Source organism: Muricoccus roseus, from assembly GCF_900141905.1.
Classification (GTDB): Bacteria; Pseudomonadota; Alphaproteobacteria; order Acetobacterales; family Acetobacteraceae; genus Roseomonas; species Roseomonas rosea.
Window position 1 is genome coordinate 1 of the sequence record NZ_FQZF01000032.1, and the last position, 55,427, is coordinate 55,427.

Annotated in this window: 57 protein-coding genes (1 of these 57 running past the window's edge); 34 read left to right on the forward strand and 23 right to left on the reverse strand. The window is 69.6% G+C overall.

Annotated features, from left to right (window positions below):
- From BUB97_RS20780 to BUB97_RS20800, 5 genes are all read left to right on the forward strand, one after another.
- Window positions 1-254 (forward strand): ATP-binding protein (locus BUB97_RS20780; protein WP_175562698.1); only part of this gene is annotated, 254 nt, incomplete at its 5' end.
- 17 nt (window positions 255-271) lie between these two features.
- On the forward strand, window positions 272-769 hold the full coding sequence (locus BUB97_RS27305; protein WP_073138352.1) for a phospholipase D-like domain-containing protein: 498 nt from the start codon (window positions 272-274) through the stop codon (window positions 767-769).
- The gene (locus tag BUB97_RS20790; protein WP_073138354.1) at window positions 766-1,578 is read left to right on the forward strand and encodes a citryl-CoA lyase; all 813 of its coding nucleotides are present in this window, start codon (window positions 766-768) and stop codon (window positions 1,576-1,578) included. The genes BUB97_RS27305 and BUB97_RS20790 overlap by 4 nt, the downstream gene beginning before the upstream one ends.
- On the forward strand, window positions 1,578-2,768 hold the full coding sequence (locus BUB97_RS20795; protein WP_073138356.1) for a CaiB/BaiF CoA transferase family protein: 1,191 nt from the start codon (window positions 1,578-1,580) through the stop codon (window positions 2,766-2,768). The genes BUB97_RS20790 and BUB97_RS20795 overlap by 1 nt, the downstream gene beginning before the upstream one ends.
- On the forward strand, window positions 2,765-3,745 hold the full coding sequence (locus BUB97_RS20800; protein ID WP_073138358.1) for a Bug family tripartite tricarboxylate transporter substrate binding protein: 981 nt from the start codon (window positions 2,765-2,767) through the stop codon (window positions 3,743-3,745). The genes BUB97_RS20795 and BUB97_RS20800 overlap by 4 nt, the downstream gene beginning before the upstream one ends.
- A gap of 280 nt (window positions 3,746-4,025) precedes the next feature.
- Here BUB97_RS20800 and BUB97_RS20805 read toward each other — a convergent pair whose 3' ends face one another.
- Window positions 4,026-5,018, reverse strand: coding sequence for a tripartite tricarboxylate transporter substrate-binding protein (locus tag BUB97_RS20805; RefSeq protein WP_073138360.1), 993 nt, complete (start codon window positions 5,016-5,018; stop codon window positions 4,026-4,028).
- A gap of 165 nt (window positions 5,019-5,183) precedes the next feature.
- On the opposite strand from BUB97_RS20805, the gene BUB97_RS20810 reads away from it, so the two are divergent.
- The 7 genes from BUB97_RS20810 to BUB97_RS20840 all read left to right on the forward strand — a co-directional run bounded on the left by BUB97_RS20810 (window position 5,184) and on the right by BUB97_RS20840 (window position 11,777).
- A complete protein-coding gene (locus BUB97_RS20810; RefSeq protein WP_073138362.1) occupies window positions 5,184-5,906 on the forward strand; it encodes a GntR family transcriptional regulator in 723 nt (240 codons plus the stop codon).
- A 48-nt stretch (window positions 5,907-5,954) separates the two neighbouring features.
- Window positions 5,955-6,908: a VOC family protein gene (locus BUB97_RS20815; RefSeq protein WP_073138364.1), complete on the forward strand. Its 954-nt coding sequence runs from the start codon at window positions 5,955-5,957 to the stop codon at window positions 6,906-6,908.
- A gap of 53 nt (window positions 6,909-6,961) precedes the next feature.
- Window positions 6,962-7,924, forward strand: coding sequence for a tripartite tricarboxylate transporter substrate-binding protein (locus BUB97_RS20820; RefSeq protein ID WP_073138366.1), 963 nt, complete (start codon window positions 6,962-6,964; stop codon window positions 7,922-7,924).
- 41 nt (window positions 7,925-7,965) lie between these two features.
- Entirely contained in the window at window positions 7,966-8,847 is an 882-nt protein-coding gene (locus BUB97_RS20825; protein ID WP_073138368.1) for an alpha/beta hydrolase, read from the forward strand.
- The gene (locus tag BUB97_RS20830) at window positions 8,844-9,893 is read left to right on the forward strand and encodes an Ldh family oxidoreductase (protein ID WP_073138370.1); all 1,050 of its coding nucleotides are present in this window, start codon (window positions 8,844-8,846) and stop codon (window positions 9,891-9,893) included. Before BUB97_RS20825 ends, BUB97_RS20830 begins: the two co-directional genes overlap by 4 nt.
- Before the next feature lie 136 nt (window positions 9,894-10,029).
- Entirely contained in the window at window positions 10,030-11,016 is a 987-nt protein-coding gene (locus BUB97_RS20835) for a tripartite tricarboxylate transporter substrate-binding protein (protein WP_073138372.1), read from the forward strand.
- 26 nt (window positions 11,017-11,042) lie between these two features.
- Window positions 11,043-11,777, forward strand: coding sequence for an SDR family NAD(P)-dependent oxidoreductase (locus BUB97_RS20840; protein WP_073138461.1), 735 nt, complete (start codon window positions 11,043-11,045; stop codon window positions 11,775-11,777).
- 131 nt (window positions 11,778-11,908) lie between these two features.
- Here the strand turns inward: BUB97_RS20840 and BUB97_RS20845 are convergent, their stop codons facing one another.
- The 6 genes from BUB97_RS20845 to BUB97_RS20870 all read right to left on the reverse strand — a co-directional run bounded on the left by BUB97_RS20845 (window position 11,909) and on the right by BUB97_RS20870 (window position 17,834).
- The gene (locus BUB97_RS20845; protein ID WP_073138374.1) at window positions 11,909-12,886 is read right to left on the reverse strand and encodes a VOC family protein; all 978 of its coding nucleotides are present in this window, start codon (window positions 12,884-12,886) and stop codon (window positions 11,909-11,911) included.
- A 44-nt stretch (window positions 12,887-12,930) separates the two neighbouring features.
- A complete protein-coding gene (locus tag BUB97_RS20850) occupies window positions 12,931-13,779 on the reverse strand; it encodes a fumarylacetoacetate hydrolase family protein (RefSeq protein WP_073138376.1) in 849 nt (282 codons plus the stop codon).
- A gap of 66 nt (window positions 13,780-13,845) precedes the next feature.
- Entirely contained in the window at window positions 13,846-15,501 is a 1,656-nt protein-coding gene (locus BUB97_RS20855; protein ID WP_073138378.1) for an FAD-dependent monooxygenase, read from the reverse strand.
- Window positions 15,502-15,536: 35 nt separating this feature from the next.
- Window positions 15,537-16,310, reverse strand: coding sequence for an SDR family NAD(P)-dependent oxidoreductase (locus BUB97_RS20860; RefSeq protein WP_073138382.1), 774 nt, complete (start codon window positions 16,308-16,310; stop codon window positions 15,537-15,539).
- The gene (locus BUB97_RS20865; protein WP_073138386.1) at window positions 16,307-17,005 is read right to left on the reverse strand and encodes an NIPSNAP family protein; all 699 of its coding nucleotides are present in this window, start codon (window positions 17,003-17,005) and stop codon (window positions 16,307-16,309) included. The genes BUB97_RS20860 and BUB97_RS20865 overlap by 4 nt, the downstream gene beginning before the upstream one ends.
- 70 nt (window positions 17,006-17,075) lie before the next feature.
- Window positions 17,076-17,834, reverse strand: a complete 759-nt coding sequence (locus tag BUB97_RS20870; RefSeq protein WP_073138388.1) for an SDR family NAD(P)-dependent oxidoreductase — start codon at window positions 17,832-17,834, stop codon at window positions 17,076-17,078.
- A 93-nt stretch (window positions 17,835-17,927) separates the two neighbouring features.
- Between BUB97_RS20870 and BUB97_RS20875 the strand changes: the two genes are divergently transcribed.
- On the forward strand, window positions 17,928-19,652 hold the full coding sequence (locus BUB97_RS20875; RefSeq protein WP_073138390.1) for an FAD-dependent oxidoreductase: 1,725 nt from the start codon (window positions 17,928-17,930) through the stop codon (window positions 19,650-19,652).
- A 145-nt stretch (window positions 19,653-19,797) separates the two neighbouring features.
- Entirely contained in the window at window positions 19,798-20,097 is a 300-nt protein-coding gene (locus BUB97_RS20880; protein ID WP_073138392.1) for a YciI family protein, read from the forward strand.
- Here the strand turns inward: BUB97_RS20880 and BUB97_RS20885 are convergent, their stop codons facing one another.
- The 5 genes from BUB97_RS20885 to BUB97_RS20905 are packed head-to-tail and all read right to left on the reverse strand — an operon-like array spanning window position 20,098 to window position 24,684.
- Window positions 20,098-20,799, reverse strand: a complete 702-nt coding sequence (locus BUB97_RS20885) for an ABC transporter ATP-binding protein (protein WP_073138394.1) — start codon at window positions 20,797-20,799, stop codon at window positions 20,098-20,100.
- Complete coding sequence (locus tag BUB97_RS20890; protein WP_073138396.1) at window positions 20,792-21,544, reverse strand: ABC transporter ATP-binding protein; 753 nt, start codon at window positions 21,542-21,544, stop codon at window positions 20,792-20,794. Before BUB97_RS20890 ends, BUB97_RS20885 begins: the two co-directional genes overlap by 8 nt.
- On the reverse strand, window positions 21,541-22,521 hold the full coding sequence (locus BUB97_RS20895; RefSeq protein WP_073138398.1) for a branched-chain amino acid ABC transporter permease: 981 nt from the start codon (window positions 22,519-22,521) through the stop codon (window positions 21,541-21,543). Before BUB97_RS20895 ends, BUB97_RS20890 begins: the two co-directional genes overlap by 4 nt.
- A gap of 10 nt (window positions 22,522-22,531) precedes the next feature.
- Complete coding sequence (locus BUB97_RS20900) at window positions 22,532-23,383, reverse strand: branched-chain amino acid ABC transporter permease (protein WP_073138400.1); 852 nt, start codon at window positions 23,381-23,383, stop codon at window positions 22,532-22,534.
- A 41-nt stretch (window positions 23,384-23,424) separates the two neighbouring features.
- Entirely contained in the window at window positions 23,425-24,684 is a 1,260-nt protein-coding gene (locus BUB97_RS20905; RefSeq protein WP_073138402.1) for an ABC transporter substrate-binding protein, read from the reverse strand.
- A 170-nt stretch (window positions 24,685-24,854) separates the two neighbouring features.
- Between BUB97_RS20905 and BUB97_RS20910 the strand changes: the two genes are divergently transcribed.
- From BUB97_RS20910 to BUB97_RS20920, 3 genes are all read left to right on the forward strand, one after another.
- Complete coding sequence (locus BUB97_RS20910; RefSeq protein ID WP_073138404.1) at window positions 24,855-25,802, forward strand: tripartite tricarboxylate transporter substrate binding protein; 948 nt, start codon at window positions 24,855-24,857, stop codon at window positions 25,800-25,802.
- Between the two features lie 75 nt (window positions 25,803-25,877).
- Window positions 25,878-26,582 carry a GntR family transcriptional regulator gene (locus BUB97_RS20915; protein WP_073138406.1) on the forward strand — a complete coding sequence of 235 codons (705 nt, stop codon included), beginning with the start codon at window positions 25,878-25,880 and terminating at the stop codon, window positions 26,580-26,582.
- Between the two features lie 322 nt (window positions 26,583-26,904).
- Window positions 26,905-27,285 (forward strand): transposase, encoded by a 381-nt coding sequence (locus BUB97_RS20920; protein ID WP_175562699.1) that lies wholly within the window; start codon window positions 26,905-26,907, stop codon window positions 27,283-27,285.
- A gap of 83 nt (window positions 27,286-27,368) precedes the next feature.
- On the opposite strand, the gene BUB97_RS20925 is transcribed toward BUB97_RS20920, so the two are convergent.
- The 11 genes from BUB97_RS20925 to BUB97_RS20975 all read right to left on the reverse strand — a co-directional run bounded on the left by BUB97_RS20925 (window position 27,369) and on the right by BUB97_RS20975 (window position 37,985).
- Entirely contained in the window at window positions 27,369-28,463 is a 1,095-nt protein-coding gene (locus tag BUB97_RS20925; RefSeq protein ID WP_073138412.1) for an FUSC family protein, read from the reverse strand.
- Window positions 28,464-28,472: 9 nt separating this feature from the next.
- Window positions 28,473-29,723, reverse strand: coding sequence for an HlyD family secretion protein (locus BUB97_RS20930; RefSeq protein ID WP_338141790.1), 1,251 nt, complete (start codon window positions 29,721-29,723; stop codon window positions 28,473-28,475).
- Between the two features lie 186 nt (window positions 29,724-29,909).
- Entirely contained in the window at window positions 29,910-30,830 is a 921-nt protein-coding gene (locus tag BUB97_RS20935) for an efflux RND transporter periplasmic adaptor subunit (RefSeq protein WP_073138414.1), read from the reverse strand.
- Window positions 30,831-30,837: 7 nt separating this feature from the next.
- The gene (locus tag BUB97_RS20940; protein WP_073138416.1) at window positions 30,838-31,032 is read right to left on the reverse strand and encodes a DUF1656 domain-containing protein; all 195 of its coding nucleotides are present in this window, start codon (window positions 31,030-31,032) and stop codon (window positions 30,838-30,840) included.
- The gene (locus BUB97_RS20945) at window positions 31,032-33,107 is read right to left on the reverse strand and encodes an FUSC family protein (RefSeq protein ID WP_073138418.1); all 2,076 of its coding nucleotides are present in this window, start codon (window positions 33,105-33,107) and stop codon (window positions 31,032-31,034) included. Before BUB97_RS20945 ends, BUB97_RS20940 begins: the two co-directional genes overlap by 1 nt.
- The gene (locus BUB97_RS20950) at window positions 33,104-33,568 is read right to left on the reverse strand and encodes a MarR family winged helix-turn-helix transcriptional regulator (protein WP_073138420.1); all 465 of its coding nucleotides are present in this window, start codon (window positions 33,566-33,568) and stop codon (window positions 33,104-33,106) included. The genes BUB97_RS20945 and BUB97_RS20950 overlap by 4 nt, the downstream gene beginning before the upstream one ends.
- A 258-nt stretch (window positions 33,569-33,826) precedes the next feature.
- On the reverse strand, window positions 33,827-34,102 hold the full coding sequence (locus BUB97_RS20955; RefSeq protein ID WP_073138422.1) for a DUF6880 family protein: 276 nt from the start codon (window positions 34,100-34,102) through the stop codon (window positions 33,827-33,829).
- A 132-nt stretch (window positions 34,103-34,234) separates the two neighbouring features.
- Entirely contained in the window at window positions 34,235-35,014 is a 780-nt protein-coding gene (locus tag BUB97_RS20960; RefSeq protein ID WP_086062428.1) for a segregation and condensation protein A, read from the reverse strand.
- Window positions 35,011-35,760, reverse strand: a complete 750-nt coding sequence (locus BUB97_RS20965; protein WP_073138424.1) for a hypothetical protein — start codon at window positions 35,758-35,760, stop codon at window positions 35,011-35,013. The genes BUB97_RS20960 and BUB97_RS20965 overlap by 4 nt, the downstream gene beginning before the upstream one ends.
- A complete protein-coding gene (locus BUB97_RS20970) occupies window positions 35,757-36,758 on the reverse strand; it encodes a tyrosine-type recombinase/integrase (protein WP_086062429.1) in 1,002 nt (333 codons plus the stop codon). Before BUB97_RS20970 ends, BUB97_RS20965 begins: the two co-directional genes overlap by 4 nt.
- Window positions 36,759-37,046: 288 nt before the next feature.
- Window positions 37,047-37,985: a hypothetical protein gene (locus BUB97_RS20975; protein WP_073138426.1), complete on the reverse strand. Its 939-nt coding sequence runs from the start codon at window positions 37,983-37,985 to the stop codon at window positions 37,047-37,049.
- Between the two features lie 1,252 nt (window positions 37,986-39,237).
- Here BUB97_RS20975 and BUB97_RS20985 point away from each other — a divergent pair.
- From BUB97_RS20985 to BUB97_RS21060, 17 genes are all read left to right on the forward strand, one after another.
- Window positions 39,238-39,471, forward strand: coding sequence for a hypothetical protein (locus BUB97_RS20985; RefSeq protein ID WP_073138430.1), 234 nt, complete (start codon window positions 39,238-39,240; stop codon window positions 39,469-39,471).
- Between the two features lie 112 nt (window positions 39,472-39,583).
- Complete coding sequence (locus tag BUB97_RS20990) at window positions 39,584-40,972, forward strand: Y-family DNA polymerase (protein WP_338141791.1); 1,389 nt, start codon at window positions 39,584-39,586, stop codon at window positions 40,970-40,972.
- 7 nt (window positions 40,973-40,979) lie between these two features.
- Window positions 40,980-44,270: an error-prone DNA polymerase gene (locus tag BUB97_RS20995; protein WP_073138432.1), complete on the forward strand. Its 3,291-nt coding sequence runs from the start codon at window positions 40,980-40,982 to the stop codon at window positions 44,268-44,270.
- A gap of 635 nt (window positions 44,271-44,905) precedes the next feature.
- The gene (locus BUB97_RS21000; RefSeq protein WP_232480869.1) at window positions 44,906-45,586 is read left to right on the forward strand and encodes a ParA family protein; all 681 of its coding nucleotides are present in this window, start codon (window positions 44,906-44,908) and stop codon (window positions 45,584-45,586) included.
- Window positions 45,587-46,515: 929 nt separating this feature from the next.
- Complete coding sequence (locus BUB97_RS21005) at window positions 46,516-47,469, forward strand: DUF3991 and TOPRIM domain-containing protein (RefSeq protein ID WP_073138434.1); 954 nt, start codon at window positions 46,516-46,518, stop codon at window positions 47,467-47,469.
- The gene (locus BUB97_RS21010) at window positions 47,466-47,804 is read left to right on the forward strand and encodes a hypothetical protein (RefSeq protein WP_073138436.1); all 339 of its coding nucleotides are present in this window, start codon (window positions 47,466-47,468) and stop codon (window positions 47,802-47,804) included. Before BUB97_RS21005 ends, BUB97_RS21010 begins: the two co-directional genes overlap by 4 nt.
- Complete coding sequence (locus BUB97_RS21015) at window positions 47,788-49,836, forward strand: ATP-dependent helicase (RefSeq protein ID WP_245818398.1); 2,049 nt, start codon at window positions 47,788-47,790, stop codon at window positions 49,834-49,836. Before BUB97_RS21010 ends, BUB97_RS21015 begins: the two co-directional genes overlap by 17 nt.
- Before the next feature lie 180 nt (window positions 49,837-50,016).
- The gene (locus tag BUB97_RS26365; RefSeq protein WP_175562701.1) at window positions 50,017-50,190 is read left to right on the forward strand and encodes a hypothetical protein; all 174 of its coding nucleotides are present in this window, start codon (window positions 50,017-50,019) and stop codon (window positions 50,188-50,190) included.
- The gene (locus tag BUB97_RS21020; protein WP_073138438.1) at window positions 50,187-50,555 is read left to right on the forward strand and encodes a hypothetical protein; all 369 of its coding nucleotides are present in this window, start codon (window positions 50,187-50,189) and stop codon (window positions 50,553-50,555) included. The genes BUB97_RS26365 and BUB97_RS21020 overlap by 4 nt, the downstream gene beginning before the upstream one ends.
- 56 nt (window positions 50,556-50,611) lie before the next feature.
- Window positions 50,612-51,202 (forward strand): hypothetical protein, encoded by a 591-nt coding sequence (locus BUB97_RS21025; RefSeq protein ID WP_139281410.1) that lies wholly within the window; start codon window positions 50,612-50,614, stop codon window positions 51,200-51,202.
- A 3-nt stretch (window positions 51,203-51,205) separates the two neighbouring features.
- Window positions 51,206-52,009, forward strand: a complete 804-nt coding sequence (locus tag BUB97_RS21030; RefSeq protein ID WP_073138442.1) for an XF1762 family protein — start codon at window positions 51,206-51,208, stop codon at window positions 52,007-52,009.
- Window positions 52,006-52,335, forward strand: a complete 330-nt coding sequence (locus BUB97_RS21035; RefSeq protein WP_073138444.1) for a hypothetical protein — start codon at window positions 52,006-52,008, stop codon at window positions 52,333-52,335. The genes BUB97_RS21030 and BUB97_RS21035 overlap by 4 nt, the downstream gene beginning before the upstream one ends.
- A gap of 116 nt (window positions 52,336-52,451) precedes the next feature.
- Complete coding sequence (locus tag BUB97_RS21040) at window positions 52,452-52,835, forward strand: hypothetical protein (RefSeq protein ID WP_073138446.1); 384 nt, start codon at window positions 52,452-52,454, stop codon at window positions 52,833-52,835.
- A 156-nt stretch (window positions 52,836-52,991) separates the two neighbouring features.
- Window positions 52,992-53,339, forward strand: coding sequence for a hypothetical protein (locus BUB97_RS21045; RefSeq protein WP_073138448.1), 348 nt, complete (start codon window positions 52,992-52,994; stop codon window positions 53,337-53,339).
- A gap of 11 nt (window positions 53,340-53,350) precedes the next feature.
- A complete protein-coding gene (locus tag BUB97_RS21050) occupies window positions 53,351-53,683 on the forward strand; it encodes a DUF5983 family protein (RefSeq protein ID WP_073138451.1) in 333 nt (110 codons plus the stop codon).
- A gap of 142 nt (window positions 53,684-53,825) precedes the next feature.
- A complete protein-coding gene (locus tag BUB97_RS21055) occupies window positions 53,826-54,800 on the forward strand; it encodes an ArdC family protein (protein WP_073138453.1) in 975 nt (324 codons plus the stop codon).
- A gap of 8 nt (window positions 54,801-54,808) precedes the next feature.
- Window positions 54,809-55,427 carry the 5' portion of a phosphoadenosine phosphosulfate reductase domain-containing protein gene (locus BUB97_RS21060; RefSeq protein WP_245818399.1) on the forward strand. The gene runs 380 nt beyond the window's last position, so the window shows 619 of its 999 coding nt (coding positions 1-619); the start codon lies at window positions 54,809-54,811; its stop codon lies off the right edge, out of view.

The following is a 55,427-nucleotide window of genomic DNA, read 5'->3' on the forward strand; positions in this document are numbered from 1 at the left end:
TGACCCAACCCGAACGCGAAACCCTGCTGGAGATCCTGGAAGACCGCCACGGGCGCAGCTCCACCATCGTCACCAGTCAGGTGCCGGTCGAGGAGTGGCACGCAGTGATCGGCAGCCCAACCCTGGCCGACGCCATCCTGGACCGCCTCGTCCACAACGCCCACCGCATCGAACTCAGCGGCGAAAGCATGCGACGCATCACCGCCAGACGCGCCACGACCACCGAAACGCTTGACGCCAGAGAGCCTTCCTGAACGATTAGCCAATCGGCATGAAGCCTGCCCACGATGCCGTGGAATTCGTGCCCACGATCGCCTGGAACTGCTGCCCACGATCACTAGAATACGCACTACTGGCCTCAGGTGTCAAACTGTTCGAGCTACGCCGTCTGCCCGAAAACGGTGACGCCGGCGGCGGCCGCGCCGGTCTGTTCGGCAGTGCCACCGCCAGCCTGCATGCCAAGACCTTCGTCGTGGACCGAGAGCGGATCTTCGTGGGCTCGTTCAACTTCGATCCGCGCTCGGCCGAGCTGAACACGGCGCTGGGCTTCGTGATCGATAGCCCGCGCCTAGCCGGTGCCCTGGCGGATGCCTTCGAGGCCAGCATCCCCGAGAGGGCCTACGAGCTGGAACTGGAGGAGGGAGATCAGATCGTCTGGCTCGGCAACAAGCGGGCGGGGTCCCTTCTTGACACGGCCACGGCGGCGACGATCATCGGGAAAGAACGAAAAATCTTCGCTATGCGAGAAATGGAGGAAGTGCAGCCATGAAGATCGGTCCCGATACCCTGCCGATCACGCGCATCTCCGCCTCGAACGCCGAGGCGATCGTGGTGCGCGGCCATGACCTGTCGCGGGAGCTGATCGGCACCGTCTCCTTCACCGACCACATCTGGCTTCTCGTCGTCGGGCGCCTTCCGACGCCGTCTCAGCGCGGGATGCTCGACGCCACCCTCGTCGCCATCGCCGAGCACGGTCTGGCGCCGAGCGTGCAGGCCGCGCGTATGACGCTCGCCGCCGCGCCGGAGGCGTTGCAGGCCGCGGTGGCGGCGGGCGTGCTCGGCTGCGGCTCGGTGATCCTCGGTGCCGCCGACGCGGCCGGGCGCCTGTTCGACGAGGTGCTCGCCGCGCGGGGGGGGCATGGAGGGGACCTGGAGGCGGCCGCGCGGACCGTGGCCGGCGGCTACCGCGCCGCACGTCGCGCCATTCCCGGCTACGGCCATCCCCTGCACAAGCAGCGCGACGCCCGCGCCGAGCGCCTGCTCTCCCTCGCGACGGAGCTGGGCGTCGCCGGCCCCCATGTCGAGGCGGCCGAGGCGGTGGAGCGGGTATTGCCGGAGGTCGTCGGCAAGGCGCTGACGATGAACGTCTCCGCCGCCATCCCGGCGACCCTGCTGGATGCCGGCTACCCGCTGCTGGCACTGCGCGGCGTGCCGATCCTGGCGCGCACCGCGAGCCTGGTGGCGCACCTGCTGGAGGAGCAGGAGCAGCCGATCGGCTTCACCCTGTATCACGCGGCCACGAAGGCGATCCGCTACGAGGGCAAGGCGCCGGATGGCTTCGTGGCGGAGGAGCTGTGATGCACGAGATCCTCAAAGGGATTCGCGTCGTCGAGCAGGGCACCTTCATCACTGGCCCCTGCGCCGCCATGGCGCTCGCCGACCTCGGCGCCGACGTCATCAAGGTGGAGGCGGCCGGTGACGGCGACCCCTACCGCGCCTTCGGTGAAGGCCTCTACAGCCCGCATTTCCAGGCCTACAACCGCAACAAGCGCGCCATCTCCCTCAACCTGCGCGAGCCCGCGGACGAGGCGGTGTTCCGCGAGCTGGCCGGCGGCGCGGACGTGTTCATCCAGAACTTCCGCCCGGGCGCCGCGGCCCGCATGGGCGCGGACCACGCCCGCCTCTCCGCGCTGAACCCCGGCCTCGTCTACTGCTCCATCAGCGGCTTCGGGCCGGACGGGCCCTATCGCGACCGCCCCAGCTACGATTCCGTCACCCAGGCGCTGAGCGGCTTCCTCAGCGTGGCGACCGACCCCGCGAGGCCGCGTCTGCTCGGCCCCGCGCTGGCGGACGCCATCACCGGCCTCTACGCCGCCCTCGGCGTGCTGGGCGCCCTGGTGGAACGCGGCCGCAGCGGGCGCGGGCGCCTGGTGGAGGTTTCCATGCTGGAGGCGATGACGCACTTCGCGATCGAGCCTTTCACCACCTTCTTCGCGCTCGGCGAGGCGCCGGACGCGCTCGCCCGCCCGCGCCTCGCCCATGCCTGCATCGTCGCCTGCGCCGACGGGCGGCACATCGGCCTGCACCTCTCCTCGCTCGACAAGTTCTGGCGGGCGCTGGTGGAGGCGTTGGGCGGGGAGCCGCTCTCGGCCGATCCGCGCTTCGCCACGCGGCCCGACCGCATCCGCAACTACGAGGCGCTGGTCGAGGCGCTGGACGCGCGCTTCGCCGCGCGCACGCGGCCGGAATGGCTGGCGCACCTCGCGACCTTCGACCTGCCGCATGCGCCGCTGAATTCGGTGGCGGAGGCGGAGGACGACGCGCAGTCGCGGCATCTCGGCCTCGTCGTCCCCGTGGCGGAGCGGCACGAGGGCGCGGAGCGCGCGATCCGCCCGGCCTTCACCTTCGACGGCGCGCGCGCCCCCTCGGTGCGCGCCGCGCCGCGGGTGGACGAGCACGGCGCCGCCATCCGCCGAGCCCTGGCCGAGGCACCGGGCCAGTGGCCGGCACGCCCCACCGCGGCGCCGCGGGAGGAGATCCTGTCATGACCCCGATTCCACGGCGCGGCCTGCTCGGCGCCGCCGCGCTCGGTGCCCTGGCCGCGTCCCGCGCCCGCGCGCAGGGCGGCTGGCCCGCGCGGCCCATCCGGCTGGTGGTGCCCTTCGCGGCCGGCACGACCACCGACATCCTCTCCCGCCTCCTCTCGCCCTGGCTCGGCCGCGCGCTCGACCAGCCGGTCGTGGTGGACAACCGCAGCGGCGCGGGCGGCAACCTCGGCTCGGCCATCGTGGCGAAGGCGCCGCCCGATGGTTACACCCTCCTGCTCGGCACCAGCGGCACCCACGGCGTCAACGCCAGCCTCTACGCCGATCCCGGCTTCGACCCGGTCCGGGACTTCGCGCCGGTCGTGCCCTTCGCGCGCACCACGGCGGTGCTGGCGGTGCGCGCCGGCCTGGCGGCGCACGACCTGCGCGGCCTCGTCGCGCTCGCGAAGTCGGGTGGGGCGCCGCTGACCTTCGCCTCGGCCGGCAACGGCACCACGGGACACCTGTCCCAGGCGCTGCTGAACCAGCGCGCGGGGATCAACACCGTGCACATCCCCTATCGCAGTGGGGCCCAGGCGATCGGCGACGTGCTCTCGGGCCGGGTGGATGCGATGTTCTACCACTACCTCGCCCTCGTCCCGTACTTCCGGGAGGGCACGCTGCGGCCCATCGCCGTCACCTCCGCGCGGCGGACGCCAACCCTGCCGGAGGTCCCGACCATGGCCGAGGCCGGGCTGGACGACTTCGTCGTGGATGGCTGGTGGGGCCTCTACGCCCCCGCCGGCACGCCCGAGGGGCCGGTGGGGCGCGTCGCCGAGGCGACGAACGCCTTCCTCGCCGACCCCGCGACCCTGGCGAGCCTGCAGCAGCAGGGCGTCGATCCGATCGGCGGCACGCCGCCCCTCCTCGCGGCGATGACGCGCGAGGAGGTGGTGAAGTGGCGCGCGGTCATCGCCGCCAGCGGCATCCGGATCGACTGAGGGCGGGCGGTTCTCGCCTTGATGCGTGTCAACTCCAGGGGCCGGGGAGAGAAATTTCCCCGGCCTCCTCCTTCCCTCTCGGGCTGCCGGGAATATCCTGGAACGACGACGGCGCCGCAGCCTGACGATGCGTTGTGTCGGGAGGCGACCTTCGTGCGATGGCCGATACTCCCCGGTGCAGGAAACAATCTGACTGGAGAAGCTCGGCAGGAGACCCGGGAGCGCAGGGCTTCCGCCGACCCGCCAGGACAGAGCCAGCCCGGGCTCGACGCTGAGCCCCTTAGTCCTCGGGGCGGAAGCCGGAGGCTTCCACGATCGGCCGCCACTGTTCCTGCTCCCGCCGGAGCCGGGCCGGGAGCGCCGCCGCGCCTTCGTGTCCCGGGACAAGGCCGAGCCGCAGGATGCCCTCCCGCATCGCCGGCTGCGTGACCGCCTGCGCTACCGCCGCGTCGAGGGCCGCGACCAGTGACGCCGGGGTGCGCGACGGCACCAGCAGCGCCTGCCAGCCACCAAGGGCGAGGTCAGGCATCCCGGCCTCCACCACGGTCGGAACGTCGGGCAGGCCGGGCAGGCGTTGCGACATGCCGACCGCCATCACGCGGAGCGGCGTGCTGCCGACCAGCGGCATCAGGCTGGCGAAGGCGCTGACGCTCATCGGAATCTGACCGGCAATGACGTCCTGCACGGCGGGCCCGTCGCCGCGATAGGCCACCGCCTGCAAGGGCAGGCCGGCAATCTTACCGAGCTGGATGCCGAGAAAATGCGGCAGGGTTCCCGGCCCCGGGATGCCGAAGGGAACGGAGGGCCGGTCCTTCGCCCACGCGACGAACTCCCCCAGGGTTTTGGCCGGCGTCGCGGGGCCGGCCGCAAAACCCATGTAGTACTCGCTGAGCTTGGCCACGGGAGTGAAGTCTCCGAGTGGGTCGTAGCGCAGGCGGTTGCCATAGAGCTGCCCGAAGAACACGAGCTGGTCGGACGGCGTCAGGACGAGCGTCGTGCCGTCGGGCTCCGCGGTCCGAGCGACCTCCAGCGCCAGCCGGCCGCTTGCGCCCGGGCGGTTTTCCACCACCACGCTCGGCGCGTAGGTGCCGCGCAGCGCCTCCGCCAGAAGGCGCGCGGCGGCGTCGATCTGTCCGCCGGGCGCGAAACCCACGAGAATGCGCACATTGCGCGACACGAGCTGCGCGCGGGCCGGGCGCATGGCGGACAGGGCGCCGCCGGCGGCAAGAAGCGCGGCGCGGCGCGCGAGGCGGAATTGGGGTGAACCGGACATGAAACCTCCCTCCGCGCTTCGCGCGGTTGGCGGGGCGGCCACGCTCGGCTGGTCGCCCGCACGGGAACTAGGGCACAGGACGCCGCCACACGCAATGCCTTTCGAATCTTCTTTGACTTTCGAAAGTTGAGGGGCCAACCTGGATTGCGTTTCCGGAGGGATGGCATGAACGGAGTGGGTGCGACCAAGCGCCTGGCCGATACGACCCTGATCAGTCAGGCCGTCCAATCGCGCCTGAAGAGCGACATCCTGGATGGCCAGTTCACACCGGGATCCAAACTCGGCACTGCCATGCTGCAGGAGCGCTACGATTCGAGCGTCGGCACGCTGCGCGAGGCCCTGTCGCACCTTCTCTCCGAGGGGCTGGTGGAGATGTCGGCGGGGCGCGGCTACCGCGTCGCGCCGGTCTCGCGGGCGGACCTGCTCGACGTCTCCGCCCTCTACATCGAGCTTGAGGAGCGCGCGGTGGTCGATTCCGTCCGCCACGGCGACGCGGAATGGGAGACGGAGATCGTCGCCAGCTTCCACCGCCTCTCGCGCATCGAGGCGCTGCCGCGGGAGGAACGGATCCGGCGCAGCAGCGAGTGGTTGGCCTGCCACCGTGCCTTCCACCTTGCCCTCGTCGCCGCCTGCCGCTCCCGCTGGGTGCTGCGCGTCCGGGCCGGGCTTTACGACCACATGGAGCGCTACCGGCTGATCTCGCAGAAGCACCGGCCGCTCAGCATCCACAAGCGCCGCGAGCACGAGCTGCTCCGCGACGCGGCCCTCGGCCGGCAGGCCGAGGAGGTGGGCACCCTGCTGCGCCGTCACCTAGCCGAGACGACCGACACGGTGCTGCGTTACGCGCCGCAGTTCATGCCCGAGCCCGGAGAGCCCGGCTCCGACTGACCCCGGGCCGACGCACCGGGACAAGCAGAGAGAAGAACGAGGAACGTCATGATCGAACCGATCATCAAGGTGAAGGATATCGCCTGGGTCCGGCTGCGCTCGCCGGACCTGGACGAGGCGGAGAAGTTCCTAAGCGACTTCGGCCTCGTCCGCGTCGAGCGGACGGAGGAGCGGCTGTACATGCGCGGCACCGATGCCGCGCACCACATCCACATCACCGAGCGCGGGCCGGCCAAGGTGCTCTCCTCCGCCTTCCTCGCCGATAGCGAGGCGGACCTGCACAAGCTGGCCGCCGAGGCCGAGGGCGCCTCGGCCGTGGAGCCGATCGACGAGCCGGGCGGCGGGCTCCGCGTGCGGCTGACCGACCACAACGGCTACACGGTCGAGGTGGTGCACGGCATTGCCTCCGCAGCAGCGATCCCGGTGCAGCGGGCGGCCTGGAACACCGGCCTCCGTCGCGACCGCAAGGGGGAGTTCACCCGCGTCTCCACCGCGCCGTCCCGGGTGAAGCGCATCGGCCACGTCGTTTTCAGCACGCCGGACGTGAAGGGCTCGGTGGCGTGGGCGCAGCGCCATCTCGGCTTCGTCGCCTCCGAGGAGGTGCATGTCGAGGACGACCCGGACGAGCTGCTCGCCAGCTTCAACCGTGCCGACCGGGGCGAGGAGTACGTGGACCACCACATCATGATGTTCGGCCGCTACCCGCGCGTCGGGCTCAACCACGTCTCCTTCGAGGTGCATGACGTGGACGACGTCTGGGCCGGCCATGAGTGGCTGAAGGGCCAGGGATACCAGCACTGCTGGGGGATCGGGCGGCACACGCTGGGCAGCCAGATCTTCGACTACTGGAACGACCCCTGGGGACGGCTGCACGAGCACTGGACGGATTCCGACCTGCTGAACAGCACGCATCCCTACCGGCTGCTGCCGCGCAGCCAGGGGCTGCGCTCGCAGTGGGGACCCCAGGGGCCACAGGAATTCCGCGACGCCGCCAGCGAGTAGCGGCGGACACGGGCCGAAGAGCCCGGGCGATGAGGGGAGGAGAGGAGCGGATCATGCGGAGGCGAGACGTGTTCGCGGCCGGGCTGGCGGCCTGCGCGCTGGGGACGGCGGAGGCGCAGGAGCCGGGGCGGCCGGTCACGATGGTGCACGGCTTCGGGCCGGGCGGCCCCGCGGACGGCGTTGCCCGCCTGCTGGCCGGTCCCATGGGCGCGGCACTGGGCCAGCCGGTGGTCGTGGACCCGCGGCCGGGCGCGGGCGGCAACATCGCCGCCGCCGCCCTGTCCCGCGCGGTGCCGGACGGATCGATCCTCGGCCTCGTCACCGGCGGACACGCCGTGACGGCCGCCTTCGGCCGCAGCGGGAACTACGAGCCGGTGGAGGGCTTCGAGCCGATCGCGCAGGTCGTGCGCTACGCCTTCGTCCTCGCGGTACGGGCGGACAATCCGGTGGGCGACGTGAAGGGCATGCTGCGCGCGGCAGGGGAGGCATCCGGCGCCTGGCAGTTCGGCTCAGCCGGCAGCGGCACCACGCAGCAACTGGCGGGCGAATTGCTGAACGCCATGGGGAACGTGCGCATCACTCATGTCCCCTATCGCGGCGATGCGGCCAGCATCACGGCCGTGCTGGGCGGCGAGATCCCGCTCGCCATCACCGCCACCAACGTCGCGCTGCCGCTGCAGCAATCCGGCCAGCTCCGCCTGCTGGCCGTGACCGGCCTGCAGCGCTCCGCGCGGCTGCCGCAGGTGCCCACCGTCGCCGAGGCCGCCCTGCCCGGCTACGATGCCTCCACCTGGGCCGGGCTGCTGGCCCCGCGCGGCACCCCGCCCGCGGTGGTGGCACGGTTGAACGCCGCCACCAACCAGGCGCTGCGCGATCCCACCCTGCAGGCCCGGTTGGCGGAGCTGGTGGATGGCGACGTGGTCGGCGGTACTCCGGAGGCCCTGCGGGCGCTGATGGTGAACGAGATCGCCCGCTGGCGGTCCCTGATTCAGGAACGCGGGATCGCGCCGGACTAGACGCCGCGTCACGCCACCCACGACACGTTGAGGAGACGAGAATGAACACCCAAGTCAGCTTTCCGTCGGACGGTCTGCGCCTGGCCGGCAACCTGCACCTGCCCGCGGGCTACCGGGAAGGCGACCGCGTCCCGGCCTTCATCGTGCTGCATGGCTTCATCGGCTCGAAGGACGACAGCCACGCCCAGCTGATGGCCGAGATGCTGGCGGGCTGGGGCTACGCCGCCCTGCGCTTCGACTTCCGGGGCTGCGGGATGAGCGAGGGCGAGCGCGGCTACGTGCTGTGCCACGACCAGGTGGCGGACGCGAAGAACGCGCTCAACTGGCTCGTGCAGCGCCCGGAGATCGACACCGCACGGGTCGGCCTGATCGGCCACAGCTTCGGCGCCGCCGTCGCCTGCTATGCCGGCGCCATCGAGCAGCGCTTCGCCGCCGTCATCTCCTCCTGCGGCTGGGGCCACGGGGAGCGCAAGTTCCGGGGCCAGCATCCCGGCCCGATGTGGGAGACGTTCACGGGCATGCTGGAGCGCGCCCGCGCCGAGAAGGAGCGCACGGGCAAGGCGCCGATCGTGCCGCGCTTCGACGTGGTGCCGATGGCCGAGCACCTGCGCAAGCACCTGTCGCCCAAGGCGCAGATCGAGGTCTCGGCCGATACCGCGCAGAGCATGTACGACTTCAAGGCGGAGGAGGTGATCCACTGGATCAGCCCGCGGCCCGTGCTGTTCCTGCACGGTGCCGACGACACCGTGACGCCCACCGAGCAGTCGATTCGCATGTGGGAGAAGGCCGGACAGCCGAAGGACCTCGTGCTGATCACCGGCACGGATCATTTCCCGCTGGCCGGCAACAACCAGCGCACGAAGGATCTTGTGAAGGGCTGGCTGGACAAGCACTTCCCGGCCCGCACGGCCGTGCCGGCATGAGTGGGGCGCAGGGCTCGCCGCGCGTCTCCGCCGCGTCGTTGGAGGGCTTCGTGGCGGGGCTCTTCACCCATGCCGGCGTCGGCGAGGAGGACGCCGTCTTCTGGGCCCGCAGCCTCGTCGGGGCGAACCTGCGGGGCGTGGACAGCCACGGTGTGCTGCGGGTCCCGCGCTACCTCGAACTGCTCCGCAGCGGCGAGATCAAGGCCCGCCCGACCATGCGGCTGCTGCGGGAGGACGGCGCCATCGCGCTGCTGGATGCCGACCGCGCCCCGGGACCGATCGGCATGGCGCGCGCGATGGAGGTGGCGATATCGCGCGCGCGCGCCGTGCATGTCGGCTGGTGCGTGGCGCGTGACATCACCCATGCAGGCGCCGTGGGCCAGTATGTTCTCCAGGCCGCCGAGGCCGGCATGGTCGGCATGGTGATGACAGCCTCGCTGCCGCTGATGGCCTATCACGGCAGCCGGGGATCGGTGGTCTCCACCAACCCCCTCGCCATCGGCATCCCCGCCGCCAACCGGCCGCCCCTGGTGCTGGACATGGCAACGGCCACGGTGGCGCTCGGCAAGATCCAGAACGCGCGCAACGCGGGCCGGCCCATCCCGGAGGGCTGGGGCCTGGATGCCGCCGGCCAGCCGACGACCGACGCGGCGGCGGTGGCGACGCTGACGCCCATGGCGGGCGCGAAGGGCTCCGGCCTGTCGCTGATGATCGAGTGCCTCGCGAGCCTCGCGGCGGGCAATCCCGTGCTGGCGCCGGCCCTGGCGGGCGCCAAGGGCACGCGCATGAACGGCACCGCCATCGCGCTCGACATCGCCGCCTTCGGAGAGCCGGGTGCCTTCGAGGCGGAGGTGGCCGCGCTGGCGGAGGCCGTGGCGTCGCAGCCGCCGGCGCCGGGGACCGATCGTCTCCTGCTGCCCGGCGAGCGCGGCGATGCCGTGCGCGTGGAGCGCCTGGAGAGGGGCATTCCGCTGCCGGCCGGAACCTGGAAAGGACTGGCCGAGGCCGCGGCCGCGGCGGGGCTGCCGATGCTGGAGGGTCTCTGACGGTGTCGGCAGCCGCCTGAAGGAGAGGTTCGCGACCGCAACGCACCGGTCGCCACTGTCCCCGCACGGCAGCTCCTGGCGCCGGCGGGCCGTCCAATAACAGGACCTGCAAAAATGCAGGCCAAGGGAGGACTTCATGAATCACCCGTTGAGCCGCCGGGCCGCGCTCGGCCTCTCCATCACCGGTGCCCTCGCCGCCGGCGCGGCGAAGCCCTCGCGCGCCCAGTCGCTGAACCGCGTGGCGCGCATCATCAACGGCTTCCCGCCGGGCGGTGCCAGCGACAACGTGGCGCGCCTGTACGCGGAGCATATGCGGGGCGTCTACGCGCCGCAGGTCATCGTTGAAGCCCGCTCGGGCGCGGGCGGGCGGCTGGCGCTCGAGGCCGCGAAGGGCGCCACGCCGGATGGAACCACTCTGGTGCATATGGCAGCGGGGCAGTTCACCATCTATCCGCATATTTACCGCCGCCTCGCCTACGACCTGAGCGACTTCATCCCGGTTAGCCCGGTCGTCAGCTATCCGCAGTCCCTCGTGGTGAAGGCCGATCACCCCGCCCGCAACCTCGCCGAGTTCACGGAATGGGCAAAGCGCCGGAACGGCGAGATCAGCTACGGAACGCCGGGCGCCGGCACCTGGACCCACTTCATGACGATGCAGATCGCGCGGGCGCTGGGCCTTGGCATGACGCACGTGCCCTATCGTGGCACGGCGCCGGCCCTGCAGGACCTGCTGGGCGGGCAGATCCACGCGGTCAGCTGCACGGCGGGCGATGCCACCGAGCTCTACCGCGCGGGCGCGCTGCGGATCCTCGGCATCTCCGCGCCCGAACGAGCCCCACGCCTGCCGGAGATCATGACCTATGCCGAGCAGGGCTACCCCGAGCTGACCAGCGAGGAGTGGTTCGGCCTTTTTCTGCCTGCCCGCACCCCCGGCCCGGTCGTGGAAGCGGCCTACCAGGCCGTCCTGACCGCCGCGGCCAAGCCGGAGCTGCGCGCGGCGCTGGAGCGCATGGAGTATCGGGTCACCACCAGCCCGCCGGCCGAATTCGCCGCCCGCGTCCGCGCGGAGCGCGACCACTGGGGCCCGGTGGTCGCAGCGTCCGGCTTCCAGGCGGAGGAATAAACGTGTCCGGCGACAGGGAGCCGCTCATGAGCAAGCCGCTGGAAGGCCAGGTCGCGGTGGTGACGGGCGGGGCGCGCGGCATCGGCCTCGCCACCGCGCAGCGCCTCGCGCGGGATGGGGCAAGGGTTGCGATCTGGGACCGCGACCCGGGGCTGCTCGACAGCGCGGCCTTCCGGCCGGCGCTGCTGGCCCGGGTGGACGTGACGGACCTCGCCTCCGTCCAGGCCGTCGTGGCGGAGACGGAAGCGGCGCTGGGCCGGGTGGATATCCTGGTGAACAACGCCGGCATCACCGGCCCTGTCCACCCGCTCTGGGAGTATCCGCCGGAGGCCTGGCATCAGGTGCTGGCGGTGAACCTGACCGGCGTCTTCCACTGCTGCCGCGCCGTGCTGCCGGGCATGCGCGAAAGGCGGCACGGGCGCATCATCAGCGTCTCCTCCCTCTCCGGGAAGGAGGGCACGCCGGAGATCGGCGCCTATGCGGCGGCGAAGGCCGGCGTCATCGGGCTCACCAAGTCCATGGCGCGGGAACTGGCGGGGAGCGGCGTGCTGGTGAACAGCGTGGCGCCCGCCATGGCAGAAACCGAGCTGCTGCAGGCGCTGACACCGGACTTCATCGCCGCGGCAAAGGGCCGCATCCCGATGGGGCGCTTCGCGGGGATCGCCGAGATCGCCGCAATGATCGCCTGGATCGCAGGTCCGGATTGCAGCTTCACCACCGGCTTCACCTTCGACATCTCGGGCGGCCGCGCCACTTATTGATCGGACCGCCCGGAGTGTTGGTCAGGGCAGGCGAGGCCGGGGGGACGTGTCCCTCCGGCTCCCCTTCTGCTCCTGATGGACCTTCTGCAGGAGCCTTCGCCGCGACCGGTCCGCCGCGGTCGCGTGCCCGCCTACTCCTGGGCGACGACGGCGTCCAGCCAGGCGCAGTTCGGCGCCGGCATCGGCACGCGCACGCCGCGGGCGGCGGCGGACAGGCGCATCTCCCGCAGTTTGGCACGCTGCGCCTCCGGCATGTCGTAGAGCCGGTCATGGCCCCAGAGGCTCGGGCCGTCCGTCGTCTCGTGCGGCTGCCACGTCGCGGGATCGATGATCCGCCCACCCCAGCCATACTCCACGAAAAAGCCTGACGGGGTATGGGCGTAGAAGGAGGTGATATGGTCATTGGCGTGGCGGCCGAGGGTGTAGGCGACGCGCCCCTCCTCCCCCTGCGCCAGGTCATAGCCCTGGCCCACATCGTCCAGGCTGCCGAGCTCCACCATGAAGTGGTGGACGCCGCGCCGGCCGGAGCCGACCATGGCGAAGCTGTGGTGGCGACCGTTCACGTGGAAGAAGTAGAGCTTGTACGGCTCCAGCCCGTAGTCGCTGACGTGGAAGCCGAGCACGTCCCGGTAGAAGGGCATCAGCGTGTCGATCTCCGCCACGTTCAGCACGATATGCCCCATGCCCAGCGGCCCCGTGAGGAAGCCGGAGATGGGCCTTCCCGGCACGAAGGCGTCCGTGGCGATCATCGGGTCGCAGAAGGCCTCCAGCGCGTTCCCACCCGGATCCGAGAAGCGGATGAGGTCGCCGACCTGTCGCTCGTCAGCCAGGGCGCGCGTGCCGCGGGCGACGGTGACGCCGTGCGCCTCCAGCCGCGCGCCCAGCGCGTCGAGATCCGCCCGGCTCTCCATCTCCCAGCCGAGGAAGCCGAGTCCGTCGCCCCCCTCCGCCTGGACGAGGAGCCGCTGCTTGCGGTCGTCCATGCGGAAGGCCTGCCGGGCCCGGGAGCGGTCCACCGGCTGCATGCCGAGCAGACCGGTGGCGAAGCGGCCCCAATCCTCCGACTTCGTGGAGTTGATGCCGATGTAGCCGAGGGATTGGATCGCCATGGCGGATCTTCCTTGGAGCCCTTGGGGGGAGGCCGGGCTGCGGCCTATTCGTCGATCACGGTGTTGCGCAGGATGCCGATGCCGGAGATCTCCACCTCGGCCACGTCGCCGGGCTTCATCCACAGCGGCGGGGTGCGCTTCATCCCCACGCCGCCCGGCGTGCCGGAGACGATCACGTCGCCCGGCAGGAGCGGCAGGATGGTCGAGATATAGGCGATCAGCGCCGGAACCGCCGTGATCATCAGCCCGGTGGAGGTGTGCTGCACCACCTGCCCGTTGAGCCGCGTCTCCAGCGTCAGTGCGGCGGGATCGGGGATCTCGTCGGCGGTGACCATCCAGGGACCGAAACCGCCGGTGCCGGCGAAGGTCTTGCCCGCCAGGAACTGACTCGTGTGCCGCTGCCAGTCGCGCACGCTGCCCTCGTTGTAGCAGGAATACCCCGCAACATGCTTCAGGGCATCGGCCTCCGACACATGGCGTCCGCCAGTGCCGATAATCACGGCCAGTTCGCCCTCGTAATCGAAATCGGTCGAGGCACGGGGGCGAACCAGCGGCTGGCCGTGGCCCACCTGGCTGCCGGCAAAGCGCGCGAAGAGGGCCGGCTTCTCGGTCAGGGTGCGCCCGGTCTCGGCCACGTGGTCGCGGTAGTTCAGGCCGACGCAGATGATCTTGTCCGGATCAGGGACGACCGGGAGAAGGTGCAGGCCGTCGAGCGCATGGTCCGGCTCGGACCCGGCGGCGATTCGCGCCGCCTCGGCGAGACCATCCGCCGCCAGCAGGGCGCGCAGCGTCGGCGCGCGCGCCCCGAGGCGGCGCCCGAGGTTCACCACGCCATCGCCGCGCAGGGCGCCATAGGAGGGCTGGCCATCCAGCAGGAAGGAAAGCAGTTTCATTCGTCGTCCTCTCGTTGCGGAACTGGCCGGAACAAGGGCTTCACGCCCCCCGGGCCCAGCATCATCCTATTTCGAAGCTGCCGCCATGAGCGCCCTTGCCCCGGCGGCTCCGGCCTGGTGGCCCAGCACCCGGAGCACGATGCTCTCCGCCCGCTCCGCGTCCGGCTCCGGGCCGCGCCAGGCGATGTGCTGGTCCGGGCGGACCAGCAGGGCCTGCTCGCCATAGAGGTCCGCCAGGTGGGGCTCCTCCAGCCGCAGCACCTGCAGCGGCATGCCGTGACGTGAGGCGGCGGCGGTGAGAGCCTGGACATCCTGGGAGCCCGTCGTGACGAGCGTGAACCAGGGTCCCAGGCGATCGAAGATCGGCGTGCCATCCTGGAGCAGCACGCTGGGCAAGCGTACCCCCGGCACGGTACTGGGCTCGTAGCGGCGCGGATCGTCCGGCGGACGCTCGGCGGGATCGGTGCAGACGATGAAGGAATCCGGATAGGCATAGCCGAACTCGATCCCGAAGCTCTCGTTCTCCGCATTGCCGATCGCGGCGATGCGCGCGCCGGCCTCCGCCCGTGCGGCGTCGCCCTCCGGCCCTTCCGCTTCCAGCGCCGGTCCATAGAGCGCGGCGATGGCGCCGCGGGTCCCGTTATGGCTGCGCGATCCCTCACGGTTGCGCAGGCCGACCGGTCGCCGCTCCGCCTCATAGGCGTCCAGCAGCGTGGGGCCGCCGAAGCCTTGTAGAACGGCCGCGAGTTTCCATCCGAGGTCGCAGGCATCGCCGATGCCGGTGTTCATCCCGTATCCGCCGGTTGGGATATACTGGTGTGCGGCGTCCCCTGCGAGCAGCACCCGCCCCGTTCCGTAGGAGTCCGCGACCAGCAAGTGCGGCGTCCAGGGATTGGCGACCACCACGCGGTGCGGGATGTCGCGGCCGAGAAAGCCGCGCAGCAGGGCCGAAGGGTCCACCGCCGCGAGGTCGGTGCCGTCCGGCAGGCGGCTGTGCAGCGTCCAGACGTCGCGGTCGTTCTGGGCGATCAGCGTACCGCGGGGCGACTGGTAGTGCCAGGCGACGCCCCAGCGCTGCAGCACGTCGCGCGCATCCGAATGGAAGTGCGTCATGAAGCGCTGCATGATCCGTGCCTCGCCGGAGAGCGCGATATCCAGGCAGGCGCGCACGCGGCTCGTGCCGCCATCGCAGCCGACGAGATAGGCGCAGCGCAGTGTCTCCACGGTTCCGTCGGCGCTGCGCAGCGTGGCGGTCACGCCTTCGGAGTCCTGCGAAAGCTCCTCGAAAGCAACGCCGAAACGGACATCGACCAGCGGCGAAGCATCGACGGCGCGCTTGAGCACCGGCTCGATCTCCACCTGCGAGACGCGCATCGGCGCTTCGCCGGGCTGCGAGCCGTCGTTGCGCGCACGGATCCGGTCCCAGGCCGCGTCGACGCTGGCGTAGCGGAAGCGGTGCAGCTCGTGCCCCACCATCGACGTCACCCAGGAGACATCGAAAGGATGTGCCTCCGGCACCGCCGCCGCGCGCAGCGCCGGCACAAGGCCGAGCCGCCGGAACAGCTCCATGCTGCGGGCGTTGGTGATGTCCATCTTGGGGTGGCGGGTCGTCGTCGGGTTGCGCTCCGCGAGCGTGCAGGCAACGCCGCGCCCGGCCAGTTCGAGGGCGAGCGTCATGCCCACCGGGCCACCACCCACGACCAGGACCGGAACTTGCCTCATCTGCGTCTCCCGCGGCGTTCCCGCCAGCTCAAGGATCAGTGATACGTGCGCCCGCCATCGACCGGTACGGCCACGCCCGTCACGAAGGAGGCCTCCCGGCTGGCGAGGAAGAGGATCACCGAGGCGATCTCGGAGGGCTGGGCCACTCGCTGCAGGGCGTAGCGACGCCGGATCTCCGCGCGGATGCTGCCGTCCGCCTCGCGGATGAGGTCATGGGTCATGGGTGTATCGACCATGCCCGGACAGACCGTGTTGACGCGGATCTTCGGCGCGAACTCTGCCGCCAGGGTGCGCGACATCGACAGCACGCCGCCTTTCGCGGCCGCATAGGCGGCTCCGCCCGGCCCAGGCGGCGACAGGGCCACGCTGGAGGCGATATTCACGATCGCCGGGTCCTCCGACGCCCGCAGCAGCGGCAGGGCGTGGCGGCAGACGAGGTAGGTGCCCGTCAAGTTCACCGCGATCATGCGGGACCACAGGGCAAAGTCCGTGTCGTCCACCATCGCGTTGCTGTGCACGCCAGCGGCGTTCACCACACCGTCCAGCCCACCGAGCAGCGCTCCGGCCCGTGCCACCGCACCCTGCACCGAGGCATCGTCGCGGACATCGACCTGCACCGCCACGCCACCGACCGATGCGGCCATAACCCCGGCAGCGTCGCCCGCGACATCCAGCACGGCGACCCGTGCACCCTCCGACGCGAAAAGTCGGACCACCTCGCCCCCGATCCCGGAGGCCCCACCCGTGACGAGGATGCGGCGCCCCGAGAGCCGTGATCCGGCCGGACCATTCGCCTGCTGCGCGCTCATGCCTGAACCTCCCAGTCCACCGGAACCCACTGCATCAGCTGGCTGTCGTGCCGCCCCAGCAGGCAGCGCCCGACATCGCGGATCTCCGCGGCGCGCGAGGCCTGCAAGGCCGTGTCAGCCGCCAGACGGCGCACCCCCTCCTGCCGCGCTGCAAAACTCTCCCAGGAGAGGAAGGTGACGACCGCCGGCAGGAGACGCCCGCTGAGCATGTCGAAGCTGCCCAGCACCGTGGCGCCGGCCCGCTCGAAGGCGGGCAGCTCCGCATCCAGCAGCGCCGCCCGCACGGCCGCGCCGCGGCCCGTCGCCGTTTCCTGAATGATCATCTCATGCAGGCGTCCGTCCTCGGAGGACACCGGCGTCCAGTCGCGCGCCGCCCGGAGAAAAAGGATCTCGTAGCCCTCGACAAGCTCGCTCGGCCCGTTGGTGCGGGTGCGGACCTCGGCCCATGCGGGATCGCCGTAGAAGCCGGCCCAGCAGCGGCTGCGCTCGATCATGTTGCGCCACGGCGTCAGGTAGACATAAGCCGGCATGGCCGAGCCCGAGGTGGCCGTCCAACCACCCACGGGATGGACGCCGTTGCGCGGGAAGACGGTGCGAAGGTCCTTCTGCACCCGTGCCTCCATGTCTGCCACGCGGCCCGGCGCCACGCGGTACAGGCGCAGCTCCCAGATCGGATCAGCCGGCGTGTCGTCCATGTTTCCCCCGCAGCGCGATCTTCGTCGCGAGCACGGTAATATTTTAGTATTTCTATGTCGTCAATCCCGCTCAGGCCTCGACGGCGCGCTGGTTCGCCGCGAGCCAGCCGCCGTCGACGACCAGCACATGGCCACTGATGAAGGACGCCTCCTCGGAGGCGAGGAAGTACGCGGCGTTCGCGACATCCTCCGGCTGTCCAAGCCGCGTGAAGGGCGTGGAAGCGACCATGAGCTGGCGAAAGCGCGGGCTGTTCTCGATGCGCTCCTGGGTGAGCGCCGTCACGATCAGGCCGGGCGCGACGGCATTTACCCGGATCCCGCGCGGCCCGTAATCGGCCGCCATCTGGTGCGTCAGCCCGATCAGCGCCGCCTTGGACATGCAATAGGCACTGCTCTCGGCGTTGCCGCGATACCCGAACACCGAGGCCAACTGGATGATGGAGGCACCGGGCTCCATCACGCGCAGCGCCTCCCGCGTATAGCGGAACACGCTGCGGATGTTGACGTCGAGGAAGCGGTCCAGTTCCTCGTCGTCGGTCTCCCCCGCTGCGTGCGCGCGCCCGATGCCGGCGTTGTTCACCAGCACGTCCAGCCGGCCATACCGCGCCATGGCCAGTGCCACAGCCTCTTCCGGCGCGGGGCTCGCCGTCACGTCCTGCACCAGCGTCGCGACACGGCCGGGCGCCACGGCCTCCAGCTCCGTCAGCCCCTCCGACAGCACGTCCGTCGCGACCACCGAGGCGCCCGCGCGCAGGAAACGCTCCGCGATCGCCCGCCCGATGCCGCGCGCGGCACCCGTCACCAGCACGACCTGCTTTGTGTCCGTCATCGCCGTTCCCTCCAGGTTGTTATTTAGGGGTTTGAATACTAGAATTTCAGCTAGCAAGACAAGCGGCGGGCGCTACGGCGTCGGGAGGAATTTATGGCCAACCCTGAAACAACGGCGGAAGCCGACGTGGTCGTCGTCGGCTCGGGCGCGGGCGGGCTGGCGGCAGCGATCGTGGCGGCGCAGTCAGGCCTGAAGGTGCTCGTTCTGGAAAAGACCGCCTTCTTCGGCGGGAGTACCGCCGTCTCGGGCGGTGCCGTCTGGATCCCCGAGAACGCGCTGATGGCCGGCGTCGGCGTGACGGACAGCCGCGAGCAGGTGATGCGCTATCTCCGCAATACGCTCGGAAACCACCTGCGCGAGGACATGATCGCAGCCTTCCTCGACAACGGGCCGCGCATGCTGGACTACATGCACGCCCACACCGCCGTGCGCTTCGCAGCCCGCGCGGTGACGCCGGACTACGATTCCGAGGCCGGCGGCGCTGCGAGCGGCGGCCGCGCGCTCGACCCGGTTCCCTATGATGCCCACGAGCTGGGCGACCTCTTCCCACTGCTGCGGCCGCCCTTTGCGGAATTCATGGCCTTCGGCGGCATGATGGTGGGCCGCAAGGATGTCGAGCACCTTCTCGGCACCCTGCGCTCTCCGGAATCCTTTCGTCACAGCATGGGCCTGCTCGGCCGTTACGCGATAGACCGCCTGCGCCACCCGCGCGGCACGCGCCTGCTGATCGGCAACGCCCTGGCGGCCCGTCTGCTGCGATCGGCGGCGGATGCGGGCGTGACGCTCTGGAACGGCAGCGCGGTGACGGAGCTGGTCCGGCAGAACGGTCGCGTCACCGGCCTGCTGGCCCGCCGGAACGGACAGCTCCTGCGCGTGGCGGCGCGGCACGCCGTGGTCCTGGCGACGGGCGGCTTCGCCGCGAATGCCGAGGACCGGGCCCGCCTCATCCCGCATCCCGAGCTGCACCGCAGCATGTCGCCGGAGGGCAACACCGGCGACGGCATTGCCCTCGGCGTCTCCGCCGGCGGCGCGGTCGAGCAGCACAACGCCAACAACGCCTTCTGGGCGCCAGTCTCCGTGATGCGCCGCGCGGACGGCAGCGAGGCGCGCTTTCCGCACCTCATCATGGACCGTTCCCGCCCCGGCGTGATCGCCGTGAACAGCACCGGGCGGCGCTTCACCAACGAGGCACTCTCCTACCACGACTTCGTCGCCGCCATGCACCGCGCCCACGAGACCGCACCGAGCCTGCCAAGCTGGCTCGTCTGCGATGCCGGTTTCCTGCGCAAATACGGGCTGGGCATGGCCCGCCCGGGGCCGCGCAGCTATGGCGGGCTGGTGCGCGCCGGATACCTCAAGCGCGGCCGGACGGTCGCAGAACTCGCCGGCGCCATCGACGTCCCCGCGGCCGCGCTGGAGGAGACGGTGGCGCGCCACAACGGCTTCGCGCAGACCGGCATCGACCTTGATTTCGGCAAGGGCTCCACCGCCTATAACCGCTACCTCGGGGACGCGTCCCACAAGCCAAACCCGTGCCTTGGCCCGATCGCCCGCGCACCCTTCTATGCCGTCGCCGTCTGGCCGGGCGACATCGGCTCCGCCACGGGACTGCGCACGGACCCGCAGGCGCGCGTCACCGACGCCCAGGAACGGCCGATCCCCGGCCTCTACGCCTGCGGCAACGATATGAACTCCATCATGGCCGGCCTTTACCCCGCCGCCGGCATCACCCTCGGCCCGGCGTTGACCTTCGGTTACGTCGCGGGGCGCCAGATCGCGGCGGATGCCCGCGCGGACGTGGCGGCCGACGCGGCCTGAGCGATGAAAGAGAGGGCCAGGGAGAAGGCATTCTCCCCGGCCCTCTCATCTTTTCTTGCAAGGCTGCCGCGGCATGGTGGCGTCGGGCGCAGCAGGAACCGAGCAGGTTTCCTCACCGGCCTTTCCCTGATCAGGAGACAACCAGATGACCTACCTCGTACTGACGCTCGACAAGCCCGGACACCGTGCGGTGCGGGACGCGCACCGTGCTGACCATTACGCCTATCTGATCGAGCACCAGGCCCGGATCCTCGCGGGCGGTGGCCTACAGGACGAGGAAGGAGGCTTCATCGGCGGCGCCACGCTGGTGGAGGTGGAGACCTTGGCCGAGGCGGAGAGCTTCGCCGCCGGCGATCCCCTCGCCAAGGCAGGTCTCTTCGCGGAGGTGAAGGTCCTGCGCTGGAAGAAGGCCTTCTTCGATCACGCCCGCGTCCCGCCAGCCTGACTACATGCCGAAATAGGCGCGCCGGATGCCGTCATCGGCGGACAGCGCCTCGCGGGTGCCCTCGCGGGCGATCCGACCGGATTCCATGAGGTAGACCCGGTCCGATACGGCGAGCGCCGCCCGTACGTCCTGCTCCACGAGCAGGATCGACACACCCTGCCGGCAGATCTCGCGCACGGCCTGGAACAGCAGGTTCTTCAGCCGCTGCGCGATGCCGACGGAGGGCTCGTCCAGCACCAGCAGCTTCGGCCGGCTCATCATCGCGCGCCCCACGGCCGCCATCTGCTGCTCGCCGCCGGACAGGGTGGAGACGCGCTGTCCCGCCCGCTCGCGCAGGCGCGGAAAGAGGCCGAAGACGCGCTCCAGGTCCTCCTCCACCCCTGCCGCGTCACGGCGGGAGAAGGCGCCCAGACGCAGGTTGTTCAGCACGGAAAGCTCGGCGAAGAGGCGCCGTCCTTCCGGGCAATGGCCCACGCCGAAGCGCGGACGGAAATGCGCGGGCTGGCCGCACATCTCCTGCCCGTCCAGCCGGATGCTACCGCGCGCGGTCACCGTCCCGGCGATCGCCTTCAGCAGCGTGGTCTTGCCCGCTCCGTTCGGGCCGAGCAGGCTCACGACCTCGCCCGGGCCCACGTGCAGGTCCACGCCGTGAACCACCTCCGCCTTGCCGTAGGCGGCGCTGACGCCGTGCAGATCAAGCATCCTCGGCCTCCATCTCCTCGGCACCACCGAGATAGGATTCGATCACCCGGGCGTCGCGCACGATCTCGGCCGGCGTGCCATCCGCGATGACCTTGCCGTAATCGAGCGCCACCACCCGGTCCACCAGTCGCATGAACTCGCTCAGCTTGTGCTCGATGATGAGGATCGCCAGCCCCTCCTCGGCATTGAGTTGCCGCAACAAGGTGAGCAACGGCTCCGTCTCGCTCGGTCCCAGTCCCGCCAGGGGCTCGTCGAGGAGCAGGAGGCGCGGGTGGCTTGCGAGGGCGCGCGCGATGTCGAGACGCCGCAGGTCGCCGTAGGACAGGTTCGCGACCGTGATGCCGGACTTGGCGGCGAGGCCGACGCGCTCCGCAAGCGCCGCCGCCTGCACCGCCGGGGCCTGGCGCGCCCGCGCCCGCGCGCGGGGTCCGAGACAGCCGACTTCGATGTTTTCGAGCGCCGTCATGCCGATGAAGGGGCGCGGCAGCTGGAAGGTCCGCGCCAGGCCGAGATTGACGATACGGTCCGACCGCATCCCCGTGACCACCTGCCCGTCGAACACCACCGTTCCTGCGGTGGCCGGGATGAAGCCGGAGAGCACGTTGAACAGCGTGGTCTTGCCGGCGCCGTTGGGCCCAAGCACCCCGGTCACGGTGCCCTCCTCCAGGGCGAAGCGGACATCGGAGAGGGCGAGGTGCCCGCCGAAGCGCCGCGTGATCCCCTCGGCCCGCAGGATCGTGCTCATGCCGAGGTTCCCGGGCTGCGGGCCTGCCGCAGTGGCTCCGGCGCCGCATCGCGACCGCGCGACAGGGCGCGTCGCAGCGCCTGCCAGGCCGGTGCCACCAGCCCGTCCCGCGCGAGGAACAGGGCGATGATCAGAAGGATGCTGTAAACAAGCAGGCGCCAGGCGCCGAAAGGCCGCAGGAGCTCCGTGGCCAGTGTCAGCACGATGGCGGCGACGACCGGGCCGTAGATGCTGCCCAGCCCGCCCACATAGGCCATGGTGATGATCGCCATCGCCATCTGCATCGAGAAGAGCTGCGGGCTGACCTGGAGCTGGAAGTGCGCGTAGAGCACGCCGCCCAGCCCGCCGAAGGCAGCGCTGATCATCAGCGAGCCGATCTTGTAGAAGGTCACGTCCAGCCCGGCCGCCTGGCAGGCGGCCTCGTCGCCGCGGATGGCGCGCAGCACCAGGCCAAGACGCGAGTGGGACAGCCGCAGCAGGATCGCCGCGCTGCCGACGAGGAAGGCGAGGGCGACATAGTAGAAGGCAACGTGGGATTCGACGAGTGGGTCGAGGTCGTTCAGCCCCTCGTCGCCGCCGGTGTAGCGCCAGAGGATCAGCACGAGCCGCTCCATCACGACGGAGGCGGCGAGCATCGCGAGGGCGAAGTAGGGGCCGCGCAGACGTAGCGTCGGCAGGCCCACCAGCAGCGCCGCGATGACGCCGACCCCCACGCCGATGGGCAGCCCCATCCAGGGATCGGTTCGCCACAGCGTGTTGGCGAAGCCGCCGAAATAGGCACCGAGGCCGATGAACAGCCCGTAGCCAAAATTGGCCCGCCCGGTGAGCCCGGACATGAAGTCCCACCCCGCGGCCCAGATGCCGTAGATGAGCCCGAGGGTGAGCACGCCCAGAAGGTACTCGCCGGGGTTCAGCAGCGGCAGGGCCGCCAGCGCGGCGACGGCGAGGCAGGCGCCGCCGAAATCGATCGATCGCATGGGCCGCTCCCTAGAAGGCTTCACGCTTGCCGAGCAGGCCGGCGGGACGCAGCGCCAGCATGGCGAAGACGGCGGCCACGGAAATGACCTCCGACCAAGTGGAGGAGATGTGGAAGGCCACGAAGGTTTCCGTGAAGCCGAGCAGGCAGGCGGCCAGAATAGAGCCGGGGATCGATCCCAGCCCACCGATGATGACGATGCAGAATGCCTTCACCATCGGCAGCAGCCCCATGCTCGGCTGCACCGAGAGAAAGGGGCTGGCCAGCACCGAGGCACTGGCGGCCAGCGCGGCGGAGAGGCCCATCACGAGGGCGAAAATCCGCTCGGCCGGGATGCCGACATACTCTGCCGCTTCCGGATCCTGCGAGATCGCCAGGATCGCGGCGCCAAGGCGGCTGCGCTGGATGAACAGCCACAGCGCGCCGATGAGCACCACGGACACGAGGAGCGTCAGCAACCGCTGCGCCGCGACGTCCACGCCCAGCACGCTCACCTTGCCATCGATCAGCGGCGGCAGGCTACGCGCCTCTCCCAGGAAGGCGACGGTCAGCCCTTGCTCGACAGCCATGGAGATGGCGAGGGTGATCATCAGCACAGCCATGTGCGAGTGCCGCAGCGGCCGCACGAAAACGCGGTCGACGGCGACGCCGAAGAGGGCCGTGATCAGCACCGCGGCCAGCATCGCCGGAAGCACCGGCCATCCGCCGAGGTTGATCAGGATGTAGGCCGCATAACCCGCGACGGCATAGAAGGCGCCGTGCGCGAGGTTGATGATCCGGGCCACGCCGAAGATCAGCGTGAAGCCCACCGCCAGCAGCGCATAGACCGAACTCGTTACCGCTCCCAGGACGATCACTTCCATCCCGTAACTCCTTTCTGCGCCGCATGGCCCGATACGGCAGGTCAGCCCGGCGTGCGCGCGTCCGACAGCCAGGGCGGCACGATCATGGCACCGGAGCGGATGGCCTTCGGCCAGAGCACCACGCGCTCGCCGTTCGGCTGCCACTGCGCAAAGACGTAGTTGAGCAGCCCGGGGCCCGAGCGGGCGTCATGGCGGTCGTCGAACTCGATGCGTCCCTCGACGCCCTCGTAGTTCGTCCTCTCCATCTCGGCAACGACAGCATCCGCGTCCAACGTCTTCGCCCGCTCCACCGCCTGCGCGTAGACGTGAAAGCCGTTGGCGGAGGTCCAGGCCGTGTAGGAGGGGAAATGGCCGGTCCTCTCCTTGAAGCTGTCGAAGAAGGGGATGGTGCGCGGTGTGATGGGCGCGCGCACGGCGAAGTTGGCGGCGATCATCGACAGGCACTTGCCGTCCACCAGATTGAAGTAGTCGGCGTCCATCGCCCGCCCATCGATTCCGCCCCACAGCACTGGGACGCGCGTGTCGTGCCACTGCTTCGTCAGCAGATCGCCCTTCGAATGGGCGAGCAGGGTCATCATGAATTGCGCCCCGCTGCTGCGCACGCGCGACAGGATGGGCGAGAAGTCCGTGGTGCTGTTGTCCACCGTCTCGTTCACGGTGACCTGGGCGCCGACCTTGGCCGCGCCTTCCACCAGGAGGGTAGCGATGTCCTGCGCCCACCGCGCGTTCTCCGCCACGATGCCGATCCGCTTCAATCCCAGCTCGCCCACCAGCATGCCCGACACGAAGTCGAGCACGTCGGCCGACTGGTTCGAGGCGTTCATCGTGGTGCGAAAGATATACTTGTAGCGCGCGTAGTCTTGCTTCACCCGGTCCGCGATCGCGGGCGAGGAGGCACCGACGATGACGGTCACGCGCTTGGCACGGGCGATATGCGGCATGGCCGCGAGGAAGGTGCCGGAGGTGTAGTGGCCGACCAGCGCATCGACCTTATCGTCATTGAGCAGCTTGCGGACGCCGTTGACACCGGCCTCGGTGTTGTCCGTCTCGTCGGCGAAGGCGACCTCGACCTTCCGGCCCAGCAGTCCGCCCCGCGCGTTCACCTCCTCGACCGCGAAGCCGAGGGCCGCCCGCGCGTCGCGCCCGAGTTGCACCTGGAGCGGCATGGACATGCCGATGCGGATGGGCTGGCCGGACTGGGCCAGGGCAGGCCTTGCAAGGCCGAAGCCTGCGACGCCGCCGAGGGTGCCCAGCAAGGCCGTACGGCGGCCCGTCGCCGGCAGACGGGGGATAGGGGTCATCGACGTGTTCCTCTCGTGCCGGAGGCATGCTCCTCCGTTGACAACGAGTTGGAATTCTAAAATGTTAGTTTCCGCCCCGTCAAGCCAAACAGAGGGCCCCGCGGCGTTCGCGTCCGGGCTACCGGCATCGCCGCCCGCCAAGGGTGGCCCAGCACCAGGAACCGCCCGGCATGCGCCTCCCCCTCCTCCTCGCCGCCACCCTGCTCGCCGGCACCAGGCTGGCCATGGCGCAGGACACCTTCCCGTCGCGCCCAATCCAGATCCTCAACCCCTATACGCCGGGCGGAGCCACGGATGTGCTCGCGCGCGCCCTCGCGCCTGGCCTTTCGGCACGGCTCGGGCAACCCGTCGTCGTCACCAACCGGGACGGCGCGGCGGGTGCGATCGGCACCGCCGCCGTCTCGCGTGCGGCAGCGGACGGCCACGGTCTGCTCTTCGCCCCCGCGCTCGTCCTGTCCGTCCTCCCCCAGGCGCAGCGCGGCGTCGAGTACCGGCCGGACTCCCTCGTCCCGGTGTGCCAGACCTTCGACAATGTCATGGTGATCGCGGTGCGGCCGGACTCCCCGCTACGCTCCCTCGCCGATCTCGTCGCGGCGGCCCGCGCCCGCCCGGGCGGCCTCAACTTCGGCACGCTCGGCGTCGCCTCCATCCCCCACCTGGCGGCCGTCGAGCTGTCGCAGGCGGCCGGCCTCGACATGGTGCATGTGCCGTTCCGGGGCGATGCGGCGGTGCTGACCGAGCTGTCGGGCGGGCGGCTGGACTTCGCAACCCTCGTCCTCGGCTCCGTCGCCGGCCGCGACCTCCGGGTCCTGGCGGTGTTTGCGGAGGCCCGCCACCCGTCGATGCCGGACGTGCCCACCGCGCGGGAGCAGGGCTTCGACGTGGCGCCCACGAGTTTCGGCGGCCTCTTCGCCCCGGCGGGCACGCCCCCGGCCCGGCTGGTGGCCCTGGAGGGCGCCTGCGAGGCCGCGGCACGGGACGAGACCTACCGCAACGTCGCGCTCTCGGCCTACCAGCCCCCCGGCTATTACGCGGGGTCGGCGGCGTTCGGCGCCCGGATCGCTCGCGACGTGGCGTCCAAGGCCGCTCTGCTGCGGACCCTCGACCTCGAGCGCTGACGCGCCACTCCCCCTCGCCGGGCCCGTGGCGAAGCATGCTACCCTGGCGGTTCGATGGTCAGGATTTGGGGTTGGATGGACCGGAGCAGACTGAGGCTCGCCGACAGTGTCTACGAGCGCGTCAAGGAGATGATCCTGGATGGGCGGTTCGGGACGGAGACGTGGATTCCCATCGACATCCTGGTCTCGGAACTGGCGGTCAGCCGCCAGCCCGTGATGGACACGATGCGGCGGCTCTCGCTTGAGGGCTTCGTCTCGATCGTGCCCCAGGTCGGTTGCCGCCCGCGGCCCTACGCGGCCGAGGACGTCCAGGATTTCTTCGTTCTCTTCGCGGAAGGCGAGGCGCAGGTGGCGCAGATCGCGGCGCAGCGCGCCGACGCCAGGGACCTGATCGAGTTGCGGCTTATCTCGCAGGAGATCGGCGCGTTGCGGAAGGCCCGCCTGGGCGATGCGGAGCGCGGCCGCCTCTACCGCGACCTGAACCGCCGGTTCCACCGCAGCATCCGCCACGCCTCGAAGTCGCCCGTCGCCGCGGAAATCGTGGAGGGCATGGGGGACCGGAGCGACTTCTTCGTTGCCCAATCCGGCCGCTTCATCTTCGCTACCCGGCTGAAGACGGCACATGACGAGCACGAGGCCCTGATCGCGGCCATCGCCGACCGCCTTCCAATGCGCGCCGCCGAGGTGGCGCGGGCCCATATCCTAGCAATCGGGGAGCGTCTGCGCAGAGTGCCCGCCCCTGCCGGTGTGGGCGGCACGAAAGAGGCGCCGGGGACGTAGGATCCCCCGGCGCCTCGCGCCAACACCCTGCGTTAAAAGCGGTACCCCAGGCCCGCCGTCACGGCGAAGATCTGGCCGTGCTCGCGGGCGAAGGTGGTCTCACCCTTCAGCAGTGTGGTGAAGTGAGCAGCTCGACAAGGTCCGTGGCACAATGGCGCTGGTCCGGCATCTGGCCTCCCTACGCCCAGGGCCATTTACCACGACCACTGCCTCGGCAAAGGTCGGACTACGCGCCAATGCCCGACGTTGGCTCGACCTCGATGCCGAACTCCGGTCGCACGACACCCATCTTCACCGCCTCGCGGAGGGGTGCGCACCAGAGATGGTCGCAGCGCACGGTATGGGCGCTGTGACCGCAGCGGAGATGCTCGTCCTAGTTAGCGACAACCCGGAGCGGATCCGCTCCGAGGCCGCCTTCGCCAAGCTCTGCGGCGCCTGCCCGATCCCGGCCTCAAGCGGCAAGACCAGCCGGCATCGCCTCAACCGCGGCGGGCACCGCCAGGCCGATGCCGCCCTCCACCGTGTCGTGGTCGTGTGTATGCGCACCCACCAACCCACTCTCGGCTATTTCCAGCGCCGCACCGCCGAAGGAAAGAGCAAGCGAGAGATCATCCGCTGCCTCAAGCGCTTCGTCGCACGTGAGATCTTCGGCTATCTCTGCCGTACGCCCAAAGCCGCCAACCCAGACCAAGTTCTCGCTTGACCTCTATAGGAGCATCAGTGCCGTTGACGATGCCCTCATCAGTCCCGGTGCTGCGACGAGCACGCGAACCTACAGTATCGCTGTCAGCCTGATGGACGTGGCATCGCGGATGCCGATGCCGATGCCGATGGCTGCGGCGTCGGAGTATCCTGCCCTGTCCCGGAGCAAGCCCTGCCGGCCGGCGCAAAGGCCCATTCCAGCAGCGAGAGTGCGGCGAGTCCGAAGGCGGCGCCGCCGATGGTGAGGAGGAGGCGGGTTGTCGCCGTCTCCAACGGATGCGTGCCCAGCGTCGCGCCCGAGACGATCACCGCCAGGACCGAGAGGCCGAGCTGGTAGGTGTTGGCTGAGCGGGGGCCGGCCACCATCCGCTCGGTGAACCACAGAGCCGCCAGTAGCACGAGCAGCAGCAGAACCGGGAACTGGGCCTGCAGGGTGAAGAGCACAAGGACCACGATGCCCACCAAGCCGCCCTGCACGGTAGAGAGGATGCGCTCCCGCCCTTGCGTCCGCTGCGCGTCCCGCGTGGGATAGCCGAGCACGAGGGCGACGATGATCATGAAGATCAGCCCGGACACGGGCGCCCCCGCCAGGAAGGCGAGCAGCACCGGGGCCAGCACCGCGAGGCGCAACAGGGCATGCAGGCCGGGCCGTTCCAGCGCGGGTGGCGGTGGAGGCGGGATGGGCGCCGCATCGCGCCGCGGAGGTAGGAGCAGGTTGAGCAGCGGGATCAGAAGCGCCGAGACGACCGCCGTAACGGTGAAGGCATCCCGCATCGCCTCCGCCCCTGCACGGGAGTTGCCGAACAGCACGCCAATCATGCTGGTGAAGACGAGGACCATGACGCCGAGCTGGTTGCCGGTCCGCAGCAGTAGGTAGAGGGCGCCGTAGCATACGGCCAGCAAGGCGACGAACTGCACGGCGGGCATGCCCTGAGTGAGCACGCATAGGCCAAAGATCGTCCAGATCAGCACGGCGAGGATCGCGGCGGTCATGATGCTGGAAACCGGGCGATAGGGGCCGCGCTGGCCGCAAAAGAGGCTGACCAGCATGGAGGGCAGGATCATGCCGGGGTTGAGGGCAAGCGGCTCGATCAGCGCGAGACCCGCCGTGACGCCGATCGCGCAGCGCAGGCTGAAAAACGGATCGTCGCTGCGCGACGGGCGCGGGAGCGCTGCCATCTCTCGCCCTCAGTAGAGATAGGATAGGGCGGTGCTGCCGCGCATCAGGCCCCGAGCAATGAGCCAGAGCACGCCGGAGTTCTCTCCCGCCGCGTCCACCACCACGGAAACCTTGGCGCCGATCCGCACCTTGGGCGGCGGCTCCTCGCTCGGGGGTAGCTCGATCCTGACGGGGATTCGCCTTGCCGGCTCGAACCAACGGGTGCTGGTGTCGGGCTGGGCCAGACCCCCGGCACTGCGCCGCCCGGCATCGATACCCCAGGCAATGCTGCCCACCCGTCCCACGTAGATGCGGCCCGGTGCCACGTCGAAGGCGATCTCCACGGGATCGCCGGGATCGATGTTGCGCAACTGGTTCTCGCGGAAATCGGCGACGATCCAGCCGCCGCGGGAGTCAATCATCGTCAGGGCGGGCTGGCCCGCCGTGGCGTACTGGCCGGTGGTGAGGGCAAGGTTGGTCACCACCCCGTCCGTTGCAGCAGTCACCGTGGTGTTGATCAGGTCGGTACGGGCGCGCTGCAGCCGCGCGGTCGCGGCGACGACCTGCGGGTTGTCGGCACTGGCTGATCCCAGCTGCCGTGCCGCTTGGTCGCGCTGCGCCTCGGCCGCCCGCAACTGGGCCTCGGCGGTGCGCAGGGCGCCCTGCGCATCGTCACCGCGCGCACGGGCATAGACACCGCGTTCCACCAGCTGGAGCGTGCGGGAGGCGGTGGCGCGGACGTTCTGCAGGTTGGCCTGAGCCTGGGCCACCCCCGCCTCGGCCGCCGCGATGCCGGCGGTGCCGGCGCTGGTGGATTGCAGCGTCTGGGCCAGCTCCGCCTCGGCTTGGCGTACAGCGAGCTCGAACAGGGTGGGATCGAGGCGGAACAGGGGCGCGCCCGCCTCGACCCGGCTGTTGTCTTCCACCAGAACCTCGGTCACTGGACCGGAAACGCGGGGTGCCACCTGGGCGACGTAGCCGGCGACCGCGCCCGTGCCGGAATAGGGTGTCCAGCGGTCGGAAGCAGCGTACCAGACGACCAGGAGAGCGAGCAGGGCGAAAACCCCGATCGCCGCAGACCGGGCTGCGCTTCGCCCCGCCGGCCCGGGGAATGACCTCGTTTCTTCAATCCGGGCCGGGGCCGGTTGTTCCACGCCCTGTTCCGCCATGTCCCTCACTCTCGTCATAAAGTCCCCCATCAAGCCGGGGCCGGGCCCGGGGTTTCCGGTCGAGCGTCCGGCAGGACTGGCCGGCGAGCGCCGGTGGCGGCAGAAAGCCATTGTGAGCAACTGCGTTGCACGGAATAGGTGCGAAGGCACAGTGGGCTAGTGGCGGGTCCGGACTGCAGGCCGAGCGGCGGTAGCAGCTGCAAGGAGCGGAGAGGGCCTCGCTGGTGGCCGTCCTGGGTTGTCGGGCCACCGCACAGGATGGCCTCTCCCCAACATGACCTCGCTGAGTGGGCGCCGTCAGAGGTGATCACGGATCCAGGCCATGACGCGGCCACTCCAGTCCGTCGGGCTGGCCGCCTCTTCGCCGACGGCGACGGAAGCGGTCATGCCGGCGACCAGCGTCAGCCCCGACGGCAATGCGCCGATCCGGATGCGCACGGGGATACGCTGGGCCAACCGGACCCAGGTGAAGATCGGGTTCACCGTCGGCAGGCCGCGGCTGTTGACCGCGTCGTTGCTGTCGCTGATGCCGCGTCCGATGCTCTCCACCTCTCCCGAAAGGACCGCCTCGTGGCTCATCAGGCGTATGCGCGCCTGATCTCCGGGATGAATGCCGGAGATCTTCGTTTCCTCGAAGTACCCGTCCACCCAGAAGGAATCGGCGTCGACGATGGCGACCTGCGCCGCGCCGGCATTGACGTAGCTGCCGGGACGCAGCCGCAGATGGGTGACGAAGCCGTTGACGGGCGAGGTGACTGTGGAGCGCGTGAGGTTCAGTTGCGCGACGCTGAATGAAACTCGGGCACTCGCCAGCGTCGCTTCCGCGACGTTGAGGGTGGTGCTGGCCCGCTCGCGCGCCTCTTCGGAGGCGTAGCTGCGTAGCTGTTGCTGCCGACGAGCCTCGGAGCGGGCCAGCTCCATCTGGCTCTGTGCGCCATCGAGTGCCGCCCGGGCCTGCTGCAGGGCTAAAGCGAAACGGGACGGGTCGACCTGGAACAGGACATCGCCCTTCCGGACCGGCTGGTTGTCGGTCACCTGCACGTCCAGCACCGTGCCGGCGACCTCGGACGCGACGTTGACGACCTGCGCCTGCACGCGGCCGTCCCGTGTCCAGGGCGACAGCATGTAGGTGCGCCACAGCGCCGTCGCGGCGACGACGGCCAGGGCCACCATGGCGAGGGTGACGAGCACACGGAGGGTGGAACCGACGAAACGCATGGCAGTCCTATCGCAGCAGCACGAGCAGGGAGACGATGGAGACGAAGAGGGCCACCTCGAACAGCGCGGGATGCCACAGCCGGTGCAGCAGGCCGGCGCGGCCGAGGAGGAGGCGGCAGATCAGGAAGAGGGCCCCGGCCAGCAGGCCGTCGAGCACGATCGGCGGCAGGTAGACGTCGCCGAGATTTAGTTCATGGAGCATCACGCGGCCTCGGGCCGAGAGGCGGCCCAGAATTCGCCACGCGCGAGGAAATCGGCGTGGCTGTCGGTCAGGGCGGCCATCTCGTTCAGCAGGGCCGCGGCCTCCAGGGTGGCGTAAGAGGCATCGGCCGGCCCGGCGAGGCGGTGCGCCGCGGCCCTGGCGGCGCCGGCCGCCGCATGGGGAGCCACGATGACCTGCCGGAAGGCGCTAATGGCCTGCTGCACCACGGGCCGGGCCTCGGCCGGCAGGGCCGGGCCGTCCAGCAATCGGCGGACGCGGATCATGGTGCGCCCCAGCAGGATGACATCGCCGCCATCCACGAGGGCGGCGGCGCTGCGGGCCGGGGCGATGGCGGCCAGGCGCTGCGACAGGCGGACCAGCTTCTGGTACTGCAGGTGCTCCCAGCGGAGCCAGCCCGGCAGCCGGCCGCGGCTGAGGTCGCGCACGCTCCGCCGCAGGGAGCGTTGCAGCACCCGCGCTTCGGCCGGTGGGTTGGCCGGCAGCAGCACGAAGAAGGAGAGCACGCTGCAGGCCCCGCCCAGGAGGTAGGCGACGGCGCCGTCGAGCCCGCCCGCCAGATTGTAGTTCATCGGGTTCGTCGGGCTGACGGTGACGACAAAGAACATGACGAAGGAGGTCGCCGGACCGATCATTCCGGGGCGCTGCATGACGAGGAGCCCCGCGGCGATCACCGGCAACATGGTGAGCAGCAGCAGCGGGAAGCCCGTCATGAGCGGCAGCACGCCATAAGTCACCGCAAGCCCCACCGCCGTCGCCACCAGCATGCCCTTGAAGAAGCCGATGCTGGCCGCCGCCGCGCTGTCGAGCGTGCCCATGAGGGCGCAGATCGGGCCGAGCAGCGCCAGCATCGCACCCCCCGAGGACCAGCCGCTGACAATCCAGAAGGCACCGCCGAGAAAGACCGCGAGGGCCGCGCGGGTTCCGTTGCGCAGCGCCGTCACCGGGTTCACATAGGCCTTCAGCCGAAGGCTCTGGGCGCGGGGCACGTCGTCGTGCAACGCCACCAGGGTTGCGAGCGCCGCCGCGAACTGGCGGAGCAGCGCCTCGGCCCTCAGAAGAGCTGCCAGCGCATCGATGTCGCGGCAGGCCTCGGCAAGGCCGCGGAGATCCGCGCGGGCCACACGAATGTCGTCCCGCAGCGGCTCGACCTTGTCCCTGTCCGGGAGCAGGGTGGCAATCCGGCCGACAAGGTCCTCCACCCGCTCACTGGCCGCGGTGACATCGGCGCGCGCGGACAGTTCCGGCCTCTGCAGCAGGGCCGCGGTTCGGCGGCCGCTGACGAGGAGGGCAAGAAGGGCGGCCCCCGCGAGGCGGATATCGGGGGCGTGCCGGCCGATGCCGGTATCCTCGAGGGCGGAGAACTCCACGGTCTGGTCGAGCGCCTCCACGGCCCGGACGACCTGGATGCCCTGGGCGAGCGTCTCCGCCGAGACCGCTCCCGCCAGGATGTCCCGGATGAAGCGCGCCGTCGCCGCGGTGAGGCGTCCGACGCTGCCGATCAGCTCCGACCGGTCCCGGCCCATGTCGGTGACAAGGAAGACGAAGGCGGTGGAGAGCACCCCGATGCTGACGACGGCCACGCGGCCGCAGGCGAGGATCAGCACGTTGTCCGGATTAGCGAGGGCGGGGATGCCGACGATGGCGATGGTGTAGCCGGCCAACACGGCGCCGTAGGAGCGGAAGTAGCGCAGCAGCGAGGCGAGGAAGGTGCAGAGGCCGAGCCAGAGGGAGAAGGCGGCGATGAAGAGCCACGGCGCCTGGGCGAAGAGCGAGACGAGCAGGATGGCGACGACCCCGCCCACCGCGCTGCCCAGCAGCCGGTAGATGCTCTTGGAGAGGATCGCGCCGCGGGATGAGGCGGCGATGATCAGCACTGTCAGCCCGGCGGAGGACGGGCTCTCGAGCTCCAGCGCATAGGCCGTGTAGAGCGCAAGGCTGAAGGCCGTGAGGGTGCGGAGCACATGCTTCCAGCCCGGCGGGAGGCGGGGCCGGGCACGCCAGAGGCGTTGGGCGGGTGACGCCGGGGCCGCCAGGCCGGTCACGGCGCCGCTCATGATGCCGCCCGGTCGCTCTCGAGGAGGGCCTTGATCCGCTCCTCGAACAGGCGAAGCACGCGCGTGGCCGTGTCCAGCTCCTCGGCCGGGATGCCCTTCAGCAGCTTCTCCCGCAGGCGCGCGAGAGTCTCCTCCAGCCGGTCGGCCAGACGCTGCCCTTTCGGCAGGAGATGGATGACCTTGCTCCGTCGGTCACCCGGGACGTCGCGGCGGACGAGCAGGGCGGCCGCCTCGCCCTGATCGAGCAGGCGGACCATCGCGGCGGGGTCGATCCCGACCTCCGTCGCCAGCGTCTTCTGCTGCACCCCTGGACCGAGACGTGAGGCGAACAGCAGCACCGAGGCCAGCGAGATTGACAGGCCCGTGCCTTCAATGGCCGCGCTGGCTGCCTGGTGCCACGCACGTCGGGCTGGCTGGATGGCGTTGGTGAAAATGTAGAGGGATGAACTCCGAGCTCTCATCGAGGGCTTCCATCGACTGCGAAGGGCCCCAAGCGCCGACATCTCGGATGGGCGTACTGCGACAGGGCACCCGTTCTATGCGCGATCAATCGTTGAGATGTCAACGTCTGGCCTGCGCTGCCCCTGGCCGTTGGCAAGCAGCCTGGGCCATTCTGCCGGGGTGATGAAGACGCTGCGGGTAGGGACGCCGGACTGGGTGACGCTGCCGGAAGATTGCTGCCGCATGGGCACCGCAGCGCCCATGCGGCAGCACAGCAATCAGGAGCTCTGTAGAGATCGACGGCGGGCCTGCAGGGCCGTCCAGAACGAGACCTGTGCCACCAAGCCTGCCGCGGTCAGGACCACGGCCGCGGCCAGGGCTAGATTTCCCCCAAGGCCCACGAGCGACGTGCAAGCCGCGCCCACGGCCATCTGGAAGCGCAGCTGGCGCTGGGCGGCGGCATATCCCTTGCTGACCGCCATGAGCAGCTCCGCGAGTTTGGCCGCGCCGAGCGCCTCAAGATTCGCAGCGTTCAGTGTCTTGCTCTGGGCCATGCTGTGCTTTTGGTTCGGTCAGGGAGCGTCTTCAACGGCCGTCTCGTCAGAGGTCCGGCATACGGGCGTACACACAGACTTATCCCCCGCATCTGTGGATCAACGGTCGTCGCGAGCGATCAGGGAGAAAGTTCAAGCTGACAGCCTGACCTGCAGGGGACCGAAAGTCCTATCCTGGTGCACGAGGATCTCACCCTGCTTGGCGAGTTCCAGGCCGGCCAGGAAGCCACTTGCGAGGTTGGAACGACGCCGCAGCGGGGAGGCGGATATGGATCCTGACGATCCGGGTATCATCTCACCCAGCTCGCCACCGCTGGGGTGGTCACGGAGCCAAGTCCGCAGGTGGACGAGGGCTTCTGCGAGAGGCCAGACATCGAGCGGAGGCGGCGCATAGGGTCGGACTGCTTCGCGTACCGCCATCTTCGGCACATCCAGCAGGTCGAAGCACGCCAGCAAGAGGTCCAGCAGATCGCCTCCCTCAGCATGGTCAGCACGAGGAGGCACTTCGGTAACCCCGCGGGCGAAGACCTCCCTTCCCAGCTGCGTCCGCCGATCCAGCCACCCTGCCAGTACCCGTGCCTGCCGACGCTGCTCGGCACGGATCAGGCCCTCGCGCAGGCGCTCGGCTTCCGGCACCTCCGCCTCGTCTTCGGCTTGGCCAAGCAGCTTCGACTTCAGCAGCACCAGCCAGCTCGCGGCGATCAGCCAATCACCCCGCTCCGCTAGGGTGGCTGCCGCGCCCGGCGCCTCCACCGCGGCGACGTACTGGTCCACCAGCGCCACGATCGACAGGCGGCCGAGGTCCACCTTCTGCGCGCGGGCCAGTTCCAGCAGGAAGTCGATCGGCCCCTCGTAGCCGTCGAGCCGCACGACCGGGGCGGAGGCGGGGTCATCCCGCCCGGCCGCCATCATCCGGCGTTGCCGGCTGCGGGCCGCAGGTCCAGCCGCAGGCCGGGCCAAGCTTTGGCCAAGCGCCGCACTGCCGCAGTCGGGGCAGCGTTGGCCGCGAAGAAGCCGAACCGCAGTCCCACCTGGCCTTTGGGCCGGCGGCTCGCCGTAGCGGCGAGCCGCTCCACCCGACGCAGTTCCTCGGTGCCCCAGTGGATGCGAAGCCAGTGCCGGGCTTCGGGGTGGTCAGGACCGAGCGCCAGGACTGCCGCCGGCACGGGCAGCAGGGCGTGCAGGTCGAGAGGCCCGGCTCGGCTTCCCTCGGCCGTCACCAGGACCTGCCGGTGCCGGTCCTCGGCGCGTTCTCGCAGTTGCGCCGCGAAGACCCGGCAGCCCTCCAGCGACAGCCGCCCGGCGCGGGGATAGCGGGAGGCCAGACGGTGGAACACGTCCTCCTCCATAGCGGCGAAGTCGATCTGCCAGGGCGTGACGCCCGGTCCTGCCGCGGCGGCAGCGAAGGCCGCCACGGTCGCGGCCGGCCCGCCGACTGTCAGCCGGAACGGCAGCCACTCGGTGTGATCGACCGCTTCTTCCCCACCCGAGTGCTCGGCATCGGGCAGTTCCGCCTGGCTCGAGGTGGCCGCGCTGTCCTGATCGGTGGAACGGACTGCCTTCGGGCGCCCGCGTGGTCGCTTTGCAGTATGCGGCTTCGCCCGGCGGAGCCGCGGCCCGGGTGGTGCCTCGTCCCAGGGGAAGCAGATCCCGCTCACAGGCCGACTTTGCCCGCCGGGCTCTCGGAGAGAAGTTTGGCCCGCCGCACGTAGCCCCGCATCGTCTTGTGGTCGCGGTGACGGGTGTGATCCATGATGTCCTGGTCGCGCACGCCCTTGTCGTAGGCTTCCGTGATGAAGCCGGCGCGCAGCCCGTGGGCGGTGAGCCGGTCGCCTGCCGGGACGGTGATGCCGGCCAGATGCGCACGGCCGAGTAGCAGGAAGCGCACAGAATCCGGAACCAGCGCGTCGCGGCCGATGCTGCCGGCCTTGCTGATGCGGCGGAATAGCGGCCCGGCGCGGTGCTTCAGCGTCGCGCGCCAAGCCTCCACGGCGCGCACCGGGCAGGTCGCCGGGTTCTGGCCGCGCGGGATGCCGATCTCGGCGCCCTGGCGCTCCTGGTCGGTCTTGGAGCGGCGGATCCGCACGCGCAAGCCGAACGGGGTGGGTAGGACGTCGGTCACCTCGAGCGCCACGAGCTCGGAGCGACGGAAGGCGCCGGCGAAGCCCAGCAGCAGCAGGGCGCGGTCGCGGCGGCCCACGGGGCCGTCGTCGCAGGTGTCGACGAGCTTGCGCAAGTCAGCGAGGCGGATGGCGGCGGCCTGCCGCACGGGCTCGCCGTGCTCGGCGAACACGCCCTTCAGCGTGGCGCGGATCTCGAGGCCGCCGGTCTCCCAGGGGAAGCCGTTGTAGCGATGCATCTGGCCAATAGCGGCGAGGCGGCGGCGGATGGTGGTCGGCGCGTGGGTAGGGCCGAGGCTGCCAAGATAGGCGCCGACGGTGGACGGCTCGGCCGGGATCGGCTCCAGGCCGGCCTCGGCGCACCAGTTGGAGAAGTGCTGCCAGTCCGAGCGGTAGGCCCGCAGGGTCGCCGGCGCCATCGAGCGGCGGGCGTACTCGCGAGCCCTATCCTGCGCCGCGATGCCCTTGGCGGTGGGCTTAAGCCGTTGCTGCGGCAGGTTTTCCGCCGCGTCGCGTGGCGCGACCTCGCTGCCCATACCGCCCCTACCTCCTATCTCTGGAGGCCCAAATCTGCGCTGAGTGACCCCCAAACGCCAACCTTAAATATGTTACTCGTGATAAGGATGGTTATCGCGGGTAATGGGTCGCGTGCATGCTGTTGGTTGTTGCTCGGCCGAGATCGCGATAGTCCCTGATTGCCCTTCTGGATTCCGGGCCGATCATCCTTGATTCTGGGACGGGTCCGGTCAGCCGAGGCGAACCTGAAGCGGACCGGAGCCGAGATCAACCTGGTGGACACGGTCAACACTGCCTGACGGCGAGGCTCAGATCGGCAGCTCGGCCTGGGGACTGCCGGCCCGAACGTATCGGTATCTGTATGTCTTCGCCCGGCCGGACCCTACGACCTCCTCCACCCACGACGTCAGCCCGCCTGCCTGCTGCATGTCGGCAAGCGCCTGCCGGACCTCCTCTCGCAACTTGACCCGTTTCTTTGTCTCCTCGGCGCGGTAGTCACGCCCGGCCAGCGAGGCCAGCAGTTCCACGTTGATCCAGCTATGGGCAGGCTGGCTGTCAATGTAGGGCCACCAGCATCGCGCGTAATCGGACTTCAATTTGAAGTAAACGTCAGCATCTACTGCGACGAGATGCCGTTCCTCAAGTGTCCGACGGACCCATTCTCCATACGACACCGTCAACTTGCTATCGAGCTGGGCACCATCCCACTCGATTCGACCTATTAGGGCATCCGACCAACCGGCTCCGGCGAGCATCCCACGGGCCTCGGCACGCAGATATTCTTCATGCGATCCACGGAAGACCCTGATCGTTACGCGCTGTAGCTCCTGGAGCACGCGAAGGGCGGTCAGGAGGTTTGTCACGTGGATGGTCAGGCCACTGGCAGCCAGCAGCTCCCGCCACGTCGTCTCGGTCTGGCAGACGACGATCTTCTGCCCAGTCTCGGTGCGGGCCTCGACGCGCTTCGCGCGCAGCCGGAAAAGCGCAACGAGCGCATCCCGATGCCGGGTTCCCAGCTCGCGCCCGGCCACTTCGACCACGCTGTGCGGGGGGACGATGTAGGTCCGACGGAAGTTGCTGTCGGTGTCCAAACCATGGACACGGGCGGCGAATGCACTCGTCCGAGCCAGCCGGGAGGGCATCACGGCGGGGGCACGACGCCCCCTGGCGTTCTGCTTCGTCCGCTCAAGCCGGGCAAGGCGCTTTCGCTCCACCTCGGACAGGAATTTCGGCCCGCTCTCGCTCATTGCCCCAAAATGCCCCTGCGATTCCGCTCGCCGCTGGAATGCTCCCGCGATTCCCGTGGAAGAGGAGCATAGACACGAAGAATGGGCCTGAGAGCCCAAAAAATGCTCCCGTGATTCCCGTCACCCGGAGAAGTTATCCCCAGCTCTGGGGACAACAGGAGGCTCTAAGTGAATCCCAGGGGCACTTTCCGTAGAGGCAGGGGCATTACGCGTAGAAGCGGGAGCAGAACCCCCACCTAGGCCACTGAATCGAAACGCGGAATTTCCCTTTAGACTCATATTATTAGACGAATCTTAGACCTTCCGCTGGGGACAACCCTAACGCGGGCTGGTTCCCCATGCTGGTCCTGGAACGGACGTCCAGTTCATGAGGCAGGAACGGCATCGGGAGAAAGGGCTGCTGAAAGGACGGTCCTGGCACCGACTCGGACCAATCAAGGGTGCAGGGAAGAAGCAGAGGAGGGGATCGGGCTCTAAAGTGCCCCCGCAATTACGACTGCCTCGCCCCTTCCAGGGCGGCCACTTTGGCCGCCATCGCGATGTTCAGAGCCTTAGGTCCGCGCACAATGCCATGACATTGGTCCGCCGGTTCTGACCGTCATGAGAGAACGCCAAAATGTGGTGGGCCCCGAGGTAGCGTCCTGGCCTCGGTCACGAACCCTCGGCGCCGCAGCGTTCGCAGAACCCTCCGGCGCGCAGCAGGACCTCCGCTCACACGCGGGGGTCCGGGACGTAACGGCGGCCCCTAAAAGTGACTGTGTGGTGTGTGTCGGACCCGGCATCGACGTCGTTGAGACTGTCGCCTGTAGCTAGCAGGTCGTGGTCCGCGAGTCGCTCAATCAGGCCCGCATGGGGCACCTCGCCCTTCATGCGCTCCCAGGCCCGCTGAGTGCCCAGGCCACGTCGCGCCGCCATGGAAGCTGCGATCGCATCCTCGTAGTCCGACCGGCTACCTTCAAAAGACGGTGGAGCAGCGCCTCAAGGGCGAACTACGGCTCGACAAGACCCGGACGGCCTCGCCGACATGGCTGGCCGGCCGGGCAAGGCGACTCGCAGAAGCCAAGTGCCGCAGGGAAGCTTCGGCTGGCTGCTGGGCTGATTTCTTCGCTGCCACGCAAGATTCACCCGGTCATGCAAAGCCTTGTGGGTAGGGCATTCCGCGAGTCATGGAGCCTCCTCCCGCAGGTTCGCGGTCGCGTGAGCTGGGAATCAGTTCTTGTTTTGTTCGCGATTCGCCCGATAGGGTGGCGGCATGGCCGACCATTTTGCGAACGAATCCAACGAGAACTCGCTAAGCCCAGCCCGCCCAGAGGAGGTGGCCGACGCACTGTCCTACGCGCTGCGCTACGACGAGCGCGGGCGTCCACGGCCGCACGGTGGGGAGATGGTCGCGGGCTTGGCGGCGCAGCACCTGGCTCAGCATCTCGAGCGGGCCGGCTTCGTGTTGATGCGCAAGCGTCCGGGGCGTCCACACAGTGCGGGGTGACTCGGGTAACGCCCGGCGCTTCATTTCCGTGCATCTTCCGTGGCTGGCGGTGGACGCGCTCCGACGGCGCGAGCCCGACCTCGCAAGCGAGGCAGTGGCGACGTGGCAGAGTGTGGGTAACCGCCGCGCGCTAGTTTGCGTCGACGCCCCGCATCTGCACGCAGGGCAGGCCATGGCCGACGCTCAGGCCATGCTGCCGAATCTCGTGTTGCGGCCCGCTGACCCAGGCAGTGAGGCCGAGCTGCTGCAGCGGCTCGGGCACTGGGCCCTGCGTTTCACACCGCTTGTGGCCCTGGATGCCCCAGATGGGCTGGTCCTCGACGTGTCCGGCTGCACCGACTTGTTCGGCGGTGAGATGGCCATGCTCGCGGAGGTGGAGCGCTGTTTCCGCCGGGCCGCCTATCGGGCGCGAGTCGGGATGGCGGGCAGCGCCGATGCTGCAGCAGCCATGGTCCGGAGCGGGCACAACGGCGTTGTTGTTCCCGTCGGCGGCGACCTAGAGGCAATCGGCGCACTGCCGCTTGCTTCGCTGCGGCTTCCTGGCGAGATCGCAACCGGTCTCGCCAGGCTCGGCCTGCTAACGCTGGGCGATGTGCTGCGCCAGCCGCGGGCGCCCCTGGCACGCCGCTTCGGTCGCCCACTACTCGATGCGCTGGATTTCGCCTCAGGCGCGAGGGCGCGGCCACTGAAGCTGGTCCAGCCACCCCCTGCCCTGCTGGCGATCCGCTCTTTCCTCGAGCCGATCGTGACGCGCCCGGCCATCGACCGTGCCGTGGACGCCCTGCTGGAGGAGCTGTGCGCTACGCTCGGTGAGTCGGGCAGCGGTGCCCGACGCCTCAGCCTGCTCGCCTTCCGCGTGGACGGCGAGGTGCAGGAGGTGGTCATCGGTGTCGGCAGTCCCTCGCGTGACGCCGCTCACCTGCGCCGGCTCTTCGCCGAGCGGCTTGGCACCTTGGAGCCCGACCTCGGCTTCGAGCGCATAATCCTGCGCGCGACCGAGACCAACGCACTTCAGGCCCGCCAACTGAGCGGCCTGGGCGGGGACGCCCTGGCCGGCGAGCAAGAGCGGATGCTGTCGAAGCTGATCGACCGTCTCGGCCAGCACGCCGTGATGTGGCGTGTGGCGCCGACCGGAAGCCATTGGCCCGAGGATAGCGTGGCCATGGTCGATCCCTACACAAATCCCGAGGTGCCGGACGCCTGGGAGGAGCGGCGGCGGCCGGTGCGCCTCCTGCGTCAACCGAAGGAACTCGGCGTGGTGGCCGAGGTGCCGGAGGGCCCCCCTGCCCGGCTGCGTTTGGACGGTCGCGTGCTGCGGGTGTTGCACGCCGCCGGCCCCGAGCGGCTGGAACCGGAATGGTGGGGCGACAAGCACGACCGTCCGCGCCGGGATTACTTTCGGGTGCAGACCGAGGAGGGCGGTCGGCTGTGGGTGTGCCGACTCGGGATCGACCGTCCCAACGCCCCGGCACGCTGGTTCCTGCACGGCGTCATGGGCTGATCGCCCTGTGTCCCTTGCCTACGCAGAACTCGGCTGCCGCTCGAACTTCACCTTGCTGGACGGCGCTTCGCATCCCGGCGAGCTGGTGGTGGCCGCTGCAGCGCTCGGCCATGCCGGGGTGGGCATCTGCGATACCAACAGCCTTGCCGGTGCTGTGCGCGGCCACGTTGCTGCCAAGGAGGCCGGCATCCCCTACGTTGTGGGCTGCCGCCTGCAGCTGCAGGACAGTGCCGAGTACCTGGTGTGGCCGACCGACCGGGCGTCCTTCGGCCGCCTGACCCGACTGCTTTCGCTGGGCCGCATGCGCTCGCCCAAGGGCGAGTGCAGCCTCACTCATGACGAGATGATCGGACATGCGGAGGGCTGGTGCATGGCGGCCGTATCCCCCGTGCGCCCGGACGCCGCCTTTGGCGATCGCCTACGGGCCGACGCCACGGCGCTGCGCTCTCGGTTGGCGCTGCCGCTGCTCTGCACGGCGACGATCCGTTTCGACGACATCGACGAGGAACGGCTGGAAGCCCTGGCCGGGATGACCGCCCTCGCCCGTGTTGATCTGCTGGCGACCAATGACGTGCGCTACCACGTCGCCTCCCGTCGTCGCCTGGCCGACGTGCTAACGGCGATCCGCCTCGGCCGGCCGGTGGACCGGCTGGGCCGCGATGCCGAGCCCAATGCTGAGCGGCACTTCAAAGACCCAGCCGAGATGGCCCGGCTGTTCCGCCGCGCCCCGGCCGCCCTGATCAACACCCTCCGTGTCCTCGAGGCCTGCAGGGGCTTCTCGCTGTCCCAGCTGCGCCACGAGTACCCGGACGAGATCATGGAGCCCGGCCGCACGCCGCAACAGACGCTGGAGGGCCGCGTCGCCGAAGCATGCGCCCGCCGTTTCCCGCGCGGCGTGCCCGACGACATCCAGGGCCGCATTGAGCACGAGCTGCGGCTAATCGAGCGGCTGGACTACGCGCCCTACTTCCTGACGGTGGACGAGGTGGTGCGCTTTGCCCGAGACCAGGACATCCTCTGTCAGGGACGCGGCTCCGCCGCTAACTCCTCCGTCTGCTACGTGCTCGGCATCACCGCGGTGGATCCCTCCAAGCACGACCTCCTGTTTGAACGCTTCCTTTCGGTGGAGCGGGCTGAGCCGCCCGACATCGACGTCGACTTCGAGCACGAGCGCCGCGAGGAGGTGATCCAGTTCATCTACCGCCGCTACGGCCGCGATCGCGCGGCCATCGTGGGCACTGTAATCCGCTTTCGCGGCCGATCGGCAGTGCGCGAGGTCGGCAAGGCGCTCGGACTGTCGGAGGACGTCACCGGGCGGCTGGCCAAGGCCAGCTGGGGCCCAGGACGGGACGACAGCCTGGCCGAAATCGCGGCGGCCGAGGGCCTCGACCTGTCCGACCGCCGCCTCGGCCTTGCGCTGGAGCTGGCCGAGGAGATCCAGGACTTCCCCCGCCACCTCGCCACCCATGTCGGCGGCTTTGTCATGTCGCGCGGGCCCCTGATCGAGATGGCGGTGGTCGGCAACGCCGCCATGGACGGGCGCACGGTGCTGGAGTGGGACAAGAATGACGTCGAGGCGCTCGGCCTGCTGAAGGTGGACATCCTGGCGCTGGGGATGCTGAGCTGCCTGCGGCGCGGCTTCGACCTCCTGCGCCGGCACCGCATTGCCGACCTCGATCTCGCCGACGTGCCCCGCGACTGCGCCGAGACCTACGCTATGCTGCGCCGGGCCGACTCTCTGGGCGTGTTCCAGGTCGAAAGCCGCGCGCAGATGAACATGCTGCCGCGTCTGCGGCCATCGAAGTTCTACGACCTGGTGGTGCAGGTGGCCCTCGTCCGGCCCGGGCCGATTCAGGGCGACATGGTACATCCCTACCTGCGCCGGCGCTGGGGCGACGAGGCGCCGGTCTACCCCTCCCCCAGCAAGGAACACGGTCCGGAGGACGAGCTAAAGCAGGTGCTCGGCCGCACCCTGGGCGTGCCACTCTTTCAGGAGCAGGCCATGCGGGTGGCCATCGTCGCCGCCGGCTTCTCGCCCGGCGAGGCCGACCAACTGCGCCGCGCCATGGCCACCTTCAAGTACACGCAGGGTGTGGCGGTGTACCGGGACAAGCTGGTCGGCGGCATGATCCGCCGCGGCTACGACCCCGACCTCGCCGAGAGCGTGTTCAAGCAGATCGAGGGCTTCGGCTCTTACGGATTTCCGGAGAGCCATGCCGCCAGCTTCGCACACCTAGCTTACGCCTCGGCCTGGGTGAAGTGCCACCACCCCGCGGTGTTCGCGGCCGCGCTGCTGAACAGCCAGCCAATGGGGTTCTACGCCCCAGCGCAGATCGTGCGCGACGCCCAGCAGCACCGGGTGGTGGTGCGTCGGCTGGACGTGAACGAGAGCCGTTGGGACTGCACCCTGGAGCCGGAGGCACGCAGCGCCGAGGGCCTCGCCCTGCGGCTAGGGCTGCGCATGGCCGCTGGCCTGTCGGCCGAGGACGGGAAGCAAGTGGCCGAGGCCCGGCGGGCGGGCAACGGCTCGCCATATGGCTCGGTGGACGAGGTGGTGCGCCGGGCCGGGGTAGGCCGTAAGGCTATTGAGGCCTTGGCCGAGGCGGACGGCTTTGCTGGCATGGGTCTCGATCGCCGGGCGGCGATGTGGGACGCTAAGGGAGTCGAGAGCGACACCCCTCCCCTACTGCGGCTGGCTGCCCAGGCCGCGGCGGCCGGTGAGCCGCCCCTCCTTGTCGAGCCCTCCCCTGCCCTGCCGGCCGAGGCCGATGGGCAGTCGGTGGTGCTGGACTACACTGCTACTGGGCTAACCCTACGTCAGCACCCCCTCGCCCTATTGCGACCGCAACTGCGGGCACTCGGTTGCAGCGATACCCGCGACCTGGAGGGTATGCGCGCGGGGCAGCGGATCAGGCTGGCTGGCATGGTGCTGATGCGGCAGCGGCCGGGCACGGCCAAGGGTATCGTCTTCATCACGGTCGAGGACGAGCACGGGACAGCGAACCTCGTCGTGTACACCGATGTCGGTACGCGCGACCGGGCCGCGCTCATCGGGGCCCGGCTTATGGTGGTCGAGGCTCGGGTAGAGCGTGAGACCGAACGGGCCGAGGTGCCGATCACCCACCTGATCTGCCGCAAGCTGGAGGATCGCTCCGATCTACTTCGTAGCCTGATGCAAGGCTCGCTGCATGAAGGATGGACTGAGCGCGCGATTGGACGCGCCGACGAGGTCAGGCGCCCGGATCCAGGGTCAGTGCGACCCAACCCCCACATGCCCCAAAGCAGAGATTTCCGTTAATCCTGCTTTCCCGAAACGCCGAAGCCCCGAAAGTAGGAAATCGGGTTAGGCTGGGAACTTTGAGGCGTTCAGTCACCAAATTGGGGCGGCACCTCCTCTCCTGAAACGCAGAGTGTTGGCACACCTGGGGTGTGTGGTCCTCTAGCAATTTGTGCGGGAAATCAGGCTGAAAGGGCACTCTATTAGCCCCGTAGTCACCCACCTTCGCCCGATTCCGGGCTTTCCCGAAACGAGGAAATCCTCGTTTAGTGCTTTCGTGGCAGCCGGAAACCAAGTAACGCTTCGTGATGCCGCGAGGTCAGGGCAGCGCGACCGTTGCTGGAAAGCGTGGTTTCGGGAGATCGGTGTTTCGGGGGGGGGCATGATGGCCATTGTCACGTTCGCTCAGGTCAAGGGTGGTTCAGGAAAGACTACCGCTGCGATGTGCACAGTTGCCGAACTCGGTGCCCGAGGTGCGACAGCCCCGTAGTCACCCACCTTCACCCGATTTCGGGCTTCCCCGAAACGACGAAATCCCCGTTTAGGGCTTTCGTGCTAACCTGAAACCGAGTAACGCTTGGTGACGCCGCAAGGTCAGGGCAGCGCGGCCGTTGCTGGAAAGCGTGGTTTCGGGAAATCGTTGTTTCGGGGGGGTCATGATGGCCATTGTCACGTTCGCTCAGGTCAAGGGTGGTTCAGGAAAGACTACCGCTGCGATGTGCACAGTTGCCGAACTCGTTGCCCGAGGCGCGACAGTTGCTGCCCTCGACCTCGACCCGAATCGTCCTCTGAACGCCTTCTTCGGGAAGGTGCCGGAACTGCAGCACGTAGGCGTAGCTGTTCCGGACGGCGAGCGTCGGGTCAGTGCTCTGGTGAGGGATCTAGCGTCGAAGCATGATCACGTCGTGATCGACCTTATGGGGGCTGCCACGAACGACACGCAGGTAGCAATGGCGCTGGCCGATTTGGTGATTGTCCCATCTCAGATGAGCGAGACTGACCTCCGATGCGGGGTCGAGACGTGGCGGCAAGCTGAGGAGGCCCAGGACATTAGCGGTCGCCGTATTGCCCGCGGCGTCCTTCTGACACGCACGGCAGCCGGCGCAGCCCGACCGAGGGTCGAAGCTTTTCTTAGAGAACAGTACCAGCGGATAGGCGCGCATGTTCTCAGGGCCGCCTTCGGCGACCGGGCTGCGTGGAAGGAGATGACCTACACCGCTCACATCCCTCATCTTCATGACAGGAGTAGTAATGCTGCAGCGAACTTCGTCGCCGTTTTCGACGAGATGATGGCCTTGATCTCGGAGGACGCTTCTCCCTTGGCCAGTGCAGCCTGAGGAATCGAGCAATGTCCGCAAAGCCTCAGCGCCCGGTACTTCAAGCGCCTGATTTCGGACCGCGGCCGGCGCCCTTACCAACCTCGGCTAATGACCCGCGCTTCAGTGCAGCGGAGGCTTTGGAGACCACAGAGGCTCTTGAGCGTGGCTTGAGGAGCGGTAACGTGCGCGTGGTTAATCCGGAAACCGCGCCTCCCCAATCACGAACTGAGCCCGGTGCTCCACCCTCTCGCCGCTCCCCGGAAATCTCACTCTCTACCAAGGCACCCGAGTACGTTCTGCAGCAGCTTCGGCGACGTTACGCCGAGACTGGAGTGACTATTCGCAATCAGCTTCTGCTCGCGTTGCGAAAGGATGGGATTGAAATCAGAGAGGATGATCTGCAGGACGAACGTAAACGTCCGCGGACCAGATAGTCTTCTCGCGTTGTAAGAAATCGGGAGTTCCGGCTTTCCCGAAAGACCGAAATCCCTAGAATGGCTCCACGGACTGGCTGGTTTCGGGGTTGCAGGCCGGGCGTTAGGGACCTGGCTACGCTCACAAGCTGCTGCGTGAGATGGTCGGGCTGCAGCTAACGACGCGACTTGCGGGATTCCTCCTCGTCTACCTGCCATCAACATACTGGTGTCCTCGCGTTCCTTTCGGCCGTACCGAGAATGACCGCGGGCAGAGCGAACGGCGTGCTCGCCACGATTGAACTCCGCTTTTCCTGTTCGCACCGCTGATCGCGATCCTATGGGCCGAACCGGTTCAGGGAGCCACGATGCATGGAAGACGGGAGGGGAGGGGAGAGGCCGCTACCGCTAGCGGCGGACCCGCGACAAGGGTGCGTCGCTGCGCTCCCGCACCGGGGCGGGGCCCCGGCAGTGCCCTTGTCCCGCGCCCGCCTCGCGGTCGGCGGGTGGAATCCAGGAGAAGGATTCCGAGGGATGATCGGTAAGGATGAGGAGCTGCAGCGGCTTCGGGAGGGCGTGAACTGCGCCGCGCTGTTGGAACGGATGCCGCCGCCGTGGAGGCTGGACAAGGCGGAGAGCACCCGGGACTGCCTGAAGTACCGGCGCGGCCAGGGCGAGATCATCATCGTCAACCACGCCGGCCGGGGCTGGTGGGATGCTGGCGGGACAGCCAAGGGCGACGTGTTCGGGCTCGTGCAGCACCTGCGCCCGGACATGAACTTCGGCCACGCCCGCAAGCTGCTGCGCGAGATGGTTGGGCTGCAGCCCAGCTTTCCCGAGCACGAGCGGGTGCGCTCGCGCGGGGAGGGGAGTACCACCGCGGCCGAACGCTGGACGGCAGCAAAGCCGCTCCGGCCGGGATCACGGGCCTGGCGTTACCTCGCCGATGTTCGGCGCCTGCCCAGCCCAATCCTGGACGCTGCCGTGGCGGTCGACGCGATCCGGGAAGGTGCCTACGGCACAGCCTGGTTTGCTCACCGCGACGAGACAGATGCGCTGACCGGCTTCGACATGCGTGGGCCGGAGTTCCGTGGCTTCGCCAAGGGCGGGGACAAGACCCTGTTCCGGCTGCCCGGCTGGATCGGCTCGCGTGAGGTACGGCCACGCCGGATGGCCGTGACCGAGGCGCCGATCGACGCCCTCAGCCTTGCGGCCGTCGGGCGGCTGCAGGGCGACACCCTGTACGTCGCCACTTCCGGCGGCATGGGGCCGGGGTCGGTGCAAGCATTGGATTTGCTGCTCGCCGGGATGGCCGCCCTGCCGGACGCCCTTCTGGCCACCGCGACCGACAACGACCCGCCGGGGGAGCGCTACGCCGCCTTCCTGGCCGAGCGCGCCGCCGCGGCGGGCGTGCGCTGCGAGCGCTTGCTGCCACCGCGCGGGCTGAACGACTGGAACGACGTCCTGACACGGGGGAGGGGGGCATGAGCCTCATCACGGAAAGCACTGCCACGGCCCCCAGTCCGGAGGCGGACGATCTGGTGCGCGCGCTGCACGCCGCCTTCTTCCGGCTGCCCCCGAAGCTGCAGGCCCGCTGCAAGGTGCCGCCAACCGGCGATGCCGCGATCGACCGCCCGGTGCTGGTCGCAGCCGACAACGGCTCCGACCACTACCGCGGCGTGGTGGTCGCGGGCGAGCGCGACCAGGACGGCCACTGGCTGCTGGACGACGCCTTCACTCTGCTCAGCCTCGACCACGACGAGGGTCCCGACGCCGCTCTGGTGATCTGCCACGGATGGAACTGCCATGCCGACCGCATCTGAAGCCATCTCCTCCGACCGTGCCCGGCTGGTAGCTGGGCTGACCCGCCCCCAGGGCGAAGCCGCCGGGATGCACGGGGCGGTGCTGGTGCTGGCAGGAGCTGGAACCGGCAAGACCAAGACCCTGACCGCCGGCGTCGCCCTGCGCATCGCCGAGCGCGGCATACCGGCCCAGCGCATCCTGGCCGTGACCTTCACCAACAAGGCGGCGGACGAGATGCGCGAGCGCATCGTCGCCCTGCTCGGCGGGCAGGCGGCGCCGTCCTGGATCGGCACCTTTCACGGCCTCGGAGCCCGCCAGTTGCGACAGGAGCCGGAGATGGCGGGGCTGCGCGAGAACTTCGACGTGCTCGATGCCGACGATGCCAAGCGCCTGCTCAAGCGCACCATGAAAGCCATGGGCGCCGAGGCCGGCGATGACGAGGGCATGGGCAAAGACCCGGTGAAGGCCATGGCCGGCCACATTGGCCGCTTCAAAGACAACCTCATCACCCCGAGCGAGGCGGTCATTCGGGCTGAGGCGATGATTGCCTCGAGTCCAATGGCCGACGCCTCCGGTCTGCGCGCCGCGGCACGCATCTACCCGGAATATCAGCGCCGTCTGGTGGAGGCCAACGCCGCCGACTTCGGCGACCTGCTGCTCTGGCCGACCGTGGCCATGGGACGCGACGAGGAGCGCCGACTGCGTTTCGCCGGCCGCTTCTCCTGCTTGCTGGCAGACGAGTACCAGGACGTGAACGCCGTCCAGTACCGCTGGATCCGGCTGATGGCCAAGGACCACGGCGAGATCTTCGCCGTGGGTGACGATGACCAGGCGGTGTTCGGCTGGCGCGGCGCGGACATCGAGTATATCCGCCGCTTCACGCGCGACTTCCGCGGCGCGGCCGTGGTCAAGCTGGAGGAGAATTTCCGCTCCACTGGCCACATCCTGGCCGCGGCCAACGCGGTGATCGCCCGTGACGACACCCGGTTAGGAAAGACGTTGCGCACCACCCGGGAGCAGGGCCAGCCGATCGAGGTGGTCAGGTTCCGCAACGACGAGGCGGAAGCGATCGGCATCGCCGCCGAGATCCGCAAGCGCGGCGCCGAGGGCGTCCGCTGGCAGGACATGGCCATCCTGTACCGGGCCAACCACCTGTCGCGCGGCATCGAGGAGGAGTTGCTGCGAGCCAAGGTGCCCTACGTGCTCGTCGGCGATGTCGGCTTCTACCAGCGCGCCGAGGTGAAGGACGCCCTGGCGCTGCTACGCCTCGCGACCTGCCCGGATGACTGCCAGTCCGACGAGGCGTTCCGCCGCGCCTGCAACAGCCCGCCGCGCGGCATCGGCCCGAAGGCGCTCGACCTGCTGGAGCGCAACGCCGAGTGGCGTGGTTCCTCGCTGCTGGCCGCCTGCCACACCGCCGAGCTACCGCCCAAGGTGAGAGGGGCGGCCGGGGCCTTCGCCGACGCCGTGCGCTCGGTCGCGGCCGACGCGGAGGCCACAGTCGCCGACCGCTTGTCCATGCTGCTCGACCGCACCGGCTACCGGCAGTGGCTGCGCGATAGGCGGGCTGAGACGGTGGAGGGTCGGCTGGAGAACTTGGCCGAACTGGTGCTGCTCGCCGGGAGCTTTCACTCAGCGGCGGAGTTGCTGGAACATGCCGCCCTGGCCAGCGCCGCCCCGGGGGAGGACACCGAGGGACGGGTGCAGCTGCTCACCCTGCACCGGGCCAAGGGACTGGAGTTCGCCCAGGTCTTCCTGCCGGCATGGAACACGACCGTATTCCCGAGCCAGTACGGCGAGGCCTCGGAGGAGCGGCGACTGGCCTATGTGGCACTGACCCGCGGCAAGGAGCGGGTGGCGGTCAGCTACGCCGAGTTCCGGCGCGGCTACGTCGATCCCTCGCCCTTTCTCGACGACATCCCGGCCGACAACCGCCACGAGGGGTGGCTCCGCCCGGAGGAGCGCCGGGCACCGCGTCCATCACCCCGGCAGTCCGGCATGGACGCGCTCAACGAGATGCTCGCCAGCCTGCGGCAGCGGCGGGCGGGGTAAAGCAGGCGGGAGAGCAGGGAGGAGGAGAGGGAGTAGGGAAAGCCCTGCCACCCTCTCCCGGAGCGCGGCAAGGGTTCGTCGCTGCGCTCCCGCCGCAAGCGGCTCCCTTGCCTCGCCCCGGTCGGGGCGGCCGGCGGGCTGGGTCTTCGAGAAGAAGATTCAGCAGAAGGAATGGGATCCATGGATCTCGCCACACGCCTCTCCAAGCGTCAGGGCCGCAGACAGGACATCGAGGCAGCCGTCGGTCTGATCGTCATCGTTGTCGTCCTCCTTGGCGGCGCCGTGCTGCCGGGCTTCCTGGCACAGCACGCCTCCACCGTCCCGGTGCCGGCCCATCGGGAGGCCCGCCGGTGAGCCCCATCATCCTGCCCGAGATCCAGGGCCATCTCACCGTTCGGGCGCTGAAGGGTGAAGTGGCGGACGGTTTTGCTCTGTCCCGCGCCGACTGCTTCCCTGTTGTCGAGGTCGCCATCGTCCACGACGGCGCCGACCGCGGCATCGGCGAGACCGAGGCCTACGTCGCGCTGCTCGCCCGCGCTCCCGGCATGAAGCGCCTGCTCGAAGAGGCCCTGGCCTTCGAGGCCGAGGCCTTTGACGACGACGAGTCGGTGTCGGGTGCTGACCTGGTGGAATGGTTCGCTGGCTGGCGCGGCCGGGTCCGTAAGCTGCTGACGCAGCCGCTGCCGCCTCTTCTCCTGGTGATCGACCCGGAATCCTGACGGGCGCCCCACGCCCTTCCGATTGCCCCCATCAATCCGATCCGAAAGGAACTGCCATGTCCACTCCGGCACGGTTGCCCCGGCTGCTTGTCCTGCGTCCCTACCTCGGGCAGGCGACCCGTGACGGCGCCTACGCGCACGTCGACGCCCTGGTGATGTACACACGCGACGGCACGATGCCGTGCCGCTACGGCGAGCTGCGCCCACTGATGTGGCACGAGGACGGCGCACGCCCCATCCTGCACGAGAACTTCCGCTTCACCTGCCAGGTCGATGACCGGCAGGCCACGCCTTACGCACTGCGCTACGGGTACATGCCGGAGAACGGCGAGGTGTTCACCACGAGCGATCTCGCCCGCTTCGGCAAGCCGCTCGCCGCCCTGCAGCGCGCCATGGCGCGGCTGGTCGAGCAGGAGGGGCGCACCGAGGATCTCGGGCAGATCTTCGCCCGGCTCGCCCGCGTGCTGCGGGTCGATGGCACGGTGCTGCTGGATGTCCGCGAGCACGGCAGCTTCTTCGAGGAGAACCACCGCGTCCGTCTGACGGCAGACGCTCCGAACCTCGGCGAGATGATCCGTGATCTCGGGGTGGTCGCGCGGGAACTGTACCTTCGCTGCGCCGAGCGGCTCGGCCGTCGGGCGGCCTGAGCCATGGTCCTCGCCTGCGAGGCTCCCGAGAGGGCGGCCGCGATCTGCTCCTGGTGCGGCGAGATTGCCGTGCTGGAGCTTGCGGAGGCGTGGTCCGACCACGCTTTCCAGTTCAAGACCTGCTGCCCGGCCGCCCACGAGGACGTCTGCGCCGGCATGGCCGAGGACCCTGCCTGGGCGCGCGACCTGCTGCGCCATCTCGGGGCCGAGGTCCTGCTGGGACACGGCCTGCGCCGAGTGGCCGACACCGGCTGCGGCCAGCTGCTGCTGGACTGGAAGCTGGAGGTCCGGCCAGTGAGCTTCGCACGCGCTGCCGACTTCGTGCGGCGTCACCACACCCACAACGCCGCCCCAACCGCCTGGCGCTACGGCGCCGCGATCGTCAACGGGTCCACCCTGCTGGGCGTAGTGATGATCGGCAACCCGGTCGCCCGCGGCTTGATGGGCCGAGGCACTCTCGAGGTGAATCGCCTCTGCATCCGCAGAGATGTCCCCCGCACCCTGGCCTGGAACGCCTGCTCGCAGCTTTATGGCTGGGCGGCCAGGGAGGCCGAGGTGCGCGGCTTCGAGCGCATCGTTACCTACACGCGGGCTGATGAGGAGGGCGGCAGCCTCCGCGCTGCAGGATGGAACAGGGATGCCCAGGTTCGCGGTCGGTCATGGAGCAGCCCGACGCGGCCACGCACCGACCGTGCCCCGCTGATCGACAAGCATCGCTGGAGCCGGGCGTTGAAGCCTCGCCATCCTGTTCCCCAGCCGGCCGTGCTGCCGGCGATCATGCCCCTGACCCTGGATGCCGCCGCGTGAACCGGCCGCCAATCCCGTGGAACCCGGAGGACCTGCTCGACGTCGCCCGCGCCATCGAGGCCCTGGGCGCCCTGAGCTTCCAAATGGCCGAGCGCTTCGGCCCCGACGACGGGCTGGAGCTGTCCTGCCGCGCTACGGCCGCGCTGCTCGAGCGCGTTCTGCGCGACGAGGCCGATGCCGCCCTGCGCCACACGATCATGCGCCGCCTGGAGGCTGAGGCCGACCATGCCAGGGAGATGCAGGAGACGAGCCCGATCAAAGAGAGCGAGGAAAGCGGTGAGAGAGCCGTGCCGCACGGCGGCCCGGCGCCGCAAGGGGAGGCCTGACGGCCCGCGGCTGCGCCGCGCCCTTGCCCCACCGTCCCGCGTCCGGCCGCGGCGGAGGGGCCGAGGCGGAATGATCCGTTCTCGGCAGGCAAACCTACCCTGAAAGGGATCAGCCCGTGGCTACCACCAGCATTATCCTATCCGCCTACCTTGGCCGTCGCGTGCGTGAGCACGGCTACATCTCGACGGAGATCGGGCTGTGCATCGGCGGCGGCACGCCCCAGCGCCGTCTCGCTGTCGAGGGCCTGACCGGCATCACCCGCGCCGTGGCCGAGTTCGGCCGCGACGTGCTGGCCGCCAACCCTGGCGCCAGCTTCGACATCTCGGTCACCATGGCCAAGGGCCAGCGCAAGCCGCGTGGTTTCGACGATGCCGAGAAGGCCGGGACCTTCGGCCACAAGGCTTTCCTGCGCGAGGACGCCGGCGAGGACGCAACCCACCGCAAGCTGGTCGGTCCGTCGGCCGCGGGTGCCGGCGCGCCTGCAGCGGTCGCGGCCTGAGAAGGCAGCGAAGGGAGAGGTGTGAGCGGGGAGGGGTGCCGCACCCCGTCCCCCGCCGCAAGGGCGAGGGCCTGACGGCCCGCCACTGCGCGGCGCCCTTGCCCCGGCGGCGCGGGGCGACGGCCGCCTGGGGGGTGTTCGGAAAGGAACACCACCATGGAAATCCGCCGCCTCGCCGCCCGTCCTGGGCCGGACCTGTTCACCCGCATCCCCGCCGCCGACGCGGGCGAACCGATCGCCTGCACCCGCTGCAGCTCGACCTTCGATGCCGATCCCACCATCGCCGTCGGCTGCCCCACCTGCGGCGCTCCGGAGGGGGAGCGCTGCCGCCTTCCGGCGCAGGGCGGTCTCCATCGCTCGCACTACACGCGCGCTCACATCGCACTGCGCACCGGCCGCATGGGCGCTTGCGAGGCGCTGACCTGGGACCGGCTGCACGCGCTGCCCGTGAGGCTCCCCGCGGCGTCCTGCCCCACCGCCGTTCCCGTCCACGCGAGCCGGTGAGGAACACTCCGATGAGCGTCGTCCGCCGCTTTCTCGACCTGTCCAACGCCCACCTCACGAACGAGGACAGGTCGCTTCTCGATGCCTGCGCCGGTCACGACACCGGCGAGCTGCTCTGCTCCAGCACACCCTATGGCTGGTTCGTCTTCGCCTGCGAGGAGCGGCCGCAGATCTCCGACACGCTGTGGGCGCTGTTCGAGGAAGCCCGCCAGCACGGCTGCGAGTACCTCCTGTTCGACCGCGACGCTGCGAGCCTCGAAGGCTTCCCGGTGTTCGACTGGGAGGCCGAGGAAGCCACGACCGAGAGGGCTAGGGAGGAGGAGGAACTGACGGAGCCAGGATGAGGGGAGGGAGGAAAGGCCGTCCCGCACCGGGATGGTCGCCGCAAGGGTTCGTCGCTGCGCTCCCGCGCTCCGCGCGCCCTTGCCCCGACCACCCCGGACGCGGGGGCGGGGAGGTGTTCCGAGAGAATGAAAGGGAACACCGATGGCCCAGTCCCGCCGCCAGTCGTCCGAGCGCCCGGCTCCCCGCGACCACTACGCCGAGATCACCGACCAAGTGGTCGCGGCACTCGAGGCCGGCACGGTGCCGTGGCGCCGCCCCTGGGACCAGGACAAGGCCGGCGCCGGGCCCCTGTCGCCGCGCAACGCCGTCACGGGCCGGCGCTATCACGGGATCAACGTCCTGTTGCTCGGCATAACCGGCATGGCCTTCGCTGGCACCGATCCCCGCTGGCTCACTTACAAGCAGGCCGAGAGCAAGGGCTGGCAGGTCCGCCGCGGCGAGCGCGGCTCGCGTGTGTTCTTCTTCCGCAAGCTGACCCTCCGCGACGGCGACGCCGCGCCCGATGCCGGAGGGGAGGTGGAGGGCGGCACCCGCACCGTGCCGGTGCTGCGTGCCTACACCGTGTTCCACGCCAGCCAGGTGGACGGCATCCCCGCCTTCGAGGCGCCCTCTGTTGAGGAAGCGTCCTGGCGCACGCCCGAAGCGGCCGAGACTATCATGCGCAACAGCGGCGTGCTGTTCCGCGAGGGCGGCGACCGCGCCTACTACTGCCCGTCCACCGACCACATCCAGATGCCGCCGCGCGCAGCCTTCGCCACGCCCGAGGGCTACTGTACGACCGGCCTGCACGAGCTGGCGCACGCCTCGGGCGCCAAGCACCGCCTGGACCGCGACCTGACCGGCCGCTTCGGAAGCCATGCTTACGCGCAGGAGGAACTGCGGGCCGAACTCACATCCTGCTTTGTCGGTGCCGATCTGGGTCTGCCCTGCGACATCCCCAACCACGCCAGCTACGTCGCGTCCTGGCTCCGCACCCTCAAGCAGGACAAGCGCGAGATCTTCCGGGCGGCGGCTGAGGCGCAGCGCATGGCCGACTACCTGCTGGCCTTCCATCCCGAGCACGCCCGCATCGCGGCTGAGGAGGCGCGGCGCGACGAGGCCGCCGAGGAGGCATGAGGGCCGCCGTGCAGACGCATAGGGTCGGGAACACGCCCGACCTGCAGTCCTACGACCACGTCGTGCTGTTCACCTCCGGCGGCAAAGACGCCACGGCGTGCATGTTCGATCTGCTAGATCGCGGCGTGAATCCGGCGCGCATCGAGCTGCACCACCACGAGGTGGACGGCCGAGGACCGGCCTTCATGGACTGGCCGGTAACCGGCGCCTACGTCGCCGCCCAGGCAGTGGCCTTTGGCGTGCCGCTGTTCCGTTCCTGGCGCGAGGGCGGGTTCGAGCGGGAGATGCTGCGCCAGAACGCAGCGACGGCGCCGATCCAGTTCGAGACACCTCATGGCCTCATGAGGGCAGGAGGTGGCGGTCCGCGGAACACCCGGCTGCTGTTTCCGCAAACCTCCGCTGACCTCTCCGTCCGCTGGTGCTCGGCCGCCCTCAAGATCGGCGTCGGCGCGGCCTCCATCGCTGGGCAGGACCGCTTCCTCGGCCGCCGCACCCTGGTGGTGACCGGCGAACGGGCGCAGGAGAGCGCTGCGCGGGCGCGCTACTCTACCTTTGAGCCGCACCGCACTGACACGCGCGACGGCTCCCGTCGGCCGCGCCACGTCGACCACTGGCGCCCGGTCCACG

Coding starts and splice junctions, on each gene's coding strand:
- BUB97_RS27305 (WP_073138352.1), top strand. CDS start 272: ATGAAGCCTGCCCACGATGCCGTGGAATTCGTGCCCACGATCGCCTGG.
- BUB97_RS20790 (WP_073138354.1), top strand. CDS start 766: ATGAAGATCGGTCCCGATACCCTGCCGATCACGCGCATCTCCGCCTCG.
- BUB97_RS20795 (WP_073138356.1), top strand. CDS start 1,578: ATGCACGAGATCCTCAAAGGGATTCGCGTCGTCGAGCAGGGCACCTTC.
- BUB97_RS20800 (WP_073138358.1), top strand. CDS start 2,765: ATGACCCCGATTCCACGGCGCGGCCTGCTCGGCGCCGCCGCGCTCGGT.
- BUB97_RS20805 (WP_073138360.1), bottom strand. CDS start 5,018: ATGTCCGGTTCACCCCAATTCCGCCTCGCGCGCCGCGCCGCGCTTCTT.
- BUB97_RS20810 (WP_073138362.1), top strand. CDS start 5,184: ATGAACGGAGTGGGTGCGACCAAGCGCCTGGCCGATACGACCCTGATC.
- BUB97_RS20815 (WP_073138364.1), top strand. CDS start 5,955: ATGATCGAACCGATCATCAAGGTGAAGGATATCGCCTGGGTCCGGCTG.
- BUB97_RS20820 (WP_073138366.1), top strand. CDS start 6,962: ATGCGGAGGCGAGACGTGTTCGCGGCCGGGCTGGCGGCCTGCGCGCTG.
- BUB97_RS20825 (WP_073138368.1), top strand. CDS start 7,966: ATGAACACCCAAGTCAGCTTTCCGTCGGACGGTCTGCGCCTGGCCGGC.
- BUB97_RS20830 (WP_073138370.1), top strand. CDS start 8,844: ATGAGTGGGGCGCAGGGCTCGCCGCGCGTCTCCGCCGCGTCGTTGGAG.
- BUB97_RS20835 (WP_073138372.1), top strand. CDS start 10,030: ATGAATCACCCGTTGAGCCGCCGGGCCGCGCTCGGCCTCTCCATCACC.
- BUB97_RS20840 (WP_073138461.1), top strand. CDS start 11,043: ATGAGCAAGCCGCTGGAAGGCCAGGTCGCGGTGGTGACGGGCGGGGCG.
- BUB97_RS20845 (WP_073138374.1), bottom strand. CDS start 12,886: ATGGCGATCCAATCCCTCGGCTACATCGGCATCAACTCCACGAAGTCG.
- BUB97_RS20850 (WP_073138376.1), bottom strand. CDS start 13,779: ATGAAACTGCTTTCCTTCCTGCTGGATGGCCAGCCCTCCTATGGCGCC.
- BUB97_RS20855 (WP_073138378.1), bottom strand. CDS start 15,501: ATGAGGCAAGTTCCGGTCCTGGTCGTGGGTGGTGGCCCGGTGGGCATG.
- BUB97_RS20860 (WP_073138382.1), bottom strand. CDS start 16,310: ATGAGCGCGCAGCAGGCGAATGGTCCGGCCGGATCACGGCTCTCGGGG.
- BUB97_RS20865 (WP_073138386.1), bottom strand. CDS start 17,005: ATGGACGACACGCCGGCTGATCCGATCTGGGAGCTGCGCCTGTACCGC.
- BUB97_RS20870 (WP_073138388.1), bottom strand. CDS start 17,834: ATGACGGACACAAAGCAGGTCGTGCTGGTGACGGGTGCCGCGCGCGGC.
- BUB97_RS20875 (WP_073138390.1), top strand. CDS start 17,928: ATGGCCAACCCTGAAACAACGGCGGAAGCCGACGTGGTCGTCGTCGGC.
- BUB97_RS20880 (WP_073138392.1), top strand. CDS start 19,798: ATGACCTACCTCGTACTGACGCTCGACAAGCCCGGACACCGTGCGGTG.
- BUB97_RS20885 (WP_073138394.1), bottom strand. CDS start 20,799: ATGCTTGATCTGCACGGCGTCAGCGCCGCCTACGGCAAGGCGGAGGTG.
- BUB97_RS20890 (WP_073138396.1), bottom strand. CDS start 21,544: ATGAGCACGATCCTGCGGGCCGAGGGGATCACGCGGCGCTTCGGCGGG.
- BUB97_RS20895 (WP_073138398.1), bottom strand. CDS start 22,521: ATGCGATCGATCGATTTCGGCGGCGCCTGCCTCGCCGTCGCCGCGCTG.
- BUB97_RS20900 (WP_073138400.1), bottom strand. CDS start 23,383: ATGGAAGTGATCGTCCTGGGAGCGGTAACGAGTTCGGTCTATGCGCTG.
- BUB97_RS20905 (WP_073138402.1), bottom strand. CDS start 24,684: ATGACCCCTATCCCCCGTCTGCCGGCGACGGGCCGCCGTACGGCCTTG.
- BUB97_RS20910 (WP_073138404.1), top strand. CDS start 24,855: ATGCGCCTCCCCCTCCTCCTCGCCGCCACCCTGCTCGCCGGCACCAGG.
- BUB97_RS20915 (WP_073138406.1), top strand. CDS start 25,878: ATGGACCGGAGCAGACTGAGGCTCGCCGACAGTGTCTACGAGCGCGTC.
- BUB97_RS20920 (WP_175562699.1), top strand. CDS start 26,905: ATGGTCGCAGCGCACGGTATGGGCGCTGTGACCGCAGCGGAGATGCTC.
- BUB97_RS20925 (WP_073138412.1), bottom strand. CDS start 28,463: ATGGCAGCGCTCCCGCGCCCGTCGCGCAGCGACGATCCGTTTTTCAGC.
- BUB97_RS20930 (WP_338141790.1), bottom strand. CDS start 29,723: ATGGCTTTCTGCCGCCACCGGCGCTCGCCGGCCAGTCCTGCCGGACGC.
- BUB97_RS20935 (WP_073138414.1), bottom strand. CDS start 30,830: ATGCGTTTCGTCGGTTCCACCCTCCGTGTGCTCGTCACCCTCGCCATG.
- BUB97_RS20940 (WP_073138416.1), bottom strand. CDS start 31,032: ATGCTCCATGAACTAAATCTCGGCGACGTCTACCTGCCGCCGATCGTG.
- BUB97_RS20945 (WP_073138418.1), bottom strand. CDS start 33,107: ATGAGCGGCGCCGTGACCGGCCTGGCGGCCCCGGCGTCACCCGCCCAA.
- BUB97_RS20950 (WP_073138420.1), bottom strand. CDS start 33,568: ATGAGAGCTCGGAGTTCATCCCTCTACATTTTCACCAACGCCATCCAG.
- BUB97_RS20955 (WP_073138422.1), bottom strand. CDS start 34,102: ATGGCCCAGAGCAAGACACTGAACGCTGCGAATCTTGAGGCGCTCGGC.
- BUB97_RS20960 (WP_086062428.1), bottom strand. CDS start 35,014: ATGATGGCGGCCGGGCGGGATGACCCCGCCTCCGCCCCGGTCGTGCGG.
- BUB97_RS20970 (WP_086062429.1), bottom strand. CDS start 36,758: ATGGGCAGCGAGGTCGCGCCACGCGACGCGGCGGAAAACCTGCCGCAG.
- BUB97_RS20975 (WP_073138426.1), bottom strand. CDS start 37,985: ATGAGCGAGAGCGGGCCGAAATTCCTGTCCGAGGTGGAGCGAAAGCGC.
- BUB97_RS20985 (WP_073138430.1), top strand. CDS start 39,238: ATGGCCGACCATTTTGCGAACGAATCCAACGAGAACTCGCTAAGCCCA.
- BUB97_RS21000 (WP_232480869.1), top strand. CDS start 44,906: ATGATGGCCATTGTCACGTTCGCTCAGGTCAAGGGTGGTTCAGGAAAG.
- BUB97_RS21005 (WP_073138434.1), top strand. CDS start 46,516: ATGATCGGTAAGGATGAGGAGCTGCAGCGGCTTCGGGAGGGCGTGAAC.
- BUB97_RS21010 (WP_073138436.1), top strand. CDS start 47,466: ATGAGCCTCATCACGGAAAGCACTGCCACGGCCCCCAGTCCGGAGGCG.
- BUB97_RS21015 (WP_245818398.1), top strand. CDS start 47,788: ATGCCGACCGCATCTGAAGCCATCTCCTCCGACCGTGCCCGGCTGGTA.
- BUB97_RS26365 (WP_175562701.1), top strand. CDS start 50,017: ATGGATCTCGCCACACGCCTCTCCAAGCGTCAGGGCCGCAGACAGGAC.
- BUB97_RS21025 (WP_139281410.1), top strand. CDS start 50,612: ATGTCCACTCCGGCACGGTTGCCCCGGCTGCTTGTCCTGCGTCCCTAC.
- BUB97_RS21030 (WP_073138442.1), top strand. CDS start 51,206: ATGGTCCTCGCCTGCGAGGCTCCCGAGAGGGCGGCCGCGATCTGCTCC.
- BUB97_RS21045 (WP_073138448.1), top strand. CDS start 52,992: ATGGAAATCCGCCGCCTCGCCGCCCGTCCTGGGCCGGACCTGTTCACC.
- BUB97_RS21050 (WP_073138451.1), top strand. CDS start 53,351: ATGAGCGTCGTCCGCCGCTTTCTCGACCTGTCCAACGCCCACCTCACG.
- BUB97_RS21055 (WP_073138453.1), top strand. CDS start 53,826: ATGGCCCAGTCCCGCCGCCAGTCGTCCGAGCGCCCGGCTCCCCGCGAC.